The following is a 57,671-nucleotide window of genomic DNA, read 5'->3' on the forward strand; positions in this document are numbered from 1 at the left end:
GCTCCTGTCGTTTCCGTGCCCCTGGATTGGGTCATAGTGTCTGTCGTTGCCAAAACACCGGCATTTCTTTGGTTGTCAAGAGGATGCCGCTCTAGCGGGTTTTCGCTGTCCGCGCCAAAACATCGGCGTCGCCTTTGTTGGCACTTGGGGACGTTCCTTATGTGCCGGCACCTGGGGACAGTCCTTGTAATCGTTGGGGAGTGGTTACTTGCTCGCGAACAGCCAGATCAAGATGATCACGAGAACTACGGCAACGATGCAGACGATGGCGCCGGTGAATTTGATGCGTGAGTCGCGGGTACGTTCGCGCACCGCGTCCTCGGTGGCCTCGAGCTGGGCGACTTCTCGCTCGGTCTCGGTGTGTTCGGCTTTGTCTCGGGCCAAGGATCCTGCAAGCGACTCAGTGATCTCTGGGTGGTCGTGCACTTCGGTCGCCTGTTCGATGATCGACTGCGCATGTGCGGCATCTGCTTGGGCGTTGGCGATGCTCTGCTCCTGGTCGCGGCGTGCCTTGTCCTCGGCAGTGATCTTCTCGCGCAGTTCGCGCTGACGAGTCGCGGCGGCTGTCTTCGCCGTCTGCAGCTCGTCGCGCGCGGCATCGGCTTCGGTCGTCACGGCTTGGTGCGCGCGTTTTGCGTCGGCGATAGGGGCTTGAGCCTGCTCGACGGCCTGCTCGGCTGCGGCAAGCGAGTGCTCAAGGTCGGCGGTGATACGCGGGACATCTTCTTCGGCTTTACGCAGGGCATCTGCCGTGTCGGAAATCTGCATCGAGAGCTCGCTGGTGCGCACCGTATAGTTGGCGGGATTTGCCGAGGGATTGCGTTGCAGCTCGGCATACTCATGACGCAGCGTCTCGAGCTGGGCGCGCGTGGCGTCGACGGTTTGTTGTGCGGCGGCAATGCCGGCGTCTCGCTCTGCCTTCACCTTGTCGCGGATGCGCTTGGAATCCTCAAGACGTCGAACGAGGCGGTTGCCGGTCTCGCGCGAGCTCGCCTCGCGGGCCTCCACGGCATCGAGCGCGGCCTTCAGACGGAGCTCAGTCGCGTCATCCTCTGTCTTCATTTGTTCGAGCTGACCCTTGAGCTCTGTCGCTTTGGAGGCGTGGGCATCACGGTCAATCTCGGCGGCCGCTGCAGTCTTTTGGGCCGTGGCAATCGCCTGGCGCTGGTCGGCGACGATCTGGTCGTAGCGGCCTGCGATATCCTGGCGCGTCTCGAGTTCCTCGGCCTGATCGGCAATGCGCTGCTCAAGTTCGGCCAGGTGGGCGCGGGCATCGGCAAGTGCCTTTTTCGCGGCGTTCATCTCGCGCATGGCCGAGGCACCCTGGGCGATAAAGGTGCCCACGGCGTTCGCAGTGTTCGAGACAGCGGTCCCCAGATCGCGGCTCGCGGCGGAGGAGTGCGGGGCGGTCGGGCGAGCGGTGTCGGCAGCGTCCGCATCGGCAGCCTGCGGCACGGCGATATTGCCGGTACCGCCCTCGATTACAGAAAAGCCTGCTGCGTGCGGGTCGACCGCATCGGCACCAATCGTGGGATGCTCGAGCTGCAGAAACGAGGGCATGGTGCTGCCCTGGTCGGCAACCGGAGTCTCGCCGGGTACGAAGGTCGAGGCTGCCTCGGCGGCCTCCTCTTCCTCGGCGTCAACGTCAGCGTCGGCCACGGCGTCTTTCATCGCTTTGACGGCATCCATCATGGAGTCCATGACGGCGTCGAGCTCTTCTTCCGAAGACACCTCGATGGGACCTGCTGCTTGCGGAGCGTTCTCAGCCTTGGGCTCAGTATCGCTCGGGTCCGGCTGCTCTAGCTGCTCTTCTTTGTCTTGCTCTGCGGCGACATTTGCGTCTGCGGCCTCGTCTGCGGCGGCAGGAGCCTCCTCGACAGCGGCATCAATGCCGCCATCGCTTCTGGTGGAAGTATCGCAGCCGTCAATGGTGTCTGCGGAGTTATCAATATGCTGTTGAGTCTGGGGGTCCAGCTCGTCTGTCATAGGCATGTGCTCCTCATCGTTGTTTGTCACCCTATGATAAAGTCTCGCGCCGACATCCCGCGCGCTGCAGCAAAGTTTCAAAACGTGTTCGATGGCTCGTGTCGATAGCAAAAACTCGGCCACTTTATCCAGTTTGTACTTGACAATCCCTTCGCCGAAAGACGTTATGCCGTTCGCCTACCGAGGCCTTTTCTATTCACTTGAACACGCTAAAGTTGCATGTCAGCTTTTGGCGCGTGAAGTTGGATGCGCGCAGTCGACGGGCGGGCCCGTCGCGATTTGAAAGGACTTTGTATGGGACTTTTCACTGGTAAGACCGTGATCGTCACCGGCGGCGGCAAGGCCACGCTCAAGGACGGCTCCGCTGGCTCCATCGGTTACGGCATCGATATCGCTTTTGCCAAGGAGGGCGCGAACCTCGTCATCACCGGCCGCAACGTTGCCAAGCTCGAGGCCGCCAAGGAGTCTCTCGAGGCTGAGTACGGCGTTAAGGTTCTTCCTGTTCAGGCCGATGTCTCCGCCGGTCAGGACAACGAGGCCGTCGTGCAGAACGTTATCGACAAGGCGATTGAGGAGTTCGGTCGCATCGACGCCGTCGTTAACAACGCTCAGGCCAGCGCCTCGGGCGTGACCATCGCCGACCACACCATGGATCAGTTTAACCTGGCCATTTACTCCGGTCTGTATGCAACCTATCTGTACATGCAGAAGGCCTATCCGCACCTGAAGGAGACCAAGGGCTCCGTGGTCAACTTTGCTTCGGGCGCCGGCCTGTTTGGCAACTACGGCCAGTGCAGCTATGCTGCCGCCAAGGAGGGCATCCGCGGCCTGACTCGCGTCGCCGCCAACGAGTGGGGCAAGGACGGCATCAACGTCAACATCGTTTGCCCGCTTGCTTGGACCGCCGCGCTCGAGAACTTCCAAGATGCCTATCCCGAGGCGTTCAAGGCCAACGTCCACATGCCGCCGGCAGGCCACTACGGCGACGTCGAGAAGGAAATCGGCCGCGTTGTCGTTCAGCTCTGCGGTCCCGACTTTAAGTATATGAACGGCGAGACCGTCACCCTCGAGGGTGGCATGGGCCAGCGTCCTTAGGGGTTCCGCCGTTCTACCGAACGGCGGACCGGCCGACGCTGCGCGGTCACCAGAGCGACAACTTGTCATTCAAAGAGGGCGGCATGACCAGAAGGTCTATGCCGCCCTCTTTTCATGCCAATTTGTTCGCCCTGGCGACCGCTCGCTGATGTTGTCAGAGCATCGGCGTTACCAGAGCATCGGCGTTGTCGGCAGTTGGGGACAGTCCCTAAGTGCCGGCAGATTGGGACACTCCTTTGCAAGATGGCGCTGAAGGCTGTCCCCAACGTCTAGTCGTTTAAGAACGTCCCCAACGACTAGCGCGGGAACCTGATCCTAATGCACTAGTTTCTGTCGAGTCGGTGCTTCTTGCGGGTTGCCCGTATAATGGTTTGCGTATGAACCGCAACCAAGGAGTTCCAGTTTATGGACCAGAACCTTTTTAAATTCGACCTGATCGCCGAGGACCCTACGACGCACGCGCGTGCCGGCGTGTTGCACACCCCGCACGGTGACATCGAGACGCCGATCTTTATGCCCGTGGGCACCAAGGCAAACGTCAAGGGTATTCCCACCGAGACCGTCAAGCAGCTCGGCGCCCAGATCGTGCTTGCCAACACCTATCACCTGTCCATGCGCCCCGGCGAGGACACCATCGCCGAGCTGGGCGGACTGCATAAGTTCATGAACTGGCACGGCCCCATCCTCACCGACTCGGGCGGATTCCAGGTCTTTAGCCATAACGACGCCGTCAAGCTCACCGACGAGGGTGTGCGCTTTATCGTCAACGACTACGACGGTCGCCACGTGTTCTGGACGCCCGAGGACAACATGGAAATCGCCATGAAGCTCGGTTCCGACATTTGCATGCAGCTCGACCAGTGCCCCGGCTATCCTGCCACGCGTGCCTATGTCGAGCGCGCCGTGGAGCTGTCGAGTATGTGGGCCGAGCGCTGCTACAAGGCTCATACCCGTGATGACCAGGCACTTTTTGGCATCGTTCAGGGTGGCATGCATCTGGATCTGCGCCTGCGATCGCTGCGCCACCTGGAGGAGTGCGGCGACTTCCCCGGTTACGGCATCGGCGGCTACTCGGTGGGCGAGGACCACGAGACCATGTTCGAGACACTGGCGCCGCTGGTTTCCGAGTATATGCCTAAGCACAAGCCGCGCTACCTCATGGGCGTCGGCAACCCTACCACGCTCGTGCGCGGCGTTGGCGTGGGCATCGACATGTTCGACTGCGTGCTGCCGACGCGCACCGGCCGCATGGGTACGGCGTTCTCCAGTGAAGGTCGCCTTAACTTCCGCAACGCGCGCTTTGCGCACGACGACGGCCCCATCGATCCCACCTGCACCTGCCCGGTGTGCACGGGCGGCTACAGCCGCGCGCTCATCCGTCACATGGTCACGCAGAAGGAGATGCTCGGCGGTATTCTGCTGTCGATGCACAACATCTATTACCTGCTCAACCTTATGCAGCGTGCCCGTCAGGCCATTATCGAGGGCCGCTACGGCGCGTTTGTGAGCGACTGGATGAACAGTCCTGCGGCGGTGGACTACTAAGAGCGGCGCGGGCGCTTGCAGAGCGCGGGCAATGGCAAGGGGCGAGCACCGGCCGGTCATCACGTTCGCTAACACCGTCTGCGCGACCGATGACCGATAGCTTGCAAGCACTTGATGCATCGTGGGTACCATCCCGAATAGTTGATGTTCGGGCGGGTGTTTGGCGCATGGCGTCGACCCCGCCCGTTTTTCTTTTTCTCGATAGGAGTACCCATGATTAAGAACGAGAATGTCGAGGGCGAGCCAGCCTACGACGAGACGTACCGCCGCGGCCCCGTGGTCATGCGCGGCCCCATGATTCCCAAGGACAATACCTACGCCAACCTGCTGGCGCCCGAGGACTCGACCGACTGGCTGCATGCTGATCCGTGGCGCGTGCTGCGCATCCAGGCAGAGTTTGTCGATGGTTTTGGCGCGCTTGCCGAGCTTGGTCCTGCGGTGACCATCTTCGGTAGCGCCCGCACGCCCAAGACCGATCCGCTCTACAAGGCGGCGCGTACCGTCGGGCGCAAGATCGCGCAACGTGGCGTGGCGGTCATCACCGGCGGCGGCCCCGGCATCATGGAAGCGGCCAACAGGGGAGCGGCGAGTGTCAACGGCAAGTCGGTCGGCTTGGGTATCGAGCTGCCGCACGAGCACGGGCTCAACAAATACGTGAACCTTGGCATGGACTTCCGTTACTTCTTTGTGCGCAAGACCATGTTCGTCAAATACAGCTCGGGCGCCATCGTGTTTCCTGGTGGCTTTGGTACGCTCGACGAGATGTTCGAGGTGCTCACGCTGGTACAGACGCACAAGGTCAAGCGCATGCCGCTCGTTTTGGTGGGAACCGAGTACTGGCAGGGCCTGTTCGACTGGCTCAACGGCCCGGTGATGGACGCCGGTATGATTAGCCCGCTCGATCCGGAGCTGGTGCACATCACCGACGACCTCAACGAGGCCGTTGACATTGCCCTGAGCGGGCTGATGTAGGGTGCTGTGACTGTTGTTATAGCAATGTGAACGGCATACTGATGCTATTTAACATCAGACTGCCATCGAAATTGGGTATACTGATGCAAAAGACGAGGCGAGGAGGTCGCGTATGTCTACTGCAACGGTTAAGCCTACGACGGTTCGCATCGAAGAGGGGCTCAAGGAACAGGCGACTGAGTTCTTGGATACGGTTGGTCTGAGTCTCAATTCGTATCTCAACCTTGCTGTTCGGCAGCTGGTAAATCAACGAAAGATTCCTTTTGAGATCGTAGGAAGGGCGGAGGTGCCCAACGAGGCAACGAGGCGTGCCATGGTGATCGCCGAAGCTCATGAGTTGGGGATTCTGCCGGACGACAGCCCGTCATTCAATAACGCTGATGAGCTTATATCATTCCTCGATGAGGACTAGCGATGTTTGAGATTAAGGTCGAGGCTCAGTTTAAGGCGGATTACAAACGGACGATGCGCATCCATCCGCAGCTAAAAACCGAGTTTAAGGCGGCAGTCGCAGAGCTTGCGGCTCACGGCTCGCTTCCCGCGGAATATGGTGCCCACGAGCTTTCAAACCCGGGCGGCAACTACAACGGCCACATCGATTTCCATCTATCCGATGGCTTGGTCGATGTGGTCGTTCTCTACTTGCCGCATAAGACTAATCCTGTGATCCGGCTGGTCAGAATGGGCTCGCATGAGGAACTATTCCAGGGCCCGCAGGGCTGATTGCTCGCTTATGATTCGCGGGGGAATAGGGATTGATTCGCGGCCGATTGGCCAAAAATGGCCCCTATTCCACCGTAACTGTTGGAGACGTCCCGTTCGTGGCTGCGACCTCCGGTTCTCCTCTTCGCTGGATTTCGCTTAAAAGTTCGGCTGCAACTTCGCTGCTTTTGAAACGGATGCTGCAGTCCTCTTTCTTAGGAAAGGCCAGTAATGGAATGGTTCCGTACCAGACGGTTTCCTCGTCAATTACTGACGCGCACAGGCGCCCTTCGGCTTTGATGGAATAGTCGACGTTCATCTCGGTAAAAATCGCTTTCACGTCATTGTGCGGAGTCGAGGCAATTGAAATCTCAAGGGCAATCCCACGGGCGGCGGCGCCTGTGAGTACGGCAGCGAGCTTTGCGAGGCATGCAGCGGATGCGTAGGGCGCGGCAATAAAAATGCTTTTCGTTGCGCGCGCGATGTCATCCGCTAAGGCCTCCACGGCCCTTGCCGGCCTAACGAGGATGTTTTGATCGGCCCGTTTGTTGTCATTTGCTGCAAAGACTTCATATCCTAGCTTTGCGTAGGTCTTGAGTCTCTTCTGGTACATACGCGCGAGCATGGGTATCGACAAATCAACATAGTCGAATATCTCAACCCGCTGCTTGCCCTCGTGACTTCTATGTAGTCTGCCTGCCTGCTGCGTTATGCTGCCGTCCCAAGATATCGGTGTGGCAATGAGCAGAGTGTCAAGGTAAGACAGGTCGAAACCCTCGCTCAGAAGGCCTTCGGTTGCGATGATAATTCGATGCTCATGCTCGAAGCCGGGAAGGCTGTTCAGTATTGCCTTTCTTTCTTTGGCGTCGATTTCTCCGGTTAAGAGTATAGGTTCGTGTCCGCGGCTTTGAAGCAGCCTACATAGCTCTTCGGCATGTTTTTTCCTTTTGGATAGCACAAGCGGATGTCGACCGTTTGACGCGGTCTCGAGGGCATCGTCGACAATTGCTTCGTTTCTCGCTGTGTGCGCACACAGGAGATCGAGAACTTGATTAAAGGACGCCCCTGGTTCGTAGGCGGGTAGTCGAACTCCGGTAAAACGCGGCCTAACAACGCGCTGAATTCCCTGTTGGATTGCTTGCGTTTTTGGATCAATGGCATGGCGAAGCGGGCCGCAGAGCATTGAGAGTGCTCGCGTGAGTCCGTCCGAGCGTTCGGGCGTCGCGGAAAGGCCGTATACATATTTGGCTGGAGCGGACTTGAGGACGAGCTCAAGCTGTGGTGCGGCTGCATGGTGACATTCATCACAGATGATGAGGCCGTAATCACGAACGAACTCCTTGGCTATTGGTTCTTCGGTCTGGGGGTCCTTGCTGGACAAAGACTGGAATGAAGCAACGTCGATGAGATGGCTTATGGCGGTTTTGCCTCCTCCGATTTGACCAATGAGCGGAGGCTGCCTTTTGCTGATTCGTCCTTTTGGGGTTCGGACGGGCTCTCTGTTGTCCGTGATGTCGAGAAATCGTTCGAGCTGGGTTTTCCATTGGGCAATGAGCGCAGTCTTGGGAACGATGACGAGCGCTGGAAGACCGATGGCAGCAATAAGATAGGCTCCAATGACGGTTTTCCCGAAACCCGTCGGTGCAGACATGATCCCGTCTTCATGGCCGAGCATTTGTTCAGCGGCAATTTGCTGTTCAGGGCGAAGAGTCCCTTTAAATGTCATTACAATTGGATTTCCAGACTGGCGCTTGTCTGAATAGTGGGCAGCAACGCCGGCTTCTTGAAGCAGCCGCTCAAGCTGAGTCTTGCAGCCTCTGGGAATCGCGACGCAGCCGTCTCTAAGTTCGCTGAGGTCTATGTACCGCGGTTTGCCGAATACCGATTGATGCATAGATTGCGCGCGGAAGAATTCTGGGTTGGCAAATGTTGCAAGCCTGCGGACTTCCATTTGAGCTGCGGGACTCAGAGATTTTTCGGGGATATAGAGCATATCGGCCTGCGTGACGGACAGCGATGACGGGAGGTCCCGCGGTGTGAGCGGAAGCCGCTTTCGCGGCCTCTGGGAATGCGGTGCGGCGGTGTTTGCCGCCGTCGCAGCCGCTATTCCGTGCGACCTATTGTCGATGCTCTCGATCAGATTTTGCACCGTCGTGCGCGGGATTAACTGGATTTGAGAAAGGTAAAGCCATTGATCGGGAAAGGGCTCAAATTGCTCGTCAACAAATACGCTGTTCCCTTTTCGCTGCGCTTTTCCTTGAAAAGGCAGCGCTATGAGATTTCCAAAGCCTCCCTCAGGAATGGTGGACTGTGCGGGCAGCATCCGGTCAAAAGCTTCAAAGGTGATTGTCTTGTTGAGCGCCGCCGCTTCGGTGATAAGGCTGCTTCCAAATTCTCGTGCGATCTTCGCGCTGGTGAGCTCTAGGAAGAAAAACCAGACATGTGTGCCGTTACCTGATCTCGATCGCTCGACTGCAGCATCGATTCCATGGTTTTTTGCGACAAGCCGAATGGCGTTTGTCGCTTCTTTCCAATCGGCTCCGTCAAAGTCGATGACCAGGACTTTTGTGTTGCTGTCATTATCGAGAACATATTGACCTATGACGTCTCGGAGTCTGTCGTCACTGCCCTTGAAATGGGAGATGATCGCGGTATCGCTCAACTCGGGGAAGACGCGGTTGCCGCATTCAGCGCATTTGGTTTTCTGACGATTTGCTTTGGGACAAATGCCTGACTTCCACTCGTTTGCGCAGGCGGGCGTATAGCCGATTCCCCCGTCTTTTCTGCGGTACCCATGGGCGTAAACATCTTTGCGGCCAGTAAAGAGATTGCGAAAGAGCTCGAGTTTGTCGCGCGCTGGGCTCGCACTGGTGACGACACCCTCGACCTGCGCCCGTCTATCGAAAGATTCGCCAGCTTTCTCCCATTCTTCCAGTGTTGCGTAACGGATGTCTGGACCGTTGCCGCAGATGACGATTTGGCTGTGCGGCTCCGATACATGGGCGACGATTTTCTTGAATTGGAATAGCGTGCCCCCGATGAGGGCGTATTGATGCGTGACGGTGCTCATGTAAATGCCGTTCTTGTCGGAGTTCATTGAAATGAGGGTACGTTATTTTGATTTTTAAGGGACTCGGCTCTGATTTTGGTTCGGCGATAGCGGAGTACAGCTCCGTGAGTGGTGTTTGGCTGATGTCAAAATGTGCGGTAGCTGTTGCTGAATGGGTTTTGGCGGCCATGAGGTGGGCTGGAGGCGCAGGAAACTATCCTCGAATAGACCCTGTGGGCAAAAAATGGCAAATATGAGTACTGTGGTTTGAGCAGTAACATATCATCAGGAAAGTATTTAAGACCAATCGATTCGGATTGGATATAATCAACCCTATAAACATGGCGATTCGGGACTTTATGACGCTCGGAATTGGCGGAAGACGGCAAATTCAGCCAGATTTCGCTGTTACTAAACTGGTAACAGTACTCATATTTGCCATTTTTTGCCCAGAGGGTATCGCAAGGGGGTTGGACAAAGCATCGATCGCCGCCAATTTCTCGATTGGCTGGTTGGGCGGCAATGAAGTTGCGGCGTAATGGGAAGCGTTTCGCGGCCTTTTGGCTAAAACGGCCCCTTTTCCGCCGCGACTCCTAAAAAGACGCCGGCGCGCCTTGAGTTGCGGCGCGTCGGCGTGATGGCTTTGTTGTGGCTGGGTGTACTTCGGTTGTTCGACGGCTTTGGCATGTCCGATCTTGCCAGGCAAGCCTTTGTTACTGTTTAACGTTTGCCCAGATAAAACCTGCCAAAATAAACCTGTCCCTAATTGGCAGGTTGGTAGTGGGGGCAGTAGCTGATGGCTATTGCGTCGACGCCTACATGGGTGGCGATGGTGCAGCCGATGGGGCCGGTGCCGGCGTCTACGTAATCCTGGCCCGCGAGTGCCTCGTTGACAAGTTCCTGCTCCTCGGCGGCGCCGGTCGTGAGCACACGCACGCTTGAGCCCGGGTGCTCGTCCAAAAACGCGAGGCAATCTGCCATGGTGTTGGCGACGATGCGCTTGGCGCCGCGGCCCTTTTTGATGGCCTTGATCTCGCCCGATTTCCACTCCGGCGAAACGGCCAGGCGAATGTTGAGCATCTGCGTCAGCTGGCCGGCGAGCTTGGGGGCGCGGCCGTTTTTGACTAGGTTCTCGAGCGTGCGGGGAATCAGCAGCAGGTGGGCGTCGGGCAGCGTCGCGCGGATCTGCGCCTCGGTCTCGTCCAAGCTGCGGCCGTCCTCGCGCATGGCCAGCGCGTACTCCACCAGCAAGCCCTCGGCGCCCGAGCCGGTGCGCGAATCGATGCAGCGCACGTCGAGCTCGTGGGTCTCGGCGACCAGGCATGCGTTGGCATAGCAGGCGGACCACTCGCTGCACAGCGAGATAAAGATGGCGCTATCGTGGCCGTCGGCGCGCACGCGGTCAAAGAGTGCCTTGAACTCGCCGGCGCTCGGCTGCGAGGTGTGTGGCAGCTGCTCGGAGCCGGCCATGCGGGCGACGTATTCCTCGGCGGTAATCTGCACCTGGTCGAGCAGGTCCTCGCCCTCGATAATCACATGCAGCGGAATGACGTAAATGCCAAGCTCTTGAGCACGGGCGGGGGAGATGTCCGACGTGGAGTCGGTTATGATGGCAAAAGACATAATTGCACCTTTCGTTGGGGCGCCTGCGCGCCGCCTTCTGAGAGCAAAGTGCGACAAGTATAGTGGAGTTGCCCTACATTGCTAAGTTCAATTGTTGAATAGTCAACAGTTTGAAGTGTCAGTGTGGAAATCATCAACCGGGGAAGAGGGATGCCGATGGAGGCACTGGAGATATGCAGGCGGCCGGTCGTGCTGTTTGATTTTGACGGCACGGTGGCCGATACGGGTCGGGCAGTGATGACCTCGACACGCAAGACGCTCGCCGCGCGCGGGTTTTCGGAAGCGCAGATGGGTGACCTGCGCCGCATGATCGGGCCTCCGCTGTGGAAGAGCTTCCACGACTTTTATGGCTTTTCCCGCGAGGAGTCGCTCGTGGTGGCCGACGAGTATCGTGCCTTTTTTGATGAGCTAGGACCGGAAGAGTATCCCGTGTTTGATGGAATCGCCGAGTTGCTCGACGGCCTTGCCGCCCAGGGCAAGCGTATGGCCGTCGCGACGTCGCGCATGGAAGCGAAGTGCATCGATATGGTGCATGAGCTGGGGCTTTGCCAGTTCGAAGCCGTGGTTGGCATGAATCCGCCGCTGGGACGCGAGACCAAGGCCGATTCGGTCCGCGATACCCTGGCAGAGCTCGGTGCGACGGCGGGCGATGCCGTGATGATCGGCGATCGCTTTAACGACGTCGAGGGCGCGCACGCGATGGGCGTGCCGTGCATCGGCATCTATTCGGGCGCGGCGGCGCCGGGTGAGCATGAGGCGGCGGGTGCCGATGCAGTGGTGCACTCGGTGGCCGAGCTTGCTAAACTTTTCTCTATCTAGGAACTAAATGTGAGGGGCGGGTACGCTTGCTGCTCATTGGTAAGGAGGCAGTCTATGAATCAGGTGGAGCAGAGCGTCGCTGAGTATGTCGACGAGGTCTGGGAAGATGTCGTCGCCGATATCGAGCAGCTGGTGAGCTATCCGTCCGTGGCAGTTTCTGCCGATGCAGAGCCCGGCGCGCCGTTTGGCCGCCCGGTCCGTGACGCGCTCGACTGTGCGCTCGGCATCGCGCAGAAGCTCGGCTACCAGACGAGCGATGACGAGGGCTATGTGGGCATTGCCGATATCCCTGGCCGCGGCGACAAGCAGCTCGCGACCATCTGCCACGTGGACGTGGTGCCTGCCGGCCCCGGCTGGAATACCGACCCATTTGCGATGGAGCGTCGCGAGGGCTGGCTGCTCGGCCGCGGCGTGATCGACGACAAGGGCCCGGCGGTGCTGTCGCTCTACGCTGGCGCTTATCTGCTCAAACACGGCATTGTGCCGCGCTATACCTTCCGCGCGCTGCTGGGCTGCGATGAGGAAGTGGGCATGTCCGACGTTCACCATTATCTGGAGAATCACGCAGACCCCGACTTTCTGTTTACGCCCGATGCCGAGTTTCCGGTCTGCAATGCCGAGAAGGGCCAGTTTGGGGCGACGTTCGTGAGCCCCAAGATCGACGGCGGGCGCATCGTGTCGTGGAGCGGCGCCGAGGCGAGCAATGCCATTCCGTCGCAGTCCATCTGCGAGCTCGCGATTGCCGCCGATGAGCTGCCGGCGCCGGTCGAGAACGGCGACCGCCTGGAGATCACGGCGCTCGATAACGGGCATGCGCAGATTTTCGCCCACGGCATTGGCGGTCATGCCTCGATGCCAGAGGGAACGATCAACGCCGTCGGGCTGATCGTGGCGTATCTGCGCGAGGCCGAGGACGCGTTTGGTGCACGCGACGAGCGCCTGCTGACGCCTGCCGAGCACGAGTTCGTCAAGTTCCTGGCCTTTGTGCATGCGGACGCCTATGGTCGCGGCCTGGGTATCGATGCGACGAGTCCGGCGTTTGGCCCGCTTACCTGCAACGCTGGCGTCATCCGCGTGGCGGATGGCCATATTGAGCAGGTCATCGACGTGCGCTTCCCCGACAGCACGAGTGCCGATACCATCCGCGAGCAGCTCGATCCGCTCGTGGGCCGTTTTGGCGTGACGTGCCGTGTGGGTCGTGCGAAGGTGCCGTTCTCGGTCTCTGCCGACGATCCGGCCGTGAAGGCGCTTATTGATACCTATAACGAGTTTACGGGCAAGCATGCTGAGCCCTTTGCCATGGGCGGCGGCACGTACGCGCGCAACTTTGCCCGCGCCGTCTCGTTTGGCCCCGAGGAGACCGGTCTGGAGCTGCCCGAGTGGGGCGGCCAGATGCACGGTCCCAACGAGTGCGCCAACGAGGAACAGCTCAAGCAGGCGCTCAAGATTTATATCGTGGCGATCTTACGTTTGAACGAGCTTGAGCTTTAAGGCTGCGGCGTTTTAACAACTTAGCACCCCTTTCGTCCGGGCTTTTTAAGTTGCGGTGGAATAGTTCCTAGAATGGGCCATTTGATGGCCAAGCAGGAATTATTTCACCGCAACTTTGTTTTTATTGGTGTAAAAGGCGGGTCATGCTTGGTGGCGGGTTTGTTATTCGTTTGTAAAGCCGAGCCGCGCTTGCGGTAAGGGTCTATCAGATGCCCGTAATAAAGCGCAGCTGACGCGGGCGCTGCCCGATCGAGATCGTATCTTTCCAAACAGCAAAGCGGGCAGGGTGCCCGCGAGTCGCTTGTATGAAAGGAAGATCATGCTCGATCAGGCTTATTCTCGTCGTCAGTTCCTCGGCCTCGCTGGTGGTCTTGCCAGCATCGTCGGCCTCGGTCTCGTTGGTTGCGGCGGCGCAGGCGCAACCGACGCCGCCGACAAGGGTAGCGCCGCTGCTGCCGAGTCCGTCTCGGGCGAGGTAACCTACGACGGCGCCTCCTCGTTCCAGGCTCTCGTCGAGGCTGCTGCCGAGAAGTTTATGGATGCCAACCCCGACGTCTCCGTCTCCGGTTCGGGCAACGGTTCGGGCAAGGGCCTGACCGCTGTCGCCGCCGGCACCGTCACCATCGGTAATTCCGATGTCTTCGCCGAGACCAAGCTCGAGGCCGATCAGGTCAAGAACCTCGTCGATCACGAGGTCGCCGTCGTGGGCATGGGCCCCGTCGTCTCCAAGAACGTGACAGTCGACGACCTGACCCTCGAGCAGCTCAAGGGCATCTTCTCCGGCCAGATCACCAACTGGAAGGAGGTCGGCGGCGACGACGCCAAGATCGTCGTTCTCAACCGCAAGGCCGGCTCCGGCACCCGCGCCACCTTCGAGGCCGCCGTCTTTGGCGACGAGGCCGTCGACTTTAAGGGCGACGCCGAGCTCGACAAGTCCGGCGATGTCCAGACTCAGATGGGCAGCACCGACAACGCCATCTCCTACCTTGACTTCTCGCACTTCGATGACTCCAAGTTCAACGCCATCATGGTCGAGGGCGTCGAGCCCAAGAGCACAAACGTCACCGACGACTCCTTCAAGATCTGGGCGACCGAGCACATGTACTGTGCTAAGGACGCCGACGAGGCCACCAAGGCCTTCCTGGAGTTCATGCTTTCCGACGACGTCCAGGGCAAGCTCGTCGAGGAGCAGGGCTTTATTCCCGTTTCTGCCATGAAGGTCGTCAAGGACGCCAGCGGCAAGGTCTCCGCTAAATAAGTAATCGCCCCCGGAAAGGTTTGCAATGGCAAAACAGCTGCCAAAGCGCGAGCTTGAGAACGTGGGCCTGGGCGTCACGGGTGCGTGCGTAGCGCTCGTGACGCTTGTCGTTGCCGCGCTCATCTTTATGGTCGCCCAAAAGGGCCTCTCGGCTTTTTTCAAGGACGGCGTCTCGATCGTCGAGTTTTTTATCGGTACCAAGTGGGACCTGGCCAACACGGCCGAAAACGGCCTGCCCTACACTGGCGCCCTGCCCCTGATCGTCACCTCGTTTGCGGTCATGGTGCTCTCCACGCTCATCGCACTGCCCATCGCCATCGGCTCTGCCATCTTTGCGGTCGAGATTCAGCCTAAGTTTGGCTCCAAGGTTTTTCAGCCGCTCATTGAGCTTTTGACCGGTATTCCCTCGGTCGTCTTTGGCCTGATCGGTTTTCACGTGGTCGTCGGCCTTATGAAGAGCGTTTTCCACGTGAGCACGGGTCTGGGTATCTTGCCCGGCGCTATCGTGCTGGCAGTCATGATTCTGCCGACGATGACCACGCTTTCGGTCGATGGCCTGCGCGCCGTGCCCGATAGCTACCGCCAGGGTTCGCTCGCGCTGGGCTACACCCGCTGGCAGACCATCTGGCACGTGGTGCTCAAGTCCGCCATGCCCTCGCTCATGACCGCAGTCATCCTTGGCATGACCCGCGCCTTTGGCGAGACGCTCGCCGTGCGCATGGTCATTGGCGGCATCGAGGCCATGCCGACGTCGCTGCTGTCGCCGGCGTCTACCATCACCACCACGCTCACCACGTCCATGGCGGTCTATGCCGAGGGCTCGGCCCAGGACGACATCCTGTGGGCGCTCGGCCTGCTGCTGATGGGCATGAGCCTCATCTTTATCCTGATCATCCATCTCATTGGCCGCAAGGGGGCGAAGGCTCGTGGCTAGCACGCGCATCCATATCGACGAGGCGAGACTCGGGCGTGTCCAAAGGCAAGACCGTATCGCCACGGGCGTGCTGACGGCGATTGTCGCCATCGTCATGCTTATCGTCGTCTCCATGGTGGCCTACATCCTGTTCGAGGGTATCTCGACGCTGTTCCAGCCGGGCTTTCTCACGCAGCCCGCACGCGCCAACGGAACGCAGGGCGGCGTGCTCTACCAGCTGTTCGACTCGTTCTATCTGCTGCTGATTACCCTGATCATCTCGGTGCCCATCAGCCTGGGCGGCGCGGTCTTCCTAGTTGAATACGCGCCCGACGGTCCCATTCGCGACATCGCCTCGACCGCCATCGAGACGTTGTCTTCGCTGCCCTCCATCGTCGTCGGCATGTTCGGCTTTCTGGTGTTCTCGGTGCAGCTGGGCTGGAAGTACTCCATCATCTCCGGCGCCGTCGCGCTCACCATGTTCAACATCCCCATCCTGGTGCGCGTGATTCAGCAGGCGCTCGAGGACGTGCCGCAGGCCCAGCGCGATGCGTGCCTGGCCATGGGCCTCACTCGCTGGGAGGCCACACTGCACATCCTGATTCCCGAGGCCATGCCCGCCATCGTGACCGGCATCGTGCTTTCGGCCGGCCGCGTGTTTGGCGAGGCCGCGGCGCTGCTCTTTACCTCGGGCATGAGCTCGCCGGTCCGCCTCAACTTCTTGAGCTTTAACCTGTCGAGCCCCACCTGCGCCTGGAACGTGTTCCGTCCCGGCGAGTCGCTGGCCGTGCACATCTACAAGATCTATGGCGAGGGCAGCCCCGAGGCCCAGCAGATCGTCTGGGGCACCGCGGCACTGCTGATGATTTGCGTGCTGCTGTTTAACGTAGTCGCCCGTATCGTGGGCAAGCAACTGGCAAGGAAGATGACGGCCGAATGAGCGATATGAATGCAACGCCCGCAACCGAGGCGGCCACGTCCGACACCCCCCAGGACTTTCTGTCGAGCGTGGGGGAGAGCGAGAGGCGCGTGCGCGTGAGCGGCAAGGCCGTGAGCGACGAGGTCGTGCTCTCCGCCAAGGACGTCAACGTGTACTATGGCGACCACCATGCGCTGCACAATACGTCGCTCGACTTCCACAAGGGTGAGATCACGGCGCTCATCGGGCCTTCGGGCTGCGGCAAGTCGACCTTCTTGCGTAGCCTCAACCTGATGAATCGCGAGATTCGCCGCTGTCGCGTGGAGGGCGAGATCAACTACCGCGGGCGCAACGTGAACACCAAGACCGAGAACACGTACGAGCTGCGTCGCTCCATCGGCATGGTGTTCCAGCAGCCCAACCCCTTCCGCAAGTCTATTCGCGACAACATCGCGTTTGCGCCCAAGCGCCACGGCATCACCGATCGTGATGAGCTCGATCGCATAGTCGAGGAGAGTCTGCGCGGTGCCGCGCTGTGGGACGAGGTCAAAGACAAGCTCGACAAAAGCGCCTACGCGCTTTCGGGCGGTCAGCAGCAGCGTCTGTGCATTGCGCGCACGCTGGCGCTCAACCCCGACGTGATCCTGTTCGACGAGCCCTGCTCGGCGCTCGACCCCATCTCGACGTTGGCGATCGAGGACCTGATGTCGTCGATCGTTGCCGACCGTGCCATCGTCATCGTGACGCACAACATGGAGCAGGCGTCGCGCGTGTCCAACCGCACGGCGTTCTTCTACATGGGCGATATGGTCGAGTACGACGAGACCGACGAGATTTTCCAACGGCCCAAGGATAAGCGGCTGAATGATTACCTCACCGGCATGTTCTCCTAGTCCGGGACATGCTTGAGGCCCGCGGCGGCCACGGTTGCCGCGGGACTGATTGGAGAGGTGGGTCATCTCTTTTGCGAGATGGCCCGCCTTTTTGCTCTGCGACCGAAACGACCACCGCAAAGGCGACAGGCGCCTTCGTGGTGGTTTGGGGTGGGGCTCGCTGCTATCATGGACAACGTTGAATTTCTACGAAGGAGCAGGGCATATGGCGATTCTTTTGGGATGCGATTCCGTCAGCCTAGAGTTTCCCACCAAGCATATTTTCGATAGCGTGACGCTCGGCGTGGACGAGGGCGACCGTATTGGTATTGTCGGCAAAAACGGCGACGGCAAGTCGACGCTGCTGAGCGTGCTCGCCGGCACGCTGGAGCCCGATGACGGACGCGTGACGCACCGCCGCGGCACGACGATCGGTCTGCTCGGCCAAAAGGACAACCTGGTCGATACCGACACCGTGCATCATGCCGTCGTGGGCGACGCGCCCGAGTATGAGTGGGCGTCGAGTCCGCGTACGCGCCAGATTCTGGCCGGCCTCATCAGCGATGTGCCCTGGGAAGGCACAGTGGGCGAGCTTTCGGGCGGCCAGCGCCGTCGCGTGGACCTCGCGCGCCTGCTGATCGGCGACTACGACGTGCTCATGCTCGACGAGCCCACCAACCACCTGGACATGCGTACCATCAACTGGCTTGCGCGTCACTTAAAGGCCCGCTGGCAGCGCGGTCAGGGCGCCATGCTCGTGGTCACGCACGATCGCTGGTTCTTGGACGAGGTCTGCACCAGCATGTGGGAGGTCCACGACGGCCAGGTCGATCCCTTCGAGGGCGGCTACTCGGCATACATCCTGCAGCGCGTGGAGCGCGACCGCATGGCCGCCGTCACCGAGGAGCGCCGCCGCAACATGGCGCGCAAGGAGCTCGCGTGGCTGAGCCGCGGTGCCCAGGCCCGTTCCACCAAGCCCAAGTTTCGCGTGGATGCCGCTCGCGAGCTGATCGCCGACGTGCCGCCCGTGCGTGACGAGCTGGAGCTCAAGCGCCTGGCCGTGAGCCGCCTGGGCAAGCAGGTTATCGATGTGGTCGACGTGGACGCCGGCTATGCGGATGCCGATGGCACGTCCAAACAGGTGCTCACCGATGTGACCTGGCTCATCGGCGCGGGCGACCGCTATGGTCTTTTGGGCGAGAACGGCGCCGGCAAGTCGACGCTGCTCGACGTGATCCAGGGCAAGATCGCGCCCCTGCGCGGCCGCGTGAAGATCGGCCAGACGGTGCGCTTTGGCGTGCTGTCGCAGCAGCTCGAGGAGCTCGAGCCCTACATGGGCGACACGATCCGCGAGGTGCTCAGCCACTATAAGAAGTACTACGTCATTGACGGCAAGGAGACTTCACCCGAGAAGCTCTGCGAGCGTCTGGGCTTTACGACGCAGCAGCTCTGGAGCCGCATCGGCGATCTTTCGGGCGGCCAGCGCCGTCGTCTGTCGCTGCTGCTGACGATCCTGGACGAGCCCAACGTGCTCATCCTGGACGAGCCCGGCAACGACCTGGATACCGACATGCTGGCGATTGTCGAGGACTTGCTGGACGGCTGGCCCGGCACGCTGATTCTGGTGACGCACGACCGCTTTTTGATGGAGCGCGTGACCGACCAGCAGTGGGCGCTGCTCGACGGCCACCTGACGCATATGCCCGGCGGCGTCGACCAGTACCTGCGCCTGTGCAACGCCACCGCCGAGGGCGAGCCCGTGGGTGCACCAAGCGCCAAGACCGGTACGTTCGACACCGGTGCCGCGGCAGCTGCGGCCGAAAAGCCCAAGTCGAGCGGTCAGCCCAACGGCCTTTCCAATGCCGAGCGCCAAAAGCTCCGTCGTGAGGTGAGCTCGCTCGAGCGCAAAATGGAGACGCAGCGCGCCCGCGTGGAGGAGGCCGAGGTCGCGATGGCTCAGGTCGACCCCACCAACTACACGGCGCTGGGCGAGCAGCAGGCAAAGATCGACGAGGCCCACGCTGCCATGGACGAGTTGGAGATGGCGTGGCTCGAGGCGAGCGAGAAGCTCGAGGGCGAGGAGTAGGCGAGGATGATCAAGGCCGCGTTTTTCGATATCGACGGCACGCTGCTGAGCTTTAAGACCCATCGGATTCCGGCGTCGGCGCAGCAGGTGCTCGACAGCTTTCACGAGCAGGGGATCGCATGCGTGATTGCTACGGGTCGCCCGACCTACCAGATGCCCGATTGGCTGTTCGACCTGGGTTGGGATGCGTACATTACGCTCTCGGGCCAGCACTGCTTTGATGCCGAGGGGGTTTACCGCAGCTGTCCGATTGATCCGGACGACGTTGCGGTAATCGTGGACCAGGTGGCGCAGGGGCGCTATGACTCGCTGTGTATGCAGGGCGAGAACTCGTTTGTGAACCGTCTGTCCGAGCGCGTGGTGACGGCCGGCAGCAACGCGGGAATCGTCTACCACGAGGAACCGTTTGAGCATGCCTTCGATGCGCCGGTCTACCAGTTTTGCGCCTTTGTGGACCCCGCCGACGAACATATCGTGACCGACGCGGTGTCGCATTCTCTCACTACGCGCTGGTGCGATTTGTTCTGCGACATTATCCCTGCCAACGGCGGTAAGGACCTGGGTGTCGCGGCGACGCTGGAACGCCTGGGTGTCGACGCGAGCGAGGCGATTGCCTTTGGCGACGGCGAGAACGACCTGTCGATGTTCTCGGCCGTGGGCACAAGTGTGGCAATGGGCAACGCGCAGGCGACCGTGAAGGCCGCAGCGACCTACGTAACGACCGCCGTGGATGACGACGGCATCTACAACGCCGCGAAGCACTTTGGCCTCGTGTAGCTGCGACCCGGCACTTGGGGACGCTCCTTATCTGCCGGCAGCTGGGGACACTCCTTGCGGGGCGTTCCCATTTTGTTTTCGTCCCGCACGTTTTGTGAAACGCGGCTAACTTTTTGGTCAATGCAGTAAGACATGGTCAACTTTTGCGGTAAAGTAAGCCAAGGAAAGTATCCAAAGGCTAACTAGCAATCATCGCGAAAGGCGGCCCATGGCCCTACGTGAATCCGGAGAAGACTATCTCGAATCGATCTACGTTCTGTCGCAGCGCCAAGGCACGGTGCGCTCAATCGACGTCGCCGAATACCTGGGCGTGACCAAGGCGAGCGTTTCCAAGGCCATGGCGACGCTGGAAAGCAACGGCTATGTCGAAATGGGCAAGCGCGACGTTCATCTGACGGAGCGTGGTCTGGAGGTCGCTCGCCAAATGTGGGAGCGTCACTGCTTTTTCGTGGGGCTGCTGGAGGATGCGGGTGTTTCGGCTGAGGTCGCGTCGCAAGAGGGCTGCCACATGGAGCACTGCCTGAGCGAGGAAAGCTTTGAGAAGCTGAGGGCGATGCTGGGACGGGACAGCGACCGGGACCAGTAGCCCCGCCAACCAAGTCCAACTCAGACAAGGAACCCCGCCACCAATCGATGCCCAAGAACCGCCAGCAACGTTACCGCAGGCGCTACAGGTTCTTGACACCCATCGCGCGCATGGCGTTCAGGATAGCGATGATCGCCACGCCTACGTCGCCAAAGACGGCAAGCCACATATTGGCGATACCCAGCGCTGCCAGCACAAGGATCAGCAGCTTAATGCCCAGCGCAAAGATTATGTTCTGCCAAACAATCGACATGGTCTTGCGCGCCACGCGGATCGCGCGGGAAATGTTGGACGGCTTGTCGTCCATCAGCACCACGTCGGCGGCCTCGATCGCGGCGTCGGAGCCCATGGCGCCCATGGCAATGCCCACATCGGCGCGCGTAAGCACAGGAGCGTCGTTGATACCGTCGCCGACAAAGGCGAGCTTGCCCTTGCCACTTTCGGCCGCGAGTAGCGCCTCAACGCGCTCGACCTTGTCGCCCGGCAGGAGCTGCGCGTGGAACTCGTCGAGACCGAGTTGCTTGGCCACAGACGCTGCAACCTCCTCGCGGTCGCCCGTGAGCATGACGGTGCGGTTGATACCGGCGGCATGCAGGTCGCGAATCGTTTGCTCCGCATCGGCCTTAACGGTGTCTGCAATCACGATGTGGCCGGCGTACACGCCGTCAACGAGCACGTGGAGGATCGTGCCGACAACCTCACAGTCCGGTGCTTCAACGCCGGCCGCGGCGAGCATCTTGGCGTTGCCAACGACGACGTGCTTGCCGTCGATGGTTGCCGTCACGCCGTGGCCCGCGTCGTTGGCGGAGTCGCTCACGCGCTTGGGGTCGACCTCGCCCTGGTAGGCGTCGCGCACGGACTGCGCGATGGGGTGATCGGAGAACGACTCAGCAAGGGCTGCGACTTCGAGCAGCGACTGCTCGGTATAGCCAGCCTCGGGGTGCACCGCGACGACTGAGAACGTGCCGTTGGTGAGGGTGCCCGTTTTGTCGAAGACGATGGTGTCCACGTCGGCGAGCGTCTCGAGGTAGTTGGAGCCCTTGATGAGAACGCCCAGCTTGGACGCGCCGCCGATGCCGCCAAAGAAACTCAACGGTACGCTGATCACGAGGGCGCACGGGCAGCTGACGACCAGGAAGGTCAGGCCGCGCAGGATCCAATCGGACCAAGCGCCAGTCACCAGGCCGCCGCCAAGCGCGAGCACCGCGGCAGCGCCAGTGACGGCGGGGGTGTAGACGCGGGCAAAGCGCGTGATGAAGTTCTCGGTGCGCGCCTTCTTTTCGCTGGCATTCTCCACGAGCTCCAGAACACGCGCGACGGTTGACTCGCCAAAGGGCTTGGTGGTGCGCACGTGGATGAGGCCCGTCATGTTGATGCAACCGCTGATGATATCGTCGCCGGTCTTGGCCGGGCGGGGGACCGACTCGCCCGTGAGTGCGGCGGTGTCGAGCTGGGTTTCGCCCTCGACGATGACGCCGTCGATAGGCACGCGCTCGCCGGGCTTGACCACGATCACGGTGCCGACGGCGATGTCATCGGGAAAGACCTGTTCGAGTGTGCCGTCGGCTTGCTCGACGTTAGCGTAGTCGGGCGCGATGTCCATCATGGCACTGATCGACTTGCGGCTCTTGCCCACGGCGTATGCCTGGAACAACTCGCCGACCTGGTAGAACAGCATGACAGCGGCGCCTTCGGCCATGTGCGGGTCGGTGTCGGGGAAGAGCACCATGGCAAACGCGCCGATGGTCGCGACGGCCATGAGGAAGCTCTCGTCGAAGGCCTTGCCGCGGCGGATGTTATTGAATGCCTTTTGCAGTACGTCGTAGCCGGCAATCAAAAACGGCACGAGGAACAGCACAAAGCTGGCGTAGATGTTGCCGGGCTCCCCAAATGCGATAGTGAGGGCGCCGAGCTCGTCGAGGGCATAAACAACGGCAAAAATGCCCAGTGCTACCAGGATGCGGTTGCGCTTATGCTCAAGGGACTCTTTCTTCTTGCGCTTCTTCTTTTTCTTTTTGGGATCGGCGGCTGTCATGATTCAAGCCTCTCATTTGAGTTTATGAACACTCGCTCATATAATTTCGCGAGCAAAGGCCGCGGCAAGCGCGGCCTCGCAGGTCAACGTATGCGCGGGTTAGAGAATGATCTCGCAGTCCGGCTCGGCGTCGGCGGTGAACTCAACGACGCGGTCCAGGACCTCGTCGAACTTGGCGTCGTCGGCCTCGAGCGTCAGCTTCTGGGTCATAAAGTTGACCGAAACGGACTTGACGCCCTCGAGCTTGGCCAGCTCGTCCTGAAGCTCGCGCGCGCAGTTGGCGCAGTCGATCTCGTCGAGTTTAAACTGCTTTTTCATGTTGGGTTCCTTTCCCGTTTTTGCGGCTTGGGTGCAGGCCGCGCTGGTACCGTGGTTGGTCGCTATTCGCAGATGTGGCTCATGCCTTGGTTGAGCATGGTATAGACGTGATCGTCGGCAAGCGAGTAGAGGATATTGCGCCCGTCGCGCCGGAACTTGACCAGGTGCGACTGCTTAAGCGTGCGCAGCTGGTGCGATACTGCCGACTGCGAGGTTTCGGTCGCTTCGGCGATGTCTGCCACGCAGAGCTCGCGACCCATGAGGGCGTAGAGGATCTTGATGCGCGTGGTGTCGCTGAAGACCTTGAACAGGTCGGCGAGGTCGTAGAGAAGCTCCTCGTCGGGAAGGTCCTCGGGCGAGCAGGTGGTGGGGATCGCGGGCTCGGTGGCCTCGATGTCGGGTTTCGTTTCATCAACGCGGATGCTCATTGCAATATCCTTTCATATGAACATGCGCTCATATAACTTACTTCCGATTATATGAGCGCATGTTCATATGTCAATACAATTTGCGATAATTTCGATGACTGCTTGCCGCCTCTGCGATTTTCTGTGGGTTGGGATGCATCGATGCAATGCTCGCCAACATATTTCGAGATGTTCGGCCAGCATGCTAAGAAAGCCGCCTCGAGAAGCATTAGAACTGTTCATATTTGTACTTAATCTTGTTAAATATCGTGAGAATCAGTTCTTTCTCTACGGGAGTTCCTGCAGAATCAGTTTTATCTAAAGTTATATTGAGCATTGCTGCGGCCAATCGGGCACATAGGTGGCCGAATAAGTCGAAAAATGTAGGTGGACATCCGCAGAGACCGCCTTTAGAAGAGCGAATTCTCAATTAGATCAATAATCGTGTCGTCTTCCGTGCGGTTTTCATCGATTTTTGCGGACATGTCGCATTCCCAAGGCCCATTGATTTCTTCAGCAAGGGCCCCGACGTGTTGCATGTCGTCGGGTTCGGGCACATCGTTGATGCTCGGGTCATCAGCTTGCGGATATTGGCTTGCAATTTCGCGCTTGGCGGACTCTTCTTCTTTGAGAGCCTCCAGGACGCGGCGACCGTATTCGAAGTAGCGCCGCAAGACAAATTGACGAAGAGTTTCTTGCAGGATGGTGAAGTTATCCGGGAGTCGACCAGGCCAGATCTTCTCGCGAATGCGAATCGCTTCCATGACCCGTCCAAAAGCGGACTGCTTGAAAAACGAATGACGAGTAACTGTGATAACGGCATATCCCATGTTTCGCAGCGTGTTGCGGCGTTCCTCGTCAATTGATTGCTGCTCGGGCTCGTCGTGGTAAAAGCCGTTGTATTCGATATCGGTCATCGAATTCTCGAGCAGCGCGTCGAGGTAGAAAACCGTCCGTCGCGTTAGGGCGGCGTATCTTTTGGGGACTGGGATCGGATAATCCGTTTTGATAGCGCGTATGGCTAAGCCACCCATTGACTTGGGCATCGTCAGCATCATGACAAACGCCGTTTCGAGTGGGGAGCGACAGCCTTCGCGTACATAAGAAAGTGCCTTAAGGGCTTTATTAGATCCACGATACCCCGACGCCTCTGAAAAGAAGGCTCTGAGCTCTTCAACGCTGGTTAGGGCTGGGCGCTCGCGATATTGAGTTTCGTTGGACGTTTCAAGCGCGTAGGAGCCGCAGATTTCAAAGTAATACTCAACGAGCTCCGAAAGGTTGAGGTCGGCTGTTGCTTCTAACGCGCACAGCTTGATATCGACGATGTAGACGTTCGGCTCGAGTTCTAGGTAGCTTTCTGCATCAAACGTATAGCGCGTGCAGTGGCAGATGCAGCCCTTGCGGTGCCTTTTGGCATTATTGGAAAACGTCAGCACATGGATGCGTTCAGAATCGACATTCTTTCTTTTGAGCCATGCTCGTGCCGCTTCCAGGTCGGATGTGGTCGGCGCAGACACCCTGATCTTTTCCATAGGTATGGGATCGGTCGCGTAGCTTGCGAGCGAGTTGGCTGTTTGGTATACAGCGCGTGCTGTAGTATGTGACAGAACGATTCCCATACGCGCATGATGGCATAGCGGACGCCACATGTGCCCGAAACTTCGGGCAACGGTATAGGGACGCGGCTTATCTTCTGCGAACGGTGGGTTTTTGAGCTGTCGTATTGAGGGGGGGCAGCTTCGGCTGGGGAGGTTTCTGCCAGCTGCGCCTTTTTTGGTGAACTTTATTTGCGGGTTCGTAGCTTCTGGGCGTTTTTACCGAACGCCCAGAAGCCTCACCAACATAATTTGAGTTATTCGGCCTTATCCTATACGAATGGTGTGTTTACAATGTCCTATTCGAATTGATTCAGGTAGATTTATGGGGCTTGGTTGCGAAATAAAGGCGACTACAGCGCTCGATTGCGGTTCAAGGGGCCTTGACTAGTGGTTCAGCTGGCCGAACAACTCGAAAAATGTAGGTGGGTCAACCTGTCGACTGTGTGAAGCACGCGTATTTGCTTGTTTTGATGAAAACTAGGGTGCAGCCATAAGGCTGCGCCCTAGTTTACTGCGTGCCGGTGCGCCCAGAGGATTGCGCTGTGCCTGGCAGGCGCTCCCGCAGATGGATCGGTTATTTCGCAAACAGGTTCTTGAGGTTGAACTCGGCCTGTACCGTGCGGAGCATGAGGTCGGTGTCGTCCAGACCCAGATGCTGCTCGTTGGCGTCGGCGGCGAGGGTTCCGCGGCGGCGCGCCCAGTTCTCGAGCGCGGCGGGGGCGGACTCGCGGGGGAGCGAGCGGACGTCGGCATCCAGGCTGCGGCAGATCTGGCGCGAATCGATGACGATAATCTTGCCGGCACGGCGCGCCTCGGCGTAACCGTCCAGGTGAATTTTGAACCAGCTGTCCTCGAACGCGGCGTTATGCGCCATATAGGGATACTTCTTCATAAGCTTGAGCAGCTGCTTCTGCAGTTCCTTGTTCTCGCGGAACGGCTTTTTGCCGTCGATGTCGTCCCAAGTAATGTGATGGATGTTCGATAGCGGCACATCCTCGCCGCGGTAGATGTCGGGCAGGCCACAGTAGTGCGCCTCGGCATCGTGCGGGACGGCGTCGCTGGTGAGTTCCATGATCTCCCAGCCGACGTTGATGATATAACCGCGTTCGGGTGCACGGCCGGTGGTCTCGATGTCGATACCGAGCACGGTGCCCTGGATGGGCTTACGGGCGTAGGCCACGCCGAGCGCGTCGCGGTCGCCGCGGATCTCGCGCATGACCGACGCGGCGGTGCGCTTTTGCATCTTGCCGATGGCGGCGCAGGTGTCGGCATCGGACAGGCCGCGCGAAAGCGTCGCGGGCGTCACGTTGCGCAGGCGCGCCTCGCCGATCTGGTCGCACAGGTCGCGGTTGCGGTCGGCCAGGTCGCGCACGGTGGCAAAGTCGAAACCGGGGTCGCCCTCGGCGGTAAAGTACTCGGTTTCGAGCGCCTTGAGGGCCTCCTCGCCCTTCTGGCGCTCGGACTCCATGGCGCCGTGATCGCCATAGATAAACATGGGGATAAACGGCTGGCGCTCGTATTCGAGTGCTTGCGAAACGTTCATAGGCTGCTCCTTGGACGGGCCGCGTCGCGCGGCTCGGGGTTACTGAGTTGTGGCGAGATGATAGTTTACCATGGGCAACTATTGGCACAACGCCCGGGACAACTACAATACCCTAGTTGACCGCTAGGACTTTTACAATGTTGCCGAAAGACACGAAAGGTTCCATCCGTCATGGATTTACTGATTGATATTCTGCTCGACGCCGGCAAGGACACGCTGTCCCTGGTGCCGTTTTTGTTGGTGACGTATCTTGCCCTCGAGACGCTGGAGCATGTGGCGGGCGACCGCGTCAACGGCGCTATCAAGCGCGCGGGCGCCGCCGGCCCCGTGGTTGGCTCGTTGCTGGGCATGGTGCCGCAGTGCGGCTTTTCGGCCATGGCGGCCACGCTGTACGCCGGTCGCGTCGTGACGCTGGGCACGCTGGTTGCGGTGTTCCTCTCGACCTCAGACGAGATGCTGCCGCTGTTGCTCGCCGAGCAAGTTCCCGTGCAGACCATGGCGATGCTGCTCGCCTCGAAGGCGCTGATCGCTCTGGTCACGGGCTTTATCGTGGATGCGGCTATCCGCGGCCTTCGTCGTAATGCCCGCGCGCATGCGGCGATTCGCCGTACCGTGTTGGGGACTGCTGCCAATCCGGCTCATGTGAACTGTGCGCACGACGACCACACTGGCGGTGACATCATCGACGAGGTTGCCGAGGCGGGCGTGAGCGCCGACCATATCCACGAGTTGTGCGAGCGTGACCATTGCGGTTGTGATGAAGACGAGGACGAGCACGAACACGGACATGGCCACGATCACGAACATGAGGGCGAGCATGAACACCATCATGACCACGGTCACTCCCACTCCCACGAAGGCGCTCCTGTCCTGTCGATTATCCGCAGCGCCATCTCGCATACCGTGCAGGTATCGGCATTTATTTTCCTGGTGACGTTGATTCTGGTCGCCGTCCTCGAGGCCTTTGGCGAGTCCGCAATCGAGCAGTTCCTGCGCGGCAATGAGACGCTCGCCGTCCTGGGCTCGGCGCTTGTCGGCCTGATCCCCAACTGCTCAGCGAGCGTAGTCATTACGCAGCTGTACCTGGAAGGCGCGCTGCAGCTGGCCCCGATGCTCGCCGGCACGCTCATTTCCGCTGGCGTGGGCTACCTGGTGCTGTTCCGCACCAACCGCAGCGCTCGCGAAAACGCCCTGTTTCTGGTCATGATGTACGTCATCGGCGCCGGCTGGGGACTCGTTCTCTCCGCCTTTGGTCTCTAAGCCCAAAAATCTACCTTGGTTAGCGCAGCAGCTCGGTGAGGTTGCGTTTAAAGCGGGCGCGGTCTTCGCTGGTAAATGCTGCCGGACCGCGAGTGCGTCCGCCGGCGCGGCGTACCTTCTTTTCCTCGTGGCGAATAAACAGCTGCATGTCGATGGTTGCTTTGTCGTAGACGCGCCCGCGCACACCGATAGCGGCGGCATCGCGCCCGAGCACCATGCTCGCCAAGCCAATGTCCTGCGTCACGACCACGTCGCCCGCCTGCAGGCGTTCGACAATGGCAAAGTCGGCGCTGTCGGCGCCCACGCTCACGTCGAGCGTCGTGACCCAAAAGCCGCGTCGCGCGTGCTCGGCATCGCGCGGGTCGTCGCGGCGAATGTGCCGTTCCAGGTTTTGCGTGCTGTTGCCGGCGATAACAACGGCGACGCCCGCCCGCCGCGCGCAGTCAATCGACTCGCGCGTGACCGGGCAGGCGTCTGCATCAATAAAGAGCGTTCGTGGCATCTAGCGCACCAGTTTGCCAAACTGAATGGCGCGAACAATGAGCGTCACGCCAAACACCAGCAGCGCGGCACCGCTAAAGATGACGAGCATCTTGGCCGACCACAGCGGATAGATAAACACGAACATGCCCGCGATGATGGAGAGCGCGCCGCTCAGGATGGCGAGGGCGCGGTTGGCGGAAAGCTCGGATTCCAGAATCGACATGACGCCCTCGACGATCCAGCCAAAGCCGGCGACGACCACCACGAGCGTGGTGAGCGTCGCGGTCGAGAAGGCCTGGTTGCGCAGGATTATGACGCCGCCCAGAATGATGAGCAGGTTGGAGATGATGCTCGTAACGCGCCAGCCGGTGGGCAGCAGCGGCTCGAAAACAGCGGTAAACAGCCTGATCGCGGCCGTGATCACAAAGTAGATGCCCAAGACGGTCGTCAGGAAGACGAGGGATTTGGCGGGCGCAAACAGCAGTGCGATGCCGGCGACGAGCGCCAAGACGCCCGTGATGGCGTAAATCCAGCGCACGGCCTTGACGGCCTTGCCTGCCATGCTTTTCTCGTCAAATCCAAACGCGCTCGATTGCTTGTCATCGTTCTTAAAGATGCCCATGATGTCTCCTTTCCGTGCGGCGTAAGCCGTAGCTCTTGCAACCAGTATCGCCCAAGGGCGCCGTCGCGTGGGGCGGGAAGGGCGAATGGGAGCCTCATCTTCCCGAATTGTTACCTTTGTTCCCGTTTGGATGCGGAATATTCAACAGGTGTGGAACATTGCGCCGCTGTGTGTAATTGCCTACGTTTTAGGTTAGATTTTCTTAAGAACAATTGGCTTTTATTGGGGGTCTTATGAACGAAGCTGTTCCCGCGGCGCCGGTAAGCGCCGAGTCGATGGCAAAGCAGGGTTGCGAAAAGCTTGGCCTGGACACGTTTGACGCGCTGGTCCGCCGCGCCCGTACGTGCCGCCGTTTTGACGAGTCCATGCGCGTGCCGCGCGAGTTTTTGCTCGAGCTGGCGGAACTGGCGCACCTGGCTCCCTGCGGCGCCAATGCTCAGCGTCTGCGTTTTCATGTGGTGAGCGGTGCCGAGGATTGCGCGCGTGTATTTGATGAGCTTGCATGGGCCGGCGCGCTTAAGGATTGGTCGGGTCCTGCCGAGGGCGAGCGTCCGACCGGCTACATCGCGATTCTTGCCGAGCGCGCTGTTCCGGGTAAGCCCGCCGCGCCCATCACCGAGGTCGACACGGGCATTGCCGCGCAGACGATGATGCTCGCCGCTCGCAGCGCCACGCCCGAGGTGGCAGCCTGCATGTTCAAGGCCTTTACGCCCCACGCGATCGATGCTATGGGGCTCGATAACGACAAGTATGAGCTCAAGCTGATCATGGCTTTTGGCGTGCCGGCCGAGACGCAGATGATCGATGCGATCGATTCCAACCCCGACGGCTCAATTAATTACTGGCGTGACGATGCGCAGGTGCACCACGTACCCAAGCGCCCGCTCGCCGACGTGCTGGTGTAGCTGAGCGTCACCGCGGCGTGATCAGACGGTAAACCACCACAAAGGTGCCTGTCCCCTTTGTGGTGGTACGAGGGGAGAGCGTGTGGCAGATCTGTATTTGGTGCGGCATGGGCAGACTGAGCTCAATGTGCAGAGCATTTTGCAGGGCTGGCACGATTCGCCGCTTACGGCGCGCGGGCGCGAGCAGGCGCTGACGGCGCGTACGGCGTTTGCGGCGCGTGGCGTGGCCTTTGATCATGTGTATTCCTCGCCGTTGGGCCGGGCGCGGCATACGGCCGAGCTTATCGTTGGCGAGGGCCGTTCCATTGAGCTGGTCGATGACCTGCGTGAGTGGCATTTTGGCTCGCTGGAGGGCACATCAAATCGCGAGATGCCGCCGCAGCCCTGGGGCGATTATCCGGTGGCCTTTGGCGGCGAGTCGGAAGTGCAGCTTCAGTCGCGCATGGTCGCGGCGCTGTCCCGTATTATGGCCCGGCCGCAGCACAACTGCGTGCTGGCGGTTTCCCACGGCTCAGCCTGCCAGGAGTTTCTTGAGTATGTGACTGGCGGGGGAGAGCTACCCGACAACGGTGCCGTGCTTCATTTTGGCTATTGCGACGGGGCGTTTTCGCTCTTGGGTTGGTAACGAACGAAAGGACCCCTATGAATAAAGATCTGTATCTGGTCCGTCATGGACAGACGATATTCAACCTTAAGCGTATCATTCAGGGGTGGAGTGACTCGCCGCTTACGCAGTTGGGTTGCGACCAGGCGGCGCGCGCCGGCATGTTTTTACGTGCGCGCGGCATTGAGCCCGATCATGCCTACACCTCCACGCTTCATCGCACCGAGCAGACTATCGCCAACTTGTGGCCGGGCTTGGCGTACGAGCGCCTGGACGGCCTGCGTGAGTGGTTCTTTGGCGACTTTGAGGCCGAGCGCGTGATGCTTATGCCCGAGCGCCCGTGGCGCGATTTCTATCGTCAATTTGGCGGCGAGGGCCAGATCCAGGTGCGCGAGCGCATGGTGACGACGCTGACCGAACTCATGCAGCGTCCGGACCATACGTGTGTGCTCGCGGTAAGCCATGGCTCGGCTATCAAGGAGTTTATGGATCACGTGAAGGGTGCGGCGGCCGACGAGCGCGATCGCGTGCCGGGCAACTGCTCGGTGCTGCACTTTGCGTTTGGCGACGAATCCGACACGTTTGAGTTGGTCGAAGTCTTTACGCAGGAGGATTACGCGTGCGAGCTGGGGCTTGAACCGCTTGTAGCGGCAGTAGGCCCGCAGCGCGGGTAGCGCTGGCGTTGCGGCGCGGTTTGCCGGCGAAATTGTTTGATGCGAAAGGGGCGGGGATGCATGCACGGGCATTGCATCCCCGCCCCTTGTTTGTTTGGATGCTGGGTTTTCCAGCTTAGCGTTTGAGTTCGCTAGAACCGTGAGACCTGGTGAGTGAGCAGACCCGTCGGAACCTGCGGCGCGCTGCCGCTGACCTGCGCGGCGGGGAACAGCACGGCTACAGCAAAGTTGAACGGCTCTTTGCCAGAGTAGGCGCCGGCAGCGCGGGCCTCGTCGGCCAGAATCTGCGATGCCCCAGCCAGTGCGGCGACATAGGCGGAGTCACCGGCGAACACCGGGTCGGGCGCCTGATCGAGCATGGCACGGATGGCGGCAACGGCGTCCTCGCGCTTGACCTCCCACACGCGATGTGTGACGCCCGCGGGATCGGTGACGGCGTAGAGCGATGCGCCCTCTTTGGCAGCGCTCAAAATGATATCCATGACGGGCGACGCCTCGTAGGCGAGCGACACGGGGCGCGGTTGCACCTTGAGCTCGGCGATCGCGCGCGCGGTGGCGAGTGCGTCGATGCTCTCGGCGGCAGTCTCGTCGCCGCCCGTCAGCACGTTAACCGGGCAAATCGCCACGACGCCCGTCGCACGTCCCGGCTCGCCCGAGCATTCGTACACGTAATACGCCGCACCCGGGTCCTTGAGCATTAGGCCGTCAGCAATGGCGCCGCGCAGGGCGTCGTTGCCGCTCAGGATACCGCCCATCGCAGGCAGCGCCTCGAGCACACGGTCCTGAGCCGGGCGGATGCAGGGAAACGGAAGTGCTTTCATGGGCGGTCCTAACGCGCGAGTCGGTTTGTTCGCGGCTTATTATGCCCCAACTTGGCCGCTTGCGTCCCAGAGCGTGTTATCGGCAAGCACGATGAGCACGTTTTGGCAGCGAACGATATCGGCATGGGGCACATACTCGTCGGGCTTGTGTGCGAGCGCCAACGAGCCGGGGCCGTAGCTCATACAATTGCGGTTGCCTGTCTTGCCGGCAATGACGGCGGTGTCGGTGTAGCCGGTAAAGAAGCCGACGGTCGTGTCCGCGTCCGTCACGTCATCGGCGGCACGCTTGAGCGCTGCTAGAAGGGGAGAGTTCGGGTCGCGCTCGATGGCGGGGCGGTCGCCCGTCACGGTGTAGCTGCCATGGCAACCGGGAACGGCGGCTTCGGCGACGGCGATGGCCTGCTCTACCATGCGCGTCGCGGCGGCCGTATCAGTCGGCGGGGTCAGGCGCATATCGACCCAGACCTTAGCGTGGTCGGGCACGACATAGGGACGGTAGCCACCCTCGATCTGTCCAAACGTGATGGTCGATGGCCCCAGCTCCTCATGTAAAGGTAGCGTCGCAAACGTGCGACGAAGCGAGCACGCGACCTCGGCTATGGCGGCGACGGCGTCGGCGCCCTTCCAAGGCTGGCTTGCATGCGCCGTCACGCCAGCCATTTCAATCTCGAACCACGTACGCCCCTTGTGCGCCACCTGGATCTGCCCGTCGGTGGGCTCGGTGTCCAGCACCCATTCGCGCGAGCCGACCCAGCCGGCATTGATGGCCGCCTCGGAGCCGCGCATAAAGTCTTCCTCGTCGACCGAGCAGATGAGCGAAAAGCCGCGGCGTGGCAGCGCGCCATCCGCCGCCACGCGCTCGAGCGTATGGACCAGTGCGGCAATGGCGCAGGCCAGGCCACCCTTCATATCGCAGGCACCGCGGCCATAGAGTTTATCGTCGCGCACAACCGCCCCAAGCGGTGCGATGTCTGCGTCCCAGCCATCGCCCAAGGTGACGGTATCCATGTGGCAGATATAGACCAGCCGCGGCTCGTCGCTTTGGCCCGGCACGGTGACTTTAAGGTTGCGGCGCCCGGGCAGCACTTCGAGCTCCTCAATCTGCACGGCATCGAGCGCAGAACTATCAAGTTGTGCCAGCTGCTGCTCAATGAGCCTCTTAATGAAGCGCTCAATTTCATCCTCATACGCGCCCGGGTCTGAGCTGTCGATCCGCACGAGTCCTTGCGTAAGCCGCCAGGCAAAGTCCTCATCAACCATATGCAACCTCACAATCAGTTTGCTTTCCAAACCGATTGTAAGCCTCCTGAGAGATCCGCGACGTGGGCGTGGCAGTATTTACCGTTCGCAGGCCGAGCCAGCGCGTTTGCCGTCCGAGCGGGTTCACAAGCGACGCAGCGGGTACGTACCCTTCATGGACGACATGCTGTGCGACATATCTGCCTTTCGGTATCACCGGATACCTCCACAGGTCTTGGCAATAATGCCGGACCTGCCCGATTCTGCGGACGATCCGCGCAGGGAGCACCTATGTGAGCATCCGCTCGTCACGCATTTCCTGGGCACCCCGTTACACGTGTTGGCGCAGGGCAGCTGCGGACGTAAGGGCGATCGCATTGTCAGGCATGTTTGGAACGGGGAGAGGCCGTTTGATTCCGTGCGGCAGACGGAGTTTGGCCTCGATGTTGCGTCCCCACTCTTTACCCTGCTGACCCTGGCTTCCTCGGTCTCAAACGAGCGTCTAATCATGTGCATGTATGAGATGTGCGGCACCTTTGCCGTGTGCAAGATTGCACCTCAGGTAAAGTCGGCACTTGAGCAGGCATACGGGGGCCGGTGGGGTGACGCACGGTCGGGCTGGGAAAACGTAAAGGATGTCTCGGGGAATCCAACGGACTTGTGGAAACGACCTCCCTTGATCGAGCTCTCTGAGCTTACCGAGTACGTCGATAAGATCCCGGGGCTCCGCGGCGCTAAATCGTTCACGCGTGCCGCGAAATGCATTACGGGGGTGGCGGCATCGCCGCTCGAGGTCCAGGCTTCGATGCTGTTTGGCCTTACGAGGTTGCGCGGCGGCGAAGGGCTGCGCCTTACCAATAACGTCGAGATTCGCTTGACGCGCAGTGCCCGCCTGATTTCGGGGCTTGATAGGCGCTATGCCGATATTCTGCTGGCAAATAAGGACGGCAGCCGAGAGTGCCTGGTTGAATGCCAAGGTAAAGCCATACACGGATCCATAGAATCCAAGATCTCGGACTCCGATCGAACGACGGCTTTGCAAGCCATGGGATATCCCGTCGTTCTGATGACCTATGGTCAGCTGGCCGATTCCGATGCCTTCCGCGTGGTGATGGAGCTCATCATGTCCTATCTCGATGTGCCGCTGAAAGACAAGACGCCGCGGCAGCAGGAGCTCGAACGGCGGCTTCGTGAGGAGATTTTTATCGATTGGGCGGGAATGTAGCCGCGCGGGCGGAAAATGGTCGCGCGGACTAGAGTTTTGGTCGCAAAATACTTATATTTTGCCTTGGACGGGCCTTAAAAATGCTACCTAGAATAAGTTGTTTCGGAAAATGGACAGTCAACTTACATTCGGCACATAGAGACCGATTTTTACCTACTAAAGTCCCTGATAAAGCTGTTTATCAAAGCGGGTGTGCTTAGCGACTGGAGCCTCACTATCGATTATCTGAAAAAACTTGTTCTGGGTATCATTTTAAAGTCATCCGGAGCAACAAAATCGCCCCCCGTTTCGTGAAAACGGGGGGCGAATGGGCTTCGTGGTCTGTCTGGCAGGTTTGGCGCCGGCGCTACTTAATCACGCGCACGCGATACATCGACGGAATCTGCTTGAGCGCCTCGATGGTGCTGCTGTCCAGGTGCTCGTCGGTGTCGAACATGGTGTAGGCGTTCTCGCCGGCGGACTCGTTGGTCATGCGCTGCACGTTGGCGTTGTCCTTAGCAAGGATTGCCGTGATCTGGCCAATCATGTTGGGCACGTTGGCGTGCAGGCAGGCGATGCGGCTTGCGGCGCGCGCCTTGCCCATGCTGCAGGCGGGGTAGTTGACGCTGTGCGCGATGTTGCCGTTCTCCAGGTAATCCTTGAGCTCGCTAATGGCCATATCGGCGCAGTTGGCCTCGGCCTCGCCAGTGCCGGCGCCCGAGTGCGTGGTGACAAACGTGTTGGGCATCTTGACGGTCTTGGGCGTGGCAAAGTCGCAGCTAAACCAGCTCAGCTTGCCCTCGCGCAGGGCAGCGTCGACGGCGTCCTCGTCAATGATGGTTTCGCGCGCGTAGTTGATGAGGACGGCGTTGGGTGCCAGCAGGTTAATCTGCTCGGTGCTGATCATGCCGATGGTGTCTGCCTTGCTGGGCACGTGCACGGTGAGGTAGTCGCAGCCGCGGCACAGATCCTCGAGTGTGCCCACGCGCTGCACCTCGCGGCTCAGCACCCACGCGTGCTCAACGGAAATGAACGGATCGTAGCCGTAGGCGTCCATGCCCAAATCGACGCAGGCGTTGGCGACCTTGGAGCCCACGTTGCCCAGGCCGATGACGCCGATGCGCTTGCCCTTGAGCTCGCGGCCCACAAAGGCCTTCTTGGCCTTCTCGGCATCGACCTGAATCGCGGGGTCGTCGGCGTTGTCGCGCACCCAGTTCATCGACTGCACCACGCCACGGCTCGAAAGCACCAGCATGCCCAGGACGAGCTCCTTGACGGCGTTGCTGTTGGCGCCGGGCGAGTTAAAGACGACGACGCCCTTCTTGGCGTACTCCTCGACGGGGATGTTGTTGACGCCGGCGCCACAGCGGGCGATGGCGCGAATGCCCTCGGGCAGCTCGTAGCCGTGCAGGTCGGTCGAGCGCATCAGGATGGCGTCGGCCTCCTCGGCGGTGCTCACAAATTCGTAGCCCTCGCCAAACTCGACTTTGCCGTCTTTGGTGATGTCGTCGATGGTCTTGATCTTGCGCATGGAAAACTCCTTAGCAGGTTTGTTTAAAACAAGTGGTTTGAAGTGGCTGGTCGGCCCGCGCGTTGCGGGCTAGTTAGATCGCGGGCTCAAACTATGCTGTGCTTCGAAGTCCTTCATGTACGTGGCCAGTGCCTGTACGTCTTCCATTGTCACGGCGTTGTAGACGCTGGCGCGCATGCCGCCTACCAGGCGATGGCCCTTGACGTTTTGAATCTGGTGCTCGGCGGCGCCTGCAACAAAGGCCGCATCGAGCTCGACGTCACCGGTGCGGAAGGTGACGTTGGCGATGGAACGGCTGTCGGCCTGAGCGGTGCCGTGGAACAGCTCGCTGTGCTCGAGCAGGTCGTAGAGCAGGTTGGCCTTGGCCCAGTTGCGCTCGGCCATGGCGGCAAGTCCGCCGGTCTCCTCGACCCAGTGGAACACCTTACCGCATACGTAGATGCCAAAGGTGTTGGGCGTGTTGAGCATGGAGCCCTTGGCGGCCTGGGTCTTAAGGTCCAGGTACTGCGGCGTCTGCGCAAAGGCGGGGCCATCTGCGATAAGGTCGTCGCGCACGATGACCACGGTCACGCCCGCAGCGCCGGCGTTTTTCTGTGCGCCGGCGTAAATGAGCCCGTAGCGCTCAACGTCGAGCGGCTGCGACAGGAAGCAGCTCGAGACATCGGCGACCAGCGGCACATCGCCGCAGTTGGGCAGCTCGTGGTACATGGTGCCAAAGATAGTGTTGTTCTGGCAGATGTAGACGTAGTCGAGCCCGTCGCCCGCGGCCTCGGCGGCAATGCGCGCGTTGACGTCGGCCATGGTGGGAATGCGGTCGAAATTGGTGTCCTCGGAGCTCGCGAGCAGCACGGCCTCGCCATATTTGGCGGCCTCCTTGTACGCCTTGTTGGCAAAGTTGCCGGTGACGACGTAGCCGGCGCGGCCGCGGCGCATGAGGTTCATGGGGATGCCCGCAAACTGCAGCGTGGCGCCGCCCTGCAAAAACAGGACACGGTAGTTGTCGGGGATACTCAGCAGGCGGCGCAGGGTTGCCTCGGCGTCGTCGATAATCTGCTGGTACATACTAGATCGATGACTCATTTCGAGCACGGACATGCCGCAACCGCGGTAGTCCATCATCTCGTCGGCGATCTCGGCAAGCACGCTGGTGGGCAGTGCGGCCGGGCCTGCTGAGAAGTTGTGCACACGTGCCATCTTCTAGGTCCCCCTCGGAGTCGTTTGAACGTTCGGGATACTTTAGCACAGTGGAGCGCCGGGCGCGACCGCATCACGGTAAAACTCGAGTGCGCCGCTATGATTTACAGGATGGTTACATGGGGGAGGGATTATCTCGAGGCTCGTATCCGATCCGCCTCGGCCTTCGCTTGTTTCCAGGGGCGCACTCGACCGTTGGTGAGGTCGTCATAGCCACGAGCGATGGCACGTTGAATGTGATCTTCGCGTTCCTGAATGGTAGTTAGTGCGCGCGTCTGATCAGAAATAGACTTTACGACAGGCATACGAAACTCCTTACATAGAAGCATATGTATAACTCTATATTGAATATAGCGGAGGATGGCGTTGGGCGTGTGCGTGCCTGCATTCGTAAGCGCGGTTGTCTGGCAAGTGTGATTTGGGGCGATCTCGTCAAAGCTTCTGAGCTGCGAAAATGACCGTTGACCGGATTTAATTTTGTTGCTCAACATTTGACACTCTGGGCGTGGTAACTTTTTTACCAACAGGTATGATTATTGTCATGTGCGCCGCACCTGCCTGCCGGGTTGCGGCGCACTTGTGACAGCCTTTGACACCCTTGGAGCGTGTACTGTGGATATAACCACAAAAAGCGTTCGGGGGGGGGGTGCTCACCCGCGAGCAATTCCTCCCGCATGAGATGCGCATCGTCGCTGCCCTTCGTATGCAGGGCGCAAGCGACGAGCAGGTCATTGTACGCGTAAAGAGCGAGAACCTCTTTCAATATCCCACGGAGCGCATGGTCGCCAACCGCGCAACCGTGTGCCTTCGCCGCCTCGACGCCATGGTGCCCACGGACGCCGCATGCGCCGCGCGCGGCATCGACCCCAAAACCGCCGTCGAGGCTGCGTCATCCCTAACCAGCCTCATGGCATCTGGCACCCCCACGCAGGCGGACCAGGCCATCTTCTACAGCATGATCTGCCGCTACGACATCGTGCGCGAGCTCGTGCTCGTCGAGGTAGGGGAGCGCCTGCAAAACTTTGATTATGCCTTCACGGCGGTTGACCTCAACGCCTTTATGACGCGCTTTACCACGGAGTATCCGGACGCGGCCCGCTGGACCGAGGCCACGGTCAAGCGCATTAAGGGCTCGCTCCGCCAGACGCTCCGCCATGCCGCCCTTATCGGCGAGGGTCAGGGGCCGGAGTCTGAGCGCCTGTCACCACTCTTCCTCGATTCCGATGTCGAGCGAGCCTTGGTCCAGCTGGGCGAGCAGTCGCTTATCGCGGCCCTTACCGGCAGGGCGGTGATGTAGCGTGGCCCCCGTCAACAACGCCGCCGAACCTGCTATCACCCCGGCGACCGATCTCACCACCAATATTGGCATCCATTCCCGTAAGAGCGTCGTGGCGGCGCATGTCCGCTCCGAGCACGCCCATCAGGAATTTGAGCGACGCGCGCAGCTTCTGCGCGAGTGCCTGTGCAGCGAGGACTTTTTGGCCAACAAGGGCATAGGCAATGAGATCGGCTTCCACACCTTTTGCTATGACCCTGCGCTGGAGTTTGAAGCGCGTGCATTATTTGACGCCCTTTCACGCGATGCCGAGGCCGACAAGCTTCCGTGCACGCTCAAGGTCGTGAACCTCTACGACGCCGTGCTGGCAATTCTCGAAAAGCGCCGTGTCCTTAAGGCCATCCCACGCCAAGAGGAGCGCCGCGGTACCCAGCGCGTGCTCAAGGACGTGGCCAAGTTCGCCTCGCCCGAGAAAGTCGCCGCGTACATCCTTGAGCAGACCGAGCCGCACGCGCCTGGAGACGTCGTTCTCCTCACCGGCGCGGGCGAGGTCTTCCCATTCTTTCGCATGCACACGCTTCTCCATTGCATGCTTGCGGATTTTGATGAGGTGCCTGTGGTCGCCGCCTATCCGGGCAGTTTCAACGGCTCTTCTTTCCAGCTCTTTAACCGTCTGCCGGCCGACAACTACTACCGCGCCATCGATATCTCGTAAGCACGGCTCCCCGCAGGCAAGTCCCTGCCGCCGGTAACAACCCTTTGCCATAACATTCCCAAACCCAAAGGAGCACCCATGGACAACACGATCATTCGCGACCTCTTTGCAAAAGACATCAACCGCTCCATCAACGGCGTGGTCAAGGTCCAGGATTCAAAAGATGGGTCCATCCGCCAGGAGCTTGACGAGTACGTGGTGACGCGCGAGTTGCAGAGGCACTTTGCCACGTTCTTCAAGGCCTACGGCGATGCCATCGATGCGCGCACCGACAAGATCGGCGTGTGGATCAGTGGTTTCTTCGGTTCCGGTAAATCGCACTTCCTCAAGATGCTGAGCTACCTGCTCGAGAATCGCCAGATCGGCGGCAAGAGCGCCATCCGCTACTTTGACGGCAAGATCGTCGACCCCATGGTCGCGGCTGCCATGGAGCGCGCCTGCTCGGTGCCCACGCAGGCCATCCTCTTTAACATCGATAGCAAGGCGGGTCAGTGGAAGCAGGGCGATACGGCTCCCACGGCGCTGCTTCGCGGCTTTGAGCGCATGTTCTACGAGGCGCGCGGCTTCTACGGCGAGGACCTCAAGCTTGCAAAGCTCGAGGACTACATCGATTGCCTGGGCAAGACCCAGGAGTTCCGCGAGGCCTTTGAGCGCGTCAACGGCGAGTCCTGGCTCCAGGCCCGCGACACCTACAGCTACTTTGAGGACGACGTCGTCGAGGTGCTGCAGAGCGTGCTCGGCATGAGCGAAAAGGCCGCATGGAACTGGCTCGAGGGTTCTGAGGACGAGGTTTTGGCCCCCGATGTCTTTGCCAAAAAGGTCAAGGATTACGTGGACGCTCAGGCAGCGGCCCACGGTGGCAACTTCCGTTTGCTCTTTATGGTCGACGAGGTGGGTCAGTTTATTACAAACGACCAGGACCCAAGCCTTATGCTGAGCCTTCAGACCATCGTCGAGGAGCTGGGTGCCGCCTGCGGTGGCCGCGTGTGGGTAATGGTTACGAGCCAGGAGGCCATCGACAACCTGAGCCTGCCCGTGGGCAACGACTTTTCAAAGATCCAGGGCCGTTTCAATACCCGCCTTTCGCTCTCCAGCTCCAGCGTGGACGAGGTCATCCAACGCCGTGTGCTCGAGAAGACCGCGCCGGCGGCCGATATGCTTGCACAGGTCTACGAGCAAGACGCCGCCGTCCTCAAAAACAACTTTACCTTTGAGGGCGGCTCGCGCTCCGACCTTGCCGGCTACGCCAACTCCAAGGATTTTGTGGCCAGCTACCCGTTTGTGGGCTACCAGTTTAAGCTCCTGCCCGACGTGATGACCGAGGTACGCAAGCATGGTGTTAAGGCCAAGCACATGTCCACGGGCGAGCGCTCCATGCTGAGCGCGTTTCAGGAGAGCGCTCAGGCCATCCAGCATGACCAGACTGGTGCACTCGTGCCGTTCTGGCGCTTCTTCGACACAATCTCCAAGGATTTGGAGCACGGCATCATTCAAGTCGTCGTCTGTGCGGAGCGCGCGGCTGAAAACGCAGAGGGTCTTGAGAGCTACGATGTCCGGGTGCTTAAGCTCCTGTACTTGATCCGCTACATCGGCTACGTCAAGGCCACGGTCGAGAACATCTCCATCCTTATGATTGATAGCCTGGACGTGGACAAGCGCGCCCTTAAGGACCGCGTCAAGGAATCTCTCGCCCGCTTGGAGCGCGAGAACTACGTGGCACGCCAGGGCGATACCTATAGCTTCCTCACCGACGAGGAGCAGGAGATAGCGCAGGAGATCGCACGCACCCCGATCGACAACGCGAAGGTGATTGAATACATCAAGAAGCGCCTGTTCGAAAGCATCTACACTGCGCGCAAACTCAACCGCGGGGCCAACGACTTCCCCTTTGACCGCTACGTGGATGGCTCGATTCATGGATCCAACATGGGCGGCATGGCACTTTCCGTGGTGACCATGGCCAGCGATCTGGGCCGTTCGGACGATGCCGAGTTGGCATTGAAATCCGTGGATAAGGCCATCGTGGCCTTGAGCGACGAGGTGGATTATTGGGCTCCACTCGTCAACGCCGCCAAGATCCGCAAGTACGCTAAGACGCGAAATCTCCAGGAGCTTCAGCCGAGTACGCGCCAGATCGTCGAGTCCAAGATGCGCGAGGCGGCCTATAACGAGAAAGAGGCCGATACCCTTTTGAGCGAGGCCGTGCTCCATGCACGTTGCGCGGTCAACGGCCGCATGGTTGAGGTCCGCGCGGCCAAACCCGTTCAGGTTTTTGAGCAAGTGCTGGCGCAGCTGTGCGATGTGGTCTTTGATAAGGCCGACTATATCGGTGCGCCGGTCACGAGCGATTCCGATATTCGCTCCACTCTGGCGGGCAACGTTCAAGTGGGGCTCGCTGGCATGGACGCGGGTAACACGCGTGCGCTCAAGGAGGTCGAGGACTACCTCAAAGTGCAGCACCAGCGCCACCTGGATACCGCTATGGGCGATATCCAGCGCCAGTACCAGCAAAGGCCCTTTGGCTGGCGCGAGGTCGACATCGCAAATGTGGTGGCGCAGCTTGTGGTGGAGCAGCGCGCGCAGGTGCTGTTTGGCGGTCAGACGGTTCAAGCTAACGACAGCCGCATGGTGGCGCTCCTGCGCAAGGATGCCGATAAGGCCCAGGTGCGCTTGCGCATGCGCATGAGCGACCGGTTGCTACGCGCCGCGGGCGAACTCATGTGTGACCTGTTTGATCTCAAGACCGTGCCCTCCAACGAGGATAAGCTCGTGGCCGAGCTCAAAGAGCGCCTTGAGGGCTTGCGCGAGGCGTGCCTCGCCATAGCACGCGACTACTACACGGGCATCAAGCCGGCCTACCCGTATCCCGGTGAGGACGAGTGCGAGAAGATGCGCTCGGAGGTGGCCGACGTCCTTAAGGACCAGAACGAGGCCGAGGCGTTCTTGACCACGTTCACCAAGCATGAGGAGCGCTTGCTCGATGCTAAGGAAGACTTTGACAAGGTGGTTGAGTTCGTCGAGTCCAATCAACGAACAGCGTTTGACCACGCCAGGGATTTCTTGAACCGCACCGAGGGTATCGAGTATGCCTCCGATGACATTCCCAGCGCGGTGGAGAACGTGGCAAAGGTGCGTGAGATCCTCAAAGATCCCAAGCCCTACGGCCGTATTAAAGACCTGCAGCCGCTTATGGATCCCGTCGAGGACGACATGAAAAAGCTGCTGGGTATCCGCCGCAATGAGTTTTTGTGTCGCATCGAGAGCGACCTGCAAGACCTGCGGGCGCAGGCCGAGAGTCAAAAGGGCTTTGTCAACCAGGCCAAGGATGCCATAGCGAGCGCCGGCACCAAATACGAGTCGTTCAAAAACCGTGCCCACAGCGCTCAAAGTCTCAACGAACTGAGCGTTGTTGCAACTAACTGGGGCGACTGGCTCAGTGCGGCGGCCAACGAGATGTACGACGCTGTGGATGAGGCCCGCGTGCGTATGGACAACGAGCGCCGCACCACCGAGGTCATGAGTACGGGTGAGGTGGTCAAGAAGGTCTCCAACAAGGGTGCCGCATCGTCTGCTCCCGTGCCCGCGCCCAAGCCCCAGCGCAAGATCAAGGCTGTGCGCCGCGCCGATCTGGCCAAGCCGAGTCGTCTCTTGTCCGCAGAGGACGTGGAGCGCTACGTGGACGACTTACGCTCCCGCCTTATGCAGGCGCTCGCTGCAAACGACGAGATCCGTATCAACTAACCCGCGGAGCCACCGGTGCCAAAGCGCGCACCGGTGGCTTATGGCGTTTAGAAAGGCTCATCAACCATGAACGATTCTGCTCTTAAGAGCTTCTGCACCTGGGCCCGTACGGAGCTCATCAAAGGCGTGGAGGCGCAGATGGTGCGCTACGGCATCACCGAACCTGCACCCGCGCCCGTTGGGTCCGAGACCGTCAACGGCCTGCCCCTAAGTCCGGCTGAGATTGAGCAACGCGACGAACTGCTGCGTATGCAGGCAGAGGTGGGTCACGAGGCGCTGCGAGACCGTGCGGCCTACACCTGGTTCAACCGCATCGTGGCCATTCGCTTCATGGATGCACGCGGATGGCTTCCCAGCCGTATGCGCATGCTGAGTCGTGCGGACGGCAGCCATGGCAGCGAGGCCGTGGAGAACGCACTGGATGTGGAGATAACGACGGCCGATACCGATCGCATAGCCGAGCTCAAAATGGCGGGCTTGGATGAACCGTTGTGGCGCTACCTGTTTGTTGCTCAGTGCGAGGAGCTTGCCGATTGCCTGCCGGGCGTCTTTGAACGCGTGGGCGGAGCCATGGAGCTGCTGTTGCCCCAGGGCCTCATGATGGCTGACGGCGTGGTGGGCAAACTCAATGCCGTCCTCGCTGACGAGGACTGGCGCGAGGGCGTGACCGTTCTGGGCTGGATGTATCAGCACTACAATGCCGACGTTAAAGACGAGTTCTTCAAGTCCAAGCGCAAGGCAGCGGCGGCGGACATCGCGCCCGCCACGCAGCTCTTCACCCCCGAGTGGATCGTACGCTATATGGTCGAGAACTCGCTCGGCCGTCTGTGGATGCTCAACAATCCGGGGAGTTCGTTACGCGAGCGCATGGAGTATTACATCGAGCCCGATGCTGAGCACGAGGACTTCATCCGCATCTCGAGTCCCGAGGAGATTTCGCTCTGCGACCCAGCGTGCGGCTCGGGCCATATCCTGGTTTATGCGTTTGAGCTGCTCTTTGCCATGTACGAGGAGCGCGGCTATCGTGAGCGCGAGATTCCCGAGCTCATTCTTACTAAAAACCTTGCAGGTATGGAAATCGATTCCCGCGCGGCACAGATCGCGGAGCTGGCGCTTGCCATGTGCGCCCGCGAGCACGACCGTCGCTTCTTTAGGCGTGGCGTTCGCGCCGACGTTACCGTGCTCTCGAGCATCCCGCTAGGGGAGGACGAGCTGCCGGGTAACAAGAAGCTCGCCGAGGAGCTGAGTCATTTGGGCGAGATCGGTTCGCTGCTCAATCCGACAGATGCCGAGATCGAGAAGCTCAAAGCGGCTGCGGCCGACTGCGCGGGCGACCTTTTTGCCGCCGCGACCAAGGACAAGCTTGAGAGCGCGGTCGCAATCTGCGAGAAGCTATCACGTCGCTTCACTTGCACCGTGGCAAATCCCCCGTACATGGGTAGCAGCAGCTTCAACCCCTTTATGAGTAAGTGGGTCAAGAAGAACTACCCCGACACGAAGAGCGATCTCTGCACGTGCTTTATCGAGCGAATTATTGATTTTGCGAGCGCTAAGGGTACGGTATCTCTGGTTACCTCTGATACGTGTATGTATCTCTCGTCTTTCGAGCGTATGCGCAACACCCTTGTAGATAAACACACCCTAATTGCCCTCATTGATACTCGCGGCTCGAATGCCCACCCTGACGTGTTTGACGCCAATACCGGATGGGTCATTCAGTCGAATCATATTCCTGGTTATAAGGGTGCTTATTTTAAGTTGAATCAAAAAATCGGTGAGAAGGATGCGGCTTTGAAGGAGGCCATCCAAAACCCCACCTGCGGCTGGTTCTACCGCCGCAACGCCGACGCCTTCAAGCAGATCCCCAGCACCCCCATAGCCTACTGGGCCAGCGACGCTATGCTCGAAGCGTTTGGGGGACATTCCATTCGCGATGAAGCTTTTGCTGGAATAGGCATGCGTACGGGCGACAATGCAAGATTTTTGAGATTGTGGCATGAAGTCGGTCTGAGCGACATGGTTATCGGATGTTGCTCTGCTGAGGAGCAAATCAATAGTGGTGCTCGATGGGTTCCTTACAATAAAGGAGGCAATTTTCGCAGATGGTACGGAAACAATGACTACGTTGTTAACTGGTTTAATAATGGTGAAGAGATTAAGGCTAACACTAAGGCTGTATACCCAGAATTGGGCGATGATCTTGGATGGAAGATAAGCAACGAGCGCTTTTACTTTAAGCCTGGACTTACTTGGACGGGCGTAACTTCGGGGCTATTTAACTGCCGTCTATATCGCCAGGGTTTTATTTTTGATTCCGGCGCTAATGGCCTTTTCTCAACTAAGGAGCTTGGAGTTTCCTACCTTTCTGCCCTGCTGAACTCTTCTGTAGCTGCTTCAGCCTTTAGCTTTTTGAACCCTACGTTGAATTTTGGGGCAGGCACTGTGAATAACATGCCTGTTATTCGACCCTCTGCTTCAGACTATTCCATCGTCGAAGATCTGGCGCATCGTTGCTTTGATGCGTCGGAAGCAGATTACAACTCCTTCGAAACCTCATGGGATTTTGGTCACAATCCCCTTGTTTAGGAGACCTGTATGTGTATCGATCTTAACCAGACGGCATTTCAGCTTGCCAATAAAATTAAACGCGTTTTAGATTCTGATGTTAGAATTCGTATCTCGTTAAACAACGCCACTTTCTTTGAATACGACTCGGATGAAGATGTCGTAATCATCGCTCCTGTTTCTTTGCTTGAAATTGAAGAAAAGGAGAAAGCGCAGATAGCGTCTCGGGCAGCATATGAGTTGGTTCTTATGAGTGCGAAAACCTCCGCGCGGAAGTTCAACGGCATTTTATTGCCTGACTGTTTCTTATATTGTGTGTATTCAACGCTACACGAGATAGGCCATCATGACTATTTTGTCAGCTCTTCCGCAACGGAGTTTCAAGGCCATGTTGCACAGCGCGAGTCACTTCTTGAGTTCTCTAAGGACAAGTTGATCAATGCAATTGCTTCGGGACAAGACCCACGTAATAGCCAGGAGATATTTGCGAGATCGTATAGGAATATTCCTTTTGAGAAGATAGCTGATGATTACGCCAGGAGATTGATGCCCGTCGTTCTTTCCAAACTCTTAGTAGAGGATGGACCAAATGAAGCAAAATGAGTCTATTGACGTTCGCTGCGATATGGCAACGATGCATGATTTTTTCCTAAATAAGATTGATGAATCGATTAAGGGAGGGCTCTACTTCGAAGCCGCTTGGCTAATCTATTCGTGTCTCGAGAATCGTTTCTTTCGAGTGTTAGACAAATATAAGCGGAACTGCAAATATTGCGTTAATGGCGGCAAATGCCGTAAGGGAAGCAACCAATTGGCAATCGGGACCAAGATCAAGTGTGTTGAAAGACTATATAACGCAGATGTGTCTCGTGTTCGCAGCTCTTTTTCAGCTGAGTTATTCGCTGAAGTGAGGTTGTGGGTCAAATTACGTAACAAACTAATGCATAACTTGCTGTCCCTTGAGCACTATGAAGAGCATTTTGATAATGACTTTAAAGAACTTGCTTTAAACGGGAAGAAAGTTGTGGACGACGTTTACGATGCCTGCACGAAATTTAGGGCGGCTTTCTTCGAACCCGGCTACGAGTTCATATTCCCTGAATCGTGCATGGAGCAATGTCCTTGTAAGCCGCGTAATCAATAGAAAGACGACTAATAACTATGTGTCGCATTCGGGGCCGTGATTCACAAAGTTATCTTCATACGGGATATTCGGTTTTGCTCATCGCGCTGGGCGTGGAGTGCGGGCTTGGTTGTGTGATGGCCCTGATTTGATTCACGCTTTATTTCTTCGTTGCCGGCATCTCAACAATATCGAAAGGACGGCCCACCATGGCCACATTACTTCAAGATAAATACGAGGCTCGTAAGGCCGAGGTTAATGCTCGCTTTGAGCAGCTTCGCGCTAACGAGGAAGAGCTCAACCGAATCTTTGCCAAGATCTACAACATGGAAGGCGAAGCGCCCATCGAGATCGAGGATAAGTACATTTCGGTGGCGCGCATCTTCGATACCGCCGATGAGATTCCCGAGAGCTATAAGGGCAACAAGTACGTGCGCACCAAGCGCGACGAGATCACCTCGCTCATAAGCTATGCCGTGGGCTGCATGTTTGGCCGCTATTCGCTGGATGTGGACGGGCTGGTCCTGGCCGATCAGGGCGCCACGGTCGACGACTATCTGGCTAAGATGCCCGATCCCGCGCACGTGACCTTTATGCCCGATAGCGACAACGCGCTGCCCATTACCGATGACGAGTACTTTGACGATGACATCGTGCGCTACTTTATCGACTTTGTGCGCACCGTGTACGGCGAGGAGACGCTTGAGCAGAACCTGGCCTTTATTGCCGAGGCACTCGGCGGCAAGGGTACCTCGCGCGAGGTGATTCGTGCCTATTTCCTAAAGGATTTCTTTAAGGACCACTGTCAGACCTATAAGAAGCGCCCCATCTACTGGCTGTTCGACAGTGGCAAGAAGAATGGCTTCAAGTGCCTTGTTTACATGCATCGCTATCAGCCCGACCTGTTGGCTCGCATCCGCACCGACTATGTGCATGAGCAGCAGGAGCGCTACCGTGCCCAGATCGGCTATGCCAACGATGCCCTTGCCAGTGCCGAGCGCGGCGAGCGCGTGCGTTTGGATAAGCGCGTCAAAAAGCTCAACGACCAGCTCAAAGAGACCATTGTCTATGAAGAGAAACTGCACCACTTGGCAGACCAGATGATCAAGATCGACCTGGATGACGGCGTCAAGGTCAACTACGCCAAGTTTCAGGATGTGCTGGCAAAGATTAAGTAACTGCAAATACGGTAAGGATATTCATGCCCAAGATCGATGTAGAAGAACAGCTCAAGCTGCGGTTTTTGCAGCCGTTGCCCTCATGCGTGCCGCGTCGTGTGGTGGTTTGGCACGATGCGGACGGCGAGTTTGCCCCTGAGTTTGAGCGATTGGCTGCCGTGGGTTTCGACGGCGCGGGGGCCGATGGCGGCGTTATGCCCGCTCACGGTGACTTTGAGCGCCCGGTGCGGTTTGTTGAGGCCTGCGAGGGCCGCATGTTTGCCGCAAAGAAGCTCATCAACCGCGATGACCTTGCGAACGATATCTTGCTGTATCGCCGTTGCCCGCGCGGCAGGATTGAGGGCGATTGGCTTGCCGATGTTGAGCTGTATGCCGATCGGTTCCAGGCTGACTATCTTTCGCTTTTGGCCGATCAGTTGGGTATCGAGAATATCGACGCCGTGCGCGAGAGTCTGCGCGAGCACAAGGCGTTCTTTGATGCCAAGACCCGCTGTGCTAAGTTTGCCGCGTGCGTTCCGCATGCCTCGGGCGCATCCGATATCGAACTCGGTATCCTTACGGTGATTTTTGGTGGTAAAGAGCTTGGCGACGCGCGACCCGCGTTTGTACTGCGCGGCTGCATGACCACGCTGCTGCACGAGGGCCCCGAGGCGCTGGCCGAGTTGGTGGACAAGTACTGCGTGCGCGATGTCCTCTCTGCCTTTTTGCTGCGCTGCTATGGGTTTGAGGGGCCGCTGTATGAGCGTGATGCGCTGCTTGAGCTGGCGTCCCATGTGCTCATCACGGCGGCATCTACCGCGCTTCCCGAGGGAGCGCTCAAGGGACTCAAAAACTATGCGGCTCCCGCCTACGGCCCCTATTGCCTTGAAGCGGTGCGTACGTGGGATCAGGCCGCCGATGCCCAAGCATCGAGCGAGGACCTATTTGAGATTTGCCGTTTGGTCGAGGATGCCCGTGGGCTCTTTGCACGGTTCGAGACCCTGCCAATCGATGTGCTGGCCTCGCTTGACGTGTTCCCGTGCGTCAATGAGGCTGTGCTCTCGCAGCTGTTCTGCTCGTTTGCCCAGGGTGCGGACCGTGTTGAGGACGCACGCGCCTTTGCGGCGCGCCGTTGCGACCTAAGCTGGTACCGTCGTGTCGAGAGCTACTTTGACCTGCTTGCCGCCGTGGCCGATATGTGCTCTTTTAGGCAGACGCACGCGGGCGGGTTCCATCTGGCGCAACCCCAGCAGGTGTGGGATGCCTACACGTCCGACTGGTATGCCATGGACGCTGCCTATCGCCATATGTGCACCGCGTATCTGCGGGCGCGTTCCGTCGAGTGCGATGCGCTCGAGGAGCCTGCCCGAGCTGTGGTGGACTGGGCGGAGAATCTCTACAGCAACTGGTTTTTGACCGATGCCAATGCCTGCTGGGCATCCGCTGCGCAAGGGGAGTGGGCCGATTGCGGCTACATCGATGGCCCTGCACGGCAGGATGAGTTCTACTGGCATGTGCTGCCCACCTTTGTGGGCTCTGCCAAGACGACGGTCGTTATCGTGAGCGACGCACTGCGCTATGAGGTGGCCTGCGACGTTGCGGCTCTGCTCGAGCGCGAGCGCGGCGGCAACGTCAAGGTCTCTAGCATGCAGGCGGTCTTTCCCTCCATTACCGAGGCGGGCATGCCCGCGCTGCTGCCGCACCAAGCGCTTGAGCTTGCAGCGGATGGCTCGTTTGTGTTGGCTGACGGCATGCCCACTGCGACGACTCCGCAGCGCGAGGCCGTGCTTGCCCACGTTGAGCCCACAGCCCGCGCTTTACGCTCGAACGCATACCTCAACATGGCGGGAACCGAGCGCAAGGCGCTGCTCAAGGACTCAAGACTCGTCTACCTCTTCCACAATAAGATCGATGCCACGGGCGAGAAGGCCGCTACGCAGGATGACGTCTTCGATGCCTGCGCGGACACCGTGGAGGAACTTGCTGCGTTGGCGCGTCGCGTGTGCACCGACGCCCCGGGCGCACGTGTTGTTATAACGGCAGACCATGGCTTTATCTACACGCGTCTGGAGCTCAACGAGTGCCAGATGCTCGGCAAGCCTGACCTTCCCGTCCTGGATGCTCCCGTCATGCACGGCAAGCGGCATCTGGTGGTGCCCAACGAGGCCGTGGACAAGCTTTCCGACGAGGCACGCGGGGTGTTTGTTAATGTTGACATGGGACGTTTGGGTGCCGGCTTTGAGGGGTTTGCCCCGCGCGAGAACGTGCACTTCAGGCGTCCCGGCGGCACTAACAACTACGTGCACGGCGGCGTGAGCCTGCAGGAGCTCTGCGTGCCCATTATCGGATTTTGGCGTGCACGCTCGGGTTCCAAGGACTTTGTCGACACGCGCGCGGCGACGCTGCGCGTACTTAGTGAGGGACGCCGAGTGACCAACTCGCTTTTCTCGGTCAACTTGATCCAGGAAGAACCCGCCCAAGGCAAGGTTTTGCCGTGCGAGTACGAGCTGGTGTTTACCGATGCAAGCGGCAACGAGGTGAGCGATACGGTCAAGGCGCATGCCAACAGGACTTCTGTTAACTCACAGGAGCGCGTGGTGCATGTCAAGTTTGCGTTGCATGCGGCGGATGGATTCTCAGCCAAGGGCCCGTACTATCTGGTTTGCCGCGATGCCCAGTCGGGCAAGATTGTTTGGCGCGAGACGTACACCATCGCTGTTTCGTTTGCCCCTGTTGCTGACTTTGGTTTTTAGGAGTGTGCCCTATGTTTGATAGCCATGACGACGATCTGTGGGAAGTTCCCTCGATTGATGTGAATGCGCCGGTGCAGGCTGCGGTGCCTGTAGGGGAGGCCGTGCCTGCCCCGGAGGCCGTGGCTCTTCCTGAGGCTGAGACTGCCACGCCTGTCCCGGAGCCGGCGGAGGCCACGGCGCCCGCCGAGGCTGCTGTGCCCGCTGAGGACGAGTCCTCGACCGATGGCTATGACCAGGCTGCGGCCGAGGCTCCCGAGGATGAGGGCTACGACATGGACGGGCTGGACGGTAAGCTGCTCGAGCACTTTGGCGGCAAGATCGTGCGCAAGGACCTGACGGCCTTTATGAAGCGCGGCGCCAACGTGCCCACCTTTGTGCTGGAGTACCTGCTGGGCATGTACTGCTCGACCGATGACGAGGAAGCCGTGGCAGAGGGCTTGGATCGTATCCGCAGGATCCTCACTGATAACTACGTGCGTCCCGACGAGTCCGAGCGCATTAAGTCCAAGATCCGTGAGCTGGGCCGTTTTACCATCATCGACAAGGTCACGGCCAAGCTCGACGAGTACAAAGACATCTACGTGGCCTCGTTTGCCAACCTGACCATTGAGCCGTTTGTGATGCCGGCCGAGTACGTGCGCGACTATTCCAAGATTCTGCAGGGTGGTATTTGGTGCATCATGAGCATCGAGTATCGTCACCCCTTGGATGAAGAAGACGAGTTTGGCATGGAGGTCTTTGGCGATGATGCACCGCGCCGCTCCAAGGCCAAGCGCAAAAAGCGTGGGCCCGAGGACTCTCCGTTTAGCGTGGCGTCGCTCACGCCCATTCAGATGCCCAACCTGGACCTGGATGCCATGGTCGAAGAGCGCCAGTATTTCTCGCGCGACGAGTGGCTCAACATGCTGCTGCGCTCCGCTGGCTATGAGCCCAGCGAGCTTTCTGAGAAAGAGCGCCTGCACTTTATCGAGCGTATGGTGCCGCTCATCGAGCGCAACTACAACCTGTGCGAGCTGGGTCCCCGCGGTACCGGTAAGAGCCATATCTACAAAGAGGTCTCGCCCTACGCCATTTTGCTTTCGGGCGGCCAGACCACCACGGCCAACCTGTTCGGCCGTATGAACTCTATGCGCGCCGACCGCGTGGGCCTGGTGGGACACTGGGACTGTGTGACGTTTGACGAGGTCGCCGGCATGCGGTTTAAGGACACCAACGCCGTGCAGATCATGAAGGACTACATGGCGAGTGGCAGTTACGCACGCGGCCACGATCAGATTAACGCCGACGCCTCCATGGTCTTTGAGGGCAACATCAACGACACCGTGCAAAACGTCCTTAAGACCACGCACCTGTTTGATCCGTTCCCGCCGGAGTTTAACAACGATTCGGCCTTCTTCGACCGTATCCACTATTACCTGCCGGGCTGGGAGATTCCCAAGATGCGCTCGAGCCTGCTGACCGGGCATTACGGCTTAATCACCGACTGCCTGTCGGAGTTTTGCAAGGAGATGCGTCGCAAGGACTTTACGCATCATATCGACCGCTACTTCCGCTTTAACAGCGACTTTAACAAGCGTGACGAGATCGCCGTGCGCAAGTCCTTTAGCGGCCTGGCCAAGCTGCTGTTCCCCGACGAGGCTATGGACAAGGACGACGTTCGTTGGCTGCTGGACTACGCCATCGAGGGCCGTCGCCGCGTAAAGGAGCAGCTCAAGATTATGGCGGGCGTCGAGTTTATCGACGTCAACCTGGGCTATATGGATGCCGACAATCCGCAGGACGTGCACGTGGTGCGCGTGCCCGAGCAGTCCGAGGATACGCTGATTCCCGACGGGCCGCTGCTGTCCGGTCACGTGTTTGGCGTGGGCAGGTCGCAGGGCGGCGAGGTTGCCGTGTACAAGTTGGAGAACAAGGCCGTTGCCGGCGAGTGCAAGTTTAAGCACGAGGGCGTGGCCTTTAACAAGCCGGTGCGCGATACGCTGGAGGCCGCGTGCGACAACTTTGTGAACCTGGCGAACCGCGTGGCGCCGGGCATGCACATCGGCTCCAAGGATTATTTGCTGTTCTACAACGACCTGCAGAGCAAGGGCCTGTCCGAAGAAGTTTCGCTCGCCGAGTTTGTGGGCCTGTGCTCTGCGGCGTGCAACCGTCCGGTGATGCCCGCGCTGGCGATTCCGGGAATCTTACGTATGTCGGGCTCCATGGACGAGATTCGTGGGCTCGAGGACATTATGCGCGTGGCCAAAAACGCCGGCGCCAAGCGTGTGATTTTGCCGCTGAGTGCCATCGCGGGTCTGCAGAGCGTTTCGTCCGAGATTATCTCGGGGCTGAGCCCGGTGTTCTACATGGATGGCGACCCGGTCGATGCCGCGAAAAAGGCGCTGGATCTGTAGGGGTGCGAGCGTGCGGGGCGTCCGGTGCTCGGGCGTTCCGCGAACAGTTGGTGCGTAGTGCGTGAGGAGGCCTTTCCATGGCGGACGAGCGTTCTGTTGGTGAGCTGCTCGACGAGCTGTTTGGCTTTGAATCGGTGGCCAAGCGCCAGGCGTCGCTTGAGCAGTACGATCGCGGAGAGTTGGTGCGCAAGGCGCGCTCCCGCGAGCTGCTGGGCGTACTTAGGGGCGTCGAGGCTGCCGAGCACGCTGCGCGCGACTCTGCCGTGCGGGCTGTTGACGGGTATGTTCACCGTGTTGAGGGCGCTGCGCTTGCACGCGCTCGCAAGCAGGCGGGCGTTGCGGGTCCGCTGCAGATGGAGCGCCGCTATGCTGCCTTTTTGCGCATGGAGGACAAGGCTGAGTTGCTGGCGCGCCTGGAGCAGACGCTCTCGTTTATCGAGGTAAAGTTACGGGCCAATACGGCGGCCAGGGTTCGTGCAGCGTACGATGCTGCGGGAGCTATGGTGCTGCAGTCCGTGGCGCGCCTGAATGACGTGCGCGTTGTGGATGCCGTTCCTTTGGATGCCGACCTGCTGTGTACGCAGCTGGAGCAGTTGCGTTGTGCCGCCGATGCGACGGACCTTGCGGGCATGATCGCAGCGACGTTTGAGTCCGAGCTGAGCGCGACTGGCCCGCAGAGCGCTGACGGGTTTGTGGGCGACGTGGCCGGTGATGTTGCTGGTGATGTGGCGTTGGAGCGTGAACTTACCAACGTGCGCGGCGCTGCGCAGCGAGCGCGCTTGGCGGCACAGGCATATCGGGCGGAGCGCGCCGCCCGCATTGCGAGGAGCACGGTGGAGCCGGTATCGTTGCCCGAGTCTGCGTGCGTTGCGTGCGAGACGGCGTGCGATACCGGGGAGCTTTCCGAGTTGCTCGCTCAGGTTAAGAAGTCGTTTGTGACCTACCGCCGTGTTGTTGCCGACGGCGGGTTGTTCTGTGCGTTTGGCACGGGCTCCCCGCACGGCATTTGTTGTGGCACGAGCTATTTGGACTACGATTCTCGGCTTGATGAGGACGTGCTGGTGGGCGAGTACGATGGTGCAACCAGGCATACTGTTCGGCGCGAGGTTGCGATTCCCGAGCTGGTAGATGAGGCTTCGACTGAGGGCGGCGACTCGCTCGAGGTTGCCGTGGCGCGCATGCGCGAGTTTAACGGACGTTGCTACGATGGCGTGTTTGACGAGGATCCCGCGCGCCATGTGAATGCGTTTTGGTATGGACTCAAAAAGCTCAGCCAGTATTGCGAGGCCGCCGTGCGCGTAGATGAGCGTGCTTGGGATTGCTTTATCGATAAGGTGCAGTTCGCCTACGATGAACCCGTGGGGCGCCTGGCCACGCAGATGGACGACAAGCAGGTTGCGGCTTTTGTTGCTGCCGTGGACGCGCTCGGTGCTAGTGAGTAGGGTCCTGGTCTGGTAGGAGGTTTCATCTTGAAGATCGACGTTGATGTAGATCAGCTGCGCGAGAGTCAGCTCGATCGTGCGGGGAGTGCGGCAGGCGTTGGCTTTCCCGCTGCCATGCTCGACGTGATGGATATCGAGGACGAGTCGCCCCAAGAGCTCCTAGCCCGAGCCGAACGCGAGGGTCTCGACCTCCGCGACTTTGCCGTCGACGATGACTAGGGTAGCTAATTTGAGACGGGGCGTCTGCACCCGCGGCTGCGCGAAGATGAACGATAAACCGTCGCAATGGAGTCTAATGAGCTCGCGACCGTTCTATTTTGACTGCCTGCTGGCTAAGTGAGTAGGCTTTATTGGAAATCCTGAGCACACGACAAATTTGCTTTAACAAACTCGCAGGTCACAGACTTGTGCTTTGGTGACGTGGTCGGCGATTCGGTAAAAGTCTACTCACTTAGTTTTGAGAGACGCTAATTGTCCGCAACGAGATCCTAGCCGGGGCGATTTATGCTCAAATATGGTCAATTCGGGACGGCTACCCCTAGCCACTACGACGCCAGCGTGGCGATGACGGCTTCGTCGCCGGCGTATATGAGGGTGTCGCCGTCGGGGATGATCGTCTGGCCTTCGCGCTTGAGCATCACCACGATAAACGGGTGCTTGCCCTGCGGCACGTCGCGCAGGCGCTGACCGGCCAGGCGACCGTGGGGCGTCACGGTGACCTCGCGCAGCGTAACCTCGGCACGCTCTTCGAACGTTGGGGCTGCCATCACCAGCAGATCGCCTTCCTGGATCACGGTGTCGCCATTGGGCAGTACCGGATGCGCCCCGTCGCGCAGCACCAGGACCACGAGCATGTCCGTCGCGCTGCCAATATCGGCGAGCGAGCGACCGACAAACGGATGGCCCGCACTCACCTTGAGCTTTACAAACGACATGCCGTCCTCGTCGCGGTAGTCGTTAAAGGTGCGGCGTACGTCGCCGGCCGCATCGATCATATCGAGTTTCTTCGCCACCGCCGGCAGTAGCGAACCCTGCACCACAATGCTCGATACGGCAATCACAAACACCAGGTCAAACAGGTCGTGACCACCGGGAACGCCGGCTACCACGGCAAAGAGGCTAAAGACGACCGAAGCCGCGCCGCGCAAGCCCGCCCAGCTTACGAGTGCAACCTGGCGAGGGTTCGTCTTAAAGGGCACCAGCAGCAGACCGACGGCGATGGGGCGGCTCGCAAAGAGCATAAACGCCATGAGCGCCAGGCCCGGCAGCAGCATCTGCGGCAGGCGCGCGGGCGTGACGAGCAGACCCAGCAAAAAGAAGATGGTCATCTCGGCCATCTCGGTGAGGGTGTCAAAAAAGTGCGCCATCTCGACCTTGCCGGTGATGTCGCTCGCGCCCAGCACAATGCCGGCCAGGTACACGGCCAAAAAGCCGTTGCCGCCCAGATAGCTCGGCAATGCGTAGGCGACGATCGCCACGGCGAACAAAAAGATGGTCTGCGCGCCCTCGGCCGTTGCGTGCGCTCGTTCAATCAGGCGGCCCGCCGCCCAGCCGATGGCAAGGCCCAGGCCCGCGCCCAGGATAATCTGCTTGGCCAGCAGTGCGGGAATGTTGATGTCGCCGCCGGCTGCGAGTGTGGCGAGCACGGCGGTGAGCATGTAGGCGACGGGGTCGTTGGAGCCCGATTCGACCTCGAGCAGCGAGTCGGTGCCGCCCCTCAGCGAAAGGCTGTGCTCGCGCAGCACGCTAAAGACGCTGGCCGCGTCGGTGGACGCCACGACCGATCCCAGCAGCAGGCCGCCGATCCAGTCGAAGCCCAGCACAAAGTGGGCGAACACGCCGGTGATGCCAGCAGTGATGACGACGCCGAGCGTGCTCAGCAATACCGCGGGCACGGCAACGGGTTTGGCACGGTCGATATTGGTGTTAAAGCCGCCGTAGAACATGATGAACAGCAGCGCCGTGCTGCAGACGGTTTCGGTGAGCGCGTAGTCGCTAAATTCGATGTGCGCCGGCCCGTTGACGCCCAACAGCATGCCGAGCGCGATAAAGATGAGCAGGGTGGGGAAGGGGAGTTTTTTGCCGACGGGCTTGATGGTCAGGCACAGAATAATAACGAGGCCGATAAAGAGAAGGATCTGGTTCATGGATGGTGTCCGCTCCTGGGTGGTTGGCGTGGCACGGTCAGTTGTCTGCGGTTATTTGTACCCAAAGATGGTGGGTTTATGGGGTTGGATTGCGGGCGTGCGCGATATCGTCATAGACGGCTGCCGTCTTTGCCTCTGCTTGGAAACCCTTTCCAGCTTTAATGCAACGGAGTACAATGGGTAACGTTTAAGTTCAACTTGAAGTTTTAGTTGCGGCGCCGGGCTTCGGCCGCAATGCAAGGAGAGGCGTACCATGGCGATCTATGTGACATCTGATGCTCACGGGCACGTGCGTGCGCTTGACGAGGCCCTGTCTAAGATTTCGCTGGCGTCCGACGACACGCTGTACGTGCTGGGCGACATGATCGATCGCGGGCCCGATCCGGTCGGCGTTATTAAGCTCGTGCGCTCGCTGCCCAACGCCCGCGTGCTCAAGGGCAATCACGAGCAGATCATGCTCGATGCCATCATTGGCCAGGATCCGCTCGATGCCGAGACCTGGGATATCAACGGTGGCTGGACGACGCGCGAGCAGCTCAACGACATGGAATTTGACGCATACGAGGAGCTCGTGCGATGGATGGCCGCGCTGCCGCTCTACGCGGTGGCCGAGACCGAGGAGCGCCCGTATCTGCTGGTACATGCTGGAATCGAGATGAAGGCGGCGCGCGCGTTTTTGCTTGAGCATGGCGTCGATTGTGCCGATGGCGTTGGAGCGGTGGGTGCCGATCGCGAGCTGCTGCAGCAGATGCTCGCGGTGCAGTCGGCCGATGACCTGCTGTGGATTCGTCACGGCTATTGGGATGCGCCGACCGGGCTGCTTTCTGCCGAGGGCAAGGGTCCGGTCGTGGTGAGCGGTCACACGCCAACGGTGTCGCTCGGGCGTTATTGCGAGGTCGGTGGTCTTGCGGGGCTCGATGAGGAGTCGGGCCGCGGGCAGATCGTGCGCCTGGGCGGCGAGGATGCCGCCGGTGTGCCCGATCGCATCGACATCGACTGCGCTGCCGCCACCGGCTCCGAGTTCGGTCGCGTGGGCATCCTGCGGCTCGATGATGGGGCGGAGTTCTACGCGAATATTCGCCCCGGGGAATAACTTTGTTCCGCCGTTCTACCGAACGGCGGCCACGTTGATGCTGCGCAGCCCCGAAGCACCCCATCTTGTCGCTCAAACCGTCGTTCGCGTACGGAAGTACGCGTCGCTCCTCTTTCGCGCCAACCTGGGGCACTT

At 59.6% G+C, this 57,671-nt stretch carries 47 protein-coding genes; 31 read left to right on the forward strand and 16 right to left on the reverse strand.

Annotated elements, in window-relative coordinates; translation table 11 throughout:
• Positions 1–204: 204 nt before the first annotated feature.
• Positions 205–1,986 (reverse strand): hypothetical protein, encoded by a 1,782-nt coding sequence (locus tag DXC99_RS01490; RefSeq protein ID WP_117629060.1) that lies wholly within the window; start codon positions 1,984–1,986, stop codon positions 205–207.
• Between the two features lie 294 nt (positions 1,987–2,280).
• On the opposite strand from DXC99_RS01490, the gene DXC99_RS01495 reads away from it, so the two are divergent.
• From DXC99_RS01495 to DXC99_RS01515, 5 genes are all read left to right on the forward strand, one after another.
• A complete protein-coding gene (locus DXC99_RS01495) occupies positions 2,281–3,081 on the forward strand; it encodes an SDR family NAD(P)-dependent oxidoreductase (RefSeq protein ID WP_006235414.1) in 801 nt (266 codons plus the stop codon).
• A gap of 405 nt (positions 3,082–3,486) precedes the next feature.
• A complete protein-coding gene (tgt, locus tag DXC99_RS01500; protein ID WP_022093813.1) occupies positions 3,487–4,626 on the forward strand; it encodes a tRNA guanosine(34) transglycosylase Tgt in 1,140 nt (379 codons plus the stop codon).
• A 213-nt stretch (positions 4,627–4,839) separates the two neighbouring features.
• Positions 4,840–5,598, forward strand: coding sequence for a TIGR00730 family Rossman fold protein (locus DXC99_RS01505; protein WP_117629061.1), 759 nt, complete (start codon positions 4,840–4,842; stop codon positions 5,596–5,598).
• Positions 5,599–5,710: 112 nt separating this feature from the next.
• Positions 5,711–6,010 carry a type II toxin-antitoxin system RelB/DinJ family antitoxin gene (locus DXC99_RS01510; protein WP_117583791.1) on the forward strand — a complete coding sequence of 100 codons (300 nt, stop codon included), beginning with the start codon at positions 5,711–5,713 and terminating at the stop codon, positions 6,008–6,010.
• A gap of 2 nt (positions 6,011–6,012) precedes the next feature.
• Positions 6,013–6,321, forward strand: coding sequence for a type II toxin-antitoxin system YafQ family toxin (locus DXC99_RS01515; RefSeq protein WP_117583790.1), 309 nt, complete (start codon positions 6,013–6,015; stop codon positions 6,319–6,321).
• Positions 6,322–6,385: 64 nt separating this feature from the next.
• Here the strand turns inward: DXC99_RS01515 and DXC99_RS01520 are convergent, their stop codons facing one another.
• Both DXC99_RS01520 and DXC99_RS01530 read right to left on the reverse strand, forming a co-directional pair.
• Positions 6,386–9,370 (reverse strand): DEAD/DEAH box helicase family protein, encoded by a 2,985-nt coding sequence (locus tag DXC99_RS01520; protein ID WP_158549276.1) that lies wholly within the window; start codon positions 9,368–9,370, stop codon positions 6,386–6,388.
• Between the two features lie 741 nt (positions 9,371–10,111).
• The gene (locus tag DXC99_RS01530) at positions 10,112–10,972 is read right to left on the reverse strand and encodes a DegV family protein (protein ID WP_117629062.1); all 861 of its coding nucleotides are present in this window, start codon (positions 10,970–10,972) and stop codon (positions 10,112–10,114) included.
• Between the two features lie 156 nt (positions 10,973–11,128).
• Between DXC99_RS01530 and DXC99_RS01535 the strand changes: the two genes are divergently transcribed.
• The 9 genes from DXC99_RS01535 to DXC99_RS01575 all read left to right on the forward strand — a co-directional run bounded on the left by DXC99_RS01535 (position 11,129) and on the right by DXC99_RS01575 (position 20,693).
• On the forward strand, positions 11,129–11,791 hold the full coding sequence (locus DXC99_RS01535; RefSeq protein WP_233505642.1) for an HAD hydrolase-like protein: 663 nt from the start codon (positions 11,129–11,131) through the stop codon (positions 11,789–11,791).
• A gap of 54 nt (positions 11,792–11,845) precedes the next feature.
• Entirely contained in the window at positions 11,846–13,282 is a 1,437-nt protein-coding gene (locus DXC99_RS01540) for a M20 family metallopeptidase (RefSeq protein WP_117629064.1), read from the forward strand.
• Positions 13,283–13,601: 319 nt separating this feature from the next.
• On the forward strand, positions 13,602–14,540 hold the full coding sequence (locus DXC99_RS01545; RefSeq protein WP_117629065.1) for a phosphate ABC transporter substrate-binding protein: 939 nt from the start codon (positions 13,602–13,604) through the stop codon (positions 14,538–14,540).
• Between the two features lie 25 nt (positions 14,541–14,565).
• A complete protein-coding gene (pstC, locus tag DXC99_RS01550) occupies positions 14,566–15,474 on the forward strand; it encodes a phosphate ABC transporter permease subunit PstC (protein WP_117629066.1) in 909 nt (302 codons plus the stop codon).
• A complete protein-coding gene (pstA, locus tag DXC99_RS01555) occupies positions 15,467–16,393 on the forward strand; it encodes a phosphate ABC transporter permease PstA (RefSeq protein WP_117564462.1) in 927 nt (308 codons plus the stop codon). Before pstC ends, pstA begins: the two co-directional genes overlap by 8 nt.
• Positions 16,390–17,265 carry a phosphate ABC transporter ATP-binding protein PstB gene (gene pstB, locus DXC99_RS01560; RefSeq protein WP_117629068.1) on the forward strand — a complete coding sequence of 292 codons (876 nt, stop codon included), beginning with the start codon at positions 16,390–16,392 and terminating at the stop codon, positions 17,263–17,265. Before pstA ends, pstB begins: the two co-directional genes overlap by 4 nt.
• A 205-nt stretch (positions 17,266–17,470) precedes the next feature.
• Positions 17,471–19,330, forward strand: a complete 1,860-nt coding sequence (locus DXC99_RS01565; RefSeq protein ID WP_117629069.1) for an ABC-F family ATP-binding cassette domain-containing protein — start codon at positions 17,471–17,473, stop codon at positions 19,328–19,330.
• Between the two features lie 6 nt (positions 19,331–19,336).
• On the forward strand, positions 19,337–20,107 hold the full coding sequence (locus DXC99_RS01570) for a Cof-type HAD-IIB family hydrolase (RefSeq protein ID WP_117629070.1): 771 nt from the start codon (positions 19,337–19,339) through the stop codon (positions 20,105–20,107).
• A 208-nt stretch (positions 20,108–20,315) separates the two neighbouring features.
• Positions 20,316–20,693, forward strand: a complete 378-nt coding sequence (locus DXC99_RS01575; protein ID WP_117629071.1) for a metal-dependent transcriptional regulator — start codon at positions 20,316–20,318, stop codon at positions 20,691–20,693.
• An 82-nt stretch (positions 20,694–20,775) separates the two neighbouring features.
• On the opposite strand, the gene DXC99_RS01580 is transcribed toward DXC99_RS01575, so the two are convergent.
• From DXC99_RS01580 to DXC99_RS01600, 5 genes are all read right to left on the reverse strand, one after another.
• Entirely contained in the window at positions 20,776–22,728 is a 1,953-nt protein-coding gene (locus DXC99_RS01580) for a heavy metal translocating P-type ATPase (RefSeq protein WP_187361843.1), read from the reverse strand.
• A 99-nt stretch (positions 22,729–22,827) separates the two neighbouring features.
• Complete coding sequence (locus DXC99_RS01585; protein WP_089572082.1) at positions 22,828–23,046, reverse strand: cation transporter; 219 nt, start codon at positions 23,044–23,046, stop codon at positions 22,828–22,830.
• A gap of 62 nt (positions 23,047–23,108) precedes the next feature.
• The gene (locus DXC99_RS01590) at positions 23,109–23,474 is read right to left on the reverse strand and encodes a helix-turn-helix transcriptional regulator (protein ID WP_055285819.1); all 366 of its coding nucleotides are present in this window, start codon (positions 23,472–23,474) and stop codon (positions 23,109–23,111) included.
• 389 nt (positions 23,475–23,863) lie between these two features.
• A complete protein-coding gene (locus DXC99_RS01595) occupies positions 23,864–24,985 on the reverse strand; it encodes a hypothetical protein (RefSeq protein WP_147329321.1) in 1,122 nt (373 codons plus the stop codon).
• 640 nt (positions 24,986–25,625) lie between these two features.
• Positions 25,626–26,594 (reverse strand): 3'-5' exonuclease, encoded by a 969-nt coding sequence (locus DXC99_RS01600; protein ID WP_117583776.1) that lies wholly within the window; start codon positions 26,592–26,594, stop codon positions 25,626–25,628.
• Between the two features lie 171 nt (positions 26,595–26,765).
• Here DXC99_RS01600 and DXC99_RS01605 point away from each other — a divergent pair, with 171 nt between their 5' ends.
• Complete coding sequence (locus DXC99_RS01605; RefSeq protein ID WP_117583775.1) at positions 26,766–27,854, forward strand: putative manganese transporter; 1,089 nt, start codon at positions 26,766–26,768, stop codon at positions 27,852–27,854.
• 19 nt (positions 27,855–27,873) lie between these two features.
• Here the strand turns inward: DXC99_RS01605 and DXC99_RS01610 are convergent, their stop codons facing one another.
• Positions 27,874–28,356: a DUF188 domain-containing protein gene (locus tag DXC99_RS01610; protein ID WP_006235439.1), complete on the reverse strand. Its 483-nt coding sequence runs from the start codon at positions 28,354–28,356 to the stop codon at positions 27,874–27,876.
• On the reverse strand, positions 28,357–28,959 hold the full coding sequence (locus DXC99_RS01615) for an HdeD family acid-resistance protein (protein WP_117583774.1): 603 nt from the start codon (positions 28,957–28,959) through the stop codon (positions 28,357–28,359).
• A 233-nt stretch (positions 28,960–29,192) separates the two neighbouring features.
• On the opposite strand from DXC99_RS01615, the gene DXC99_RS01620 reads away from it, so the two are divergent.
• The 3 genes from DXC99_RS01620 (at position 29,193) to DXC99_RS01630 (ending at position 31,142) form a co-directional block, all read left to right on the forward strand.
• Positions 29,193–29,864: a nitroreductase family protein gene (locus tag DXC99_RS01620; RefSeq protein WP_117563980.1), complete on the forward strand. Its 672-nt coding sequence runs from the start codon at positions 29,193–29,195 to the stop codon at positions 29,862–29,864.
• An 82-nt stretch (positions 29,865–29,946) separates the two neighbouring features.
• Positions 29,947–30,489, forward strand: coding sequence for a histidine phosphatase family protein (locus DXC99_RS01625; protein WP_117583773.1), 543 nt, complete (start codon positions 29,947–29,949; stop codon positions 30,487–30,489).
• Between the two features lie 17 nt (positions 30,490–30,506).
• Positions 30,507–31,142 (forward strand): histidine phosphatase family protein, encoded by a 636-nt coding sequence (locus DXC99_RS01630; RefSeq protein WP_117583772.1) that lies wholly within the window; start codon positions 30,507–30,509, stop codon positions 31,140–31,142.
• Between the two features lie 131 nt (positions 31,143–31,273).
• Here the strand turns inward: DXC99_RS01630 and DXC99_RS01635 are convergent, their stop codons facing one another.
• Both DXC99_RS01635 and DXC99_RS01640 read right to left on the reverse strand, forming a co-directional pair.
• Positions 31,274–31,963 (reverse strand): DUF1015 family protein, encoded by a 690-nt coding sequence (locus tag DXC99_RS01635; RefSeq protein ID WP_117583771.1) that lies wholly within the window; start codon positions 31,961–31,963, stop codon positions 31,274–31,276.
• A gap of 39 nt (positions 31,964–32,002) precedes the next feature.
• Positions 32,003–33,223, reverse strand: a complete 1,221-nt coding sequence (locus DXC99_RS01640) for a M20 family metallopeptidase (RefSeq protein ID WP_117629072.1) — start codon at positions 33,221–33,223, stop codon at positions 32,003–32,005.
• A gap of 223 nt (positions 33,224–33,446) precedes the next feature.
• On the opposite strand from DXC99_RS01640, the gene DXC99_RS10330 reads away from it, so the two are divergent.
• Positions 33,447–34,427: a hypothetical protein gene (locus DXC99_RS10330; RefSeq protein WP_158551582.1), complete on the forward strand. Its 981-nt coding sequence runs from the start codon at positions 33,447–33,449 to the stop codon at positions 34,425–34,427.
• Positions 34,428–34,773: 346 nt separating this feature from the next.
• Here the strand turns inward: DXC99_RS10330 and DXC99_RS01650 are convergent, their stop codons facing one another.
• The 3 genes from DXC99_RS01650 to DXC99_RS10335 form a co-directional block, all read right to left on the reverse strand.
• Positions 34,774–35,937, reverse strand: a complete 1,164-nt coding sequence (locus DXC99_RS01650; RefSeq protein ID WP_117629073.1) for a phosphoglycerate dehydrogenase — start codon at positions 35,935–35,937, stop codon at positions 34,774–34,776.
• A 69-nt stretch (positions 35,938–36,006) separates the two neighbouring features.
• Positions 36,007–37,131 (reverse strand): 3-phosphoserine/phosphohydroxythreonine transaminase, encoded by a 1,125-nt coding sequence (gene serC, locus DXC99_RS01655; RefSeq protein ID WP_117629074.1) that lies wholly within the window; start codon positions 37,129–37,131, stop codon positions 36,007–36,009.
• A 131-nt stretch (positions 37,132–37,262) separates the two neighbouring features.
• Positions 37,263–37,436, reverse strand: coding sequence for a hypothetical protein (locus DXC99_RS10335; RefSeq protein ID WP_158551585.1), 174 nt, complete (start codon positions 37,434–37,436; stop codon positions 37,263–37,265).
• A 341-nt stretch (positions 37,437–37,777) separates the two neighbouring features.
• Here DXC99_RS10335 and DXC99_RS01660 point away from each other — a divergent pair, with 341 nt between their 5' ends.
• The 11 genes from DXC99_RS01660 (at position 37,778) to DXC99_RS01710 (ending at position 54,515) form a co-directional block, all read left to right on the forward strand.
• The gene (locus DXC99_RS01660) at positions 37,778–38,428 is read left to right on the forward strand and encodes a BrxA family protein (RefSeq protein ID WP_117629075.1); all 651 of its coding nucleotides are present in this window, start codon (positions 37,778–37,780) and stop codon (positions 38,426–38,428) included.
• A gap of 1 nt (position 38,429) precedes the next feature.
• Positions 38,430–39,122, forward strand: coding sequence for a DUF1788 domain-containing protein (locus DXC99_RS01665; protein WP_117629076.1), 693 nt, complete (start codon positions 38,430–38,432; stop codon positions 39,120–39,122).
• 78 nt (positions 39,123–39,200) lie between these two features.
• Positions 39,201–42,863 carry a BREX system P-loop protein BrxC gene (gene brxC / locus DXC99_RS01670; protein WP_117629077.1) on the forward strand — a complete coding sequence of 1,221 codons (3,663 nt, stop codon included), beginning with the start codon at positions 39,201–39,203 and terminating at the stop codon, positions 42,861–42,863.
• Positions 42,864–42,929: 66 nt separating this feature from the next.
• Positions 42,930–45,449: a BREX-1 system adenine-specific DNA-methyltransferase PglX gene (gene pglX / locus DXC99_RS01675; RefSeq protein WP_117629078.1), complete on the forward strand. Its 2,520-nt coding sequence runs from the start codon at positions 42,930–42,932 to the stop codon at positions 45,447–45,449.
• A 9-nt stretch (positions 45,450–45,458) separates the two neighbouring features.
• A complete protein-coding gene (locus DXC99_RS01680) occupies positions 45,459–46,031 on the forward strand; it encodes a hypothetical protein (protein WP_117583762.1) in 573 nt (190 codons plus the stop codon).
• A complete protein-coding gene (locus DXC99_RS01685; protein WP_117583761.1) occupies positions 46,018–46,572 on the forward strand; it encodes a hypothetical protein in 555 nt (184 codons plus the stop codon). Before DXC99_RS01680 ends, DXC99_RS01685 begins: the two co-directional genes overlap by 14 nt.
• A gap of 188 nt (positions 46,573–46,760) precedes the next feature.
• Positions 46,761–47,729 carry a hypothetical protein gene (locus DXC99_RS01690; protein WP_117629079.1) on the forward strand — a complete coding sequence of 323 codons (969 nt, stop codon included), beginning with the start codon at positions 46,761–46,763 and terminating at the stop codon, positions 47,727–47,729.
• Positions 47,730–47,752: 23 nt separating this feature from the next.
• Positions 47,753–50,461 carry a BREX-1 system phosphatase PglZ type A gene (pglZ, locus tag DXC99_RS01695; RefSeq protein ID WP_117629080.1) on the forward strand — a complete coding sequence of 903 codons (2,709 nt, stop codon included), beginning with the start codon at positions 47,753–47,755 and terminating at the stop codon, positions 50,459–50,461.
• An 11-nt stretch (positions 50,462–50,472) separates the two neighbouring features.
• Entirely contained in the window at positions 50,473–52,854 is a 2,382-nt protein-coding gene (gene brxL / locus DXC99_RS01700) for a protease Lon-related BREX system protein BrxL (protein WP_199408839.1), read from the forward strand.
• Between the two features lie 77 nt (positions 52,855–52,931).
• On the forward strand, positions 52,932–54,296 hold the full coding sequence (locus tag DXC99_RS01705; protein ID WP_117629081.1) for a hypothetical protein: 1,365 nt from the start codon (positions 52,932–52,934) through the stop codon (positions 54,294–54,296).
• A 27-nt stretch (positions 54,297–54,323) separates the two neighbouring features.
• Entirely contained in the window at positions 54,324–54,515 is a 192-nt protein-coding gene (locus tag DXC99_RS01710) for a hypothetical protein (RefSeq protein ID WP_117583757.1), read from the forward strand.
• 326 nt (positions 54,516–54,841) lie between these two features.
• Here DXC99_RS01710 and DXC99_RS01715 read toward each other — a convergent pair whose 3' ends face one another.
• Positions 54,842–56,443: a potassium/proton antiporter gene (locus DXC99_RS01715; RefSeq protein WP_117629082.1), complete on the reverse strand. Its 1,602-nt coding sequence runs from the start codon at positions 56,441–56,443 to the stop codon at positions 54,842–54,844.
• Positions 56,444–56,696: 253 nt separating this feature from the next.
• On the opposite strand from DXC99_RS01715, the gene DXC99_RS01725 reads away from it, so the two are divergent.
• On the forward strand, positions 56,697–57,536 hold the full coding sequence (locus tag DXC99_RS01725; RefSeq protein WP_117629084.1) for a metallophosphoesterase: 840 nt from the start codon (positions 56,697–56,699) through the stop codon (positions 57,534–57,536).
• The last annotated feature ends 135 nt before the right edge of the window (positions 57,537–57,671 follow it).

Source organism: Collinsella sp. TF10-11AT (genome assembly GCF_003437565.1).
In the GTDB taxonomy this organism is placed as follows: domain Bacteria; phylum Actinomycetota; class Coriobacteriia; order Coriobacteriales; family Coriobacteriaceae; genus Collinsella.

Coding starts and splice junctions, on each gene's coding strand:
- DXC99_RS01490 (WP_117629060.1), bottom strand. CDS start 1,986: ATGACAGACGAGCTGGACCCCCAGACTCAACAGCATATTGATAACTCC.
- DXC99_RS01495 (WP_006235414.1), top strand. CDS start 2,281: ATGGGACTTTTCACTGGTAAGACCGTGATCGTCACCGGCGGCGGCAAG.
- tgt (WP_022093813.1), top strand. CDS start 3,487: ATGGACCAGAACCTTTTTAAATTCGACCTGATCGCCGAGGACCCTACG.
- DXC99_RS01505 (WP_117629061.1), top strand. CDS start 4,840: ATGATTAAGAACGAGAATGTCGAGGGCGAGCCAGCCTACGACGAGACG.
- DXC99_RS01510 (WP_117583791.1), top strand. CDS start 5,711: ATGTCTACTGCAACGGTTAAGCCTACGACGGTTCGCATCGAAGAGGGG.
- DXC99_RS01515 (WP_117583790.1), top strand. CDS start 6,013: ATGTTTGAGATTAAGGTCGAGGCTCAGTTTAAGGCGGATTACAAACGG.
- DXC99_RS01520 (WP_158549276.1), bottom strand. CDS start 9,370: ATGAGCACCGTCACGCATCAATACGCCCTCATCGGGGGCACGCTATTC.
- DXC99_RS01530 (WP_117629062.1), bottom strand. CDS start 10,972: ATGTCTTTTGCCATCATAACCGACTCCACGTCGGACATCTCCCCCGCC.
- DXC99_RS01535 (WP_233505642.1), top strand. CDS start 11,129: ATGGAGGCACTGGAGATATGCAGGCGGCCGGTCGTGCTGTTTGATTTT.
- DXC99_RS01540 (WP_117629064.1), top strand. CDS start 11,846: ATGAATCAGGTGGAGCAGAGCGTCGCTGAGTATGTCGACGAGGTCTGG.
- DXC99_RS01545 (WP_117629065.1), top strand. CDS start 13,602: ATGCTCGATCAGGCTTATTCTCGTCGTCAGTTCCTCGGCCTCGCTGGT.
- pstC (WP_117629066.1), top strand. CDS start 14,566: ATGGCAAAACAGCTGCCAAAGCGCGAGCTTGAGAACGTGGGCCTGGGC.
- pstB (WP_117629068.1), top strand. CDS start 16,390: ATGAGCGATATGAATGCAACGCCCGCAACCGAGGCGGCCACGTCCGAC.
- DXC99_RS01565 (WP_117629069.1), top strand. CDS start 17,471: ATGGCGATTCTTTTGGGATGCGATTCCGTCAGCCTAGAGTTTCCCACC.
- DXC99_RS01570 (WP_117629070.1), top strand. CDS start 19,337: ATGATCAAGGCCGCGTTTTTCGATATCGACGGCACGCTGCTGAGCTTT.
- DXC99_RS01575 (WP_117629071.1), top strand. CDS start 20,316: ATGGCCCTACGTGAATCCGGAGAAGACTATCTCGAATCGATCTACGTT.
- DXC99_RS01580 (WP_187361843.1), bottom strand. CDS start 22,728: ATGACAGCCGCCGATCCCAAAAAGAAAAAGAAGAAGCGCAAGAAGAAA.
- DXC99_RS01585 (WP_089572082.1), bottom strand. CDS start 23,046: ATGAAAAAGCAGTTTAAACTCGACGAGATCGACTGCGCCAACTGCGCG.
- DXC99_RS01590 (WP_055285819.1), bottom strand. CDS start 23,474: ATGAGCATCCGCGTTGATGAAACGAAACCCGACATCGAGGCCACCGAG.
- DXC99_RS01595 (WP_147329321.1), bottom strand. CDS start 24,985: ATGGAAAAGATCAGGGTGTCTGCGCCGACCACATCCGACCTGGAAGCG.
- DXC99_RS01600 (WP_117583776.1), bottom strand. CDS start 26,594: ATGAACGTTTCGCAAGCACTCGAATACGAGCGCCAGCCGTTTATCCCC.
- DXC99_RS01605 (WP_117583775.1), top strand. CDS start 26,766: ATGGATTTACTGATTGATATTCTGCTCGACGCCGGCAAGGACACGCTG.
- DXC99_RS01610 (WP_006235439.1), bottom strand. CDS start 28,356: ATGCCACGAACGCTCTTTATTGATGCAGACGCCTGCCCGGTCACGCGC.
- DXC99_RS01615 (WP_117583774.1), bottom strand. CDS start 28,959: ATGGGCATCTTTAAGAACGATGACAAGCAATCGAGCGCGTTTGGATTT.
- DXC99_RS01620 (WP_117563980.1), top strand. CDS start 29,193: ATGAACGAAGCTGTTCCCGCGGCGCCGGTAAGCGCCGAGTCGATGGCA.
- DXC99_RS01630 (WP_117583772.1), top strand. CDS start 30,507: ATGAATAAAGATCTGTATCTGGTCCGTCATGGACAGACGATATTCAAC.
- DXC99_RS01635 (WP_117583771.1), bottom strand. CDS start 31,963: ATGAAAGCACTTCCGTTTCCCTGCATCCGCCCGGCTCAGGACCGTGTG.
- DXC99_RS01640 (WP_117629072.1), bottom strand. CDS start 33,223: ATGGTTGATGAGGACTTTGCCTGGCGGCTTACGCAAGGACTCGTGCGG.
- DXC99_RS10330 (WP_158551582.1), top strand. CDS start 33,447: ATGCCGGACCTGCCCGATTCTGCGGACGATCCGCGCAGGGAGCACCTA.
- DXC99_RS01650 (WP_117629073.1), bottom strand. CDS start 35,937: ATGCGCAAGATCAAGACCATCGACGACATCACCAAAGACGGCAAAGTC.
- serC (WP_117629074.1), bottom strand. CDS start 37,131: ATGGCACGTGTGCACAACTTCTCAGCAGGCCCGGCCGCACTGCCCACC.
- DXC99_RS10335 (WP_158551585.1), bottom strand. CDS start 37,436: ATGCCTGTCGTAAAGTCTATTTCTGATCAGACGCGCGCACTAACTACC.
- brxC (WP_117629077.1), top strand. CDS start 39,201: ATGGACAACACGATCATTCGCGACCTCTTTGCAAAAGACATCAACCGC.
- pglX (WP_117629078.1), top strand. CDS start 42,930: ATGAACGATTCTGCTCTTAAGAGCTTCTGCACCTGGGCCCGTACGGAG.
- DXC99_RS01680 (WP_117583762.1), top strand. CDS start 45,459: ATGTGTATCGATCTTAACCAGACGGCATTTCAGCTTGCCAATAAAATT.
- DXC99_RS01685 (WP_117583761.1), top strand. CDS start 46,018: ATGAAGCAAAATGAGTCTATTGACGTTCGCTGCGATATGGCAACGATG.
- DXC99_RS01690 (WP_117629079.1), top strand. CDS start 46,761: ATGGCCACATTACTTCAAGATAAATACGAGGCTCGTAAGGCCGAGGTT.
- pglZ (WP_117629080.1), top strand. CDS start 47,753: ATGCCCAAGATCGATGTAGAAGAACAGCTCAAGCTGCGGTTTTTGCAG.
- brxL (WP_199408839.1), top strand. CDS start 50,473: ATGTTTGATAGCCATGACGACGATCTGTGGGAAGTTCCCTCGATTGAT.
- DXC99_RS01705 (WP_117629081.1), top strand. CDS start 52,932: ATGGCGGACGAGCGTTCTGTTGGTGAGCTGCTCGACGAGCTGTTTGGC.
- DXC99_RS01715 (WP_117629082.1), bottom strand. CDS start 56,443: ATGAACCAGATCCTTCTCTTTATCGGCCTCGTTATTATTCTGTGCCTG.
- DXC99_RS01725 (WP_117629084.1), top strand. CDS start 56,697: ATGGCGATCTATGTGACATCTGATGCTCACGGGCACGTGCGTGCGCTT.